Origin of the sequence: Sphingomonas azotifigens NBRC 15497 (assembly GCF_002091475.1) — a bacterium.
GTDB lineage: Bacteria > Pseudomonadota > Alphaproteobacteria > Sphingomonadales > Sphingomonadaceae > Sphingomonas > Sphingomonas azotifigens.
Map to the genome: position 1 here is coordinate 1 of NZ_BCTR01000033.1, position 55288 is coordinate 55288.

56 protein-coding genes and 1 riboswitch (1 of these 57 cut by a window edge) are annotated in these 55288 nt (G+C 67.4%); of the genes, 33 read left to right on the forward strand and 23 right to left on the reverse strand.

What is annotated here, in order from left to right:
• The first annotated feature begins 121 nt into the window (after positions 1-121).
• Complete coding sequence (locus SAZ01S_RS12600) at positions 122-1210, forward strand: M23 family metallopeptidase (protein ID WP_084582625.1); 1089 nt, start codon at positions 122-124, stop codon at positions 1208-1210.
• 212 nt (positions 1211-1422) lie between these two features.
• Here SAZ01S_RS12600 and SAZ01S_RS12605 read toward each other — a convergent pair whose 3' ends face one another.
• The 3 genes from SAZ01S_RS12605 to secG all read right to left on the reverse strand — a co-directional run bounded on the left by SAZ01S_RS12605 (position 1423) and on the right by secG (position 4182).
• A complete protein-coding gene (locus tag SAZ01S_RS12605) occupies positions 1423-2082 on the reverse strand; it encodes a peptidylprolyl isomerase (RefSeq protein WP_084582626.1) in 660 nt (219 codons plus the stop codon).
• Positions 2083-2086: 4 nt separating this feature from the next.
• Complete coding sequence (gene pyrG, locus SAZ01S_RS12610) at positions 2087-3718, reverse strand: CTP synthase (protein ID WP_084582627.1); 1632 nt, start codon at positions 3716-3718, stop codon at positions 2087-2089.
• A gap of 107 nt (positions 3719-3825) precedes the next feature.
• The gene (gene secG, locus SAZ01S_RS12615; RefSeq protein WP_084582628.1) at positions 3826-4182 is read right to left on the reverse strand and encodes a preprotein translocase subunit SecG; all 357 of its coding nucleotides are present in this window, start codon (positions 4180-4182) and stop codon (positions 3826-3828) included.
• 238 nt (positions 4183-4420) lie between these two features.
• Here secG and SAZ01S_RS12620 point away from each other — a divergent pair, with 238 nt between their 5' ends.
• The 10 genes from SAZ01S_RS12620 (at position 4421) to map (ending at position 13386) form a co-directional block, all read left to right on the forward strand.
• Positions 4421-4774 (forward strand): MarR family transcriptional regulator, encoded by a 354-nt coding sequence (locus SAZ01S_RS12620; protein ID WP_084582629.1) that lies wholly within the window; start codon positions 4421-4423, stop codon positions 4772-4774.
• Positions 4704-5084: an SH3 domain-containing protein gene (locus SAZ01S_RS12625; RefSeq protein WP_369688877.1), complete on the forward strand. Its 381-nt coding sequence runs from the start codon at positions 4704-4706 to the stop codon at positions 5082-5084. Before SAZ01S_RS12620 ends, SAZ01S_RS12625 begins: the two co-directional genes overlap by 71 nt.
• Positions 5081-6019: an N-acetyl-gamma-glutamyl-phosphate reductase gene (gene argC / locus SAZ01S_RS12630; RefSeq protein ID WP_084582630.1), complete on the forward strand. Its 939-nt coding sequence runs from the start codon at positions 5081-5083 to the stop codon at positions 6017-6019. The genes SAZ01S_RS12625 and argC overlap by 4 nt, the downstream gene beginning before the upstream one ends.
• A gap of 263 nt (positions 6020-6282) precedes the next feature.
• Positions 6283-7743 (forward strand): glucose-6-phosphate dehydrogenase, encoded by a 1461-nt coding sequence (gene zwf / locus SAZ01S_RS12635; RefSeq protein ID WP_084582631.1) that lies wholly within the window; start codon positions 6283-6285, stop codon positions 7741-7743.
• A gap of 230 nt (positions 7744-7973) precedes the next feature.
• Entirely contained in the window at positions 7974-8681 is a 708-nt protein-coding gene (gene pgl / locus SAZ01S_RS12640; protein WP_084582632.1) for a 6-phosphogluconolactonase, read from the forward strand.
• Complete coding sequence (gene edd, locus SAZ01S_RS12645) at positions 8682-10505, forward strand: phosphogluconate dehydratase (RefSeq protein WP_084582633.1); 1824 nt, start codon at positions 8682-8684, stop codon at positions 10503-10505. It begins immediately after the preceding gene.
• Positions 10506-10629: 124 nt separating this feature from the next.
• A complete protein-coding gene (gene glk, locus SAZ01S_RS12650) occupies positions 10630-11598 on the forward strand; it encodes a glucokinase (RefSeq protein ID WP_084582634.1) in 969 nt (322 codons plus the stop codon).
• A gap of 29 nt (positions 11599-11627) precedes the next feature.
• Positions 11628-12212, forward strand: a complete 585-nt coding sequence (eda, locus tag SAZ01S_RS12655; protein WP_084582702.1) for a bifunctional 4-hydroxy-2-oxoglutarate aldolase/2-dehydro-3-deoxy-phosphogluconate aldolase — start codon at positions 11628-11630, stop codon at positions 12210-12212.
• A 195-nt stretch (positions 12213-12407) separates the two neighbouring features.
• Positions 12408-12611 carry a ParD-like family protein gene (locus SAZ01S_RS12660; RefSeq protein ID WP_084582635.1) on the forward strand — a complete coding sequence of 68 codons (204 nt, stop codon included), beginning with the start codon at positions 12408-12410 and terminating at the stop codon, positions 12609-12611.
• Position 12612: 1 nt separating this feature from the next.
• Positions 12613-13386: a type I methionyl aminopeptidase gene (gene map, locus SAZ01S_RS12665; protein ID WP_084582636.1), complete on the forward strand. Its 774-nt coding sequence runs from the start codon at positions 12613-12615 to the stop codon at positions 13384-13386.
• Here the strand turns inward: map and SAZ01S_RS12670 are convergent.
• Complete coding sequence (locus tag SAZ01S_RS12670; protein ID WP_218018074.1) at positions 13372-14046, reverse strand: hypothetical protein; 675 nt, start codon at positions 14044-14046, stop codon at positions 13372-13374. The genes map and SAZ01S_RS12670 overlap by 15 nt on opposite strands.
• A gap of 231 nt (positions 14047-14277) precedes the next feature.
• Here SAZ01S_RS12670 and SAZ01S_RS12675 point away from each other — a divergent pair, with 231 nt between their 5' ends.
• Positions 14278-14457: a hypothetical protein gene (locus tag SAZ01S_RS12675; RefSeq protein WP_010543827.1), complete on the forward strand. Its 180-nt coding sequence runs from the start codon at positions 14278-14280 to the stop codon at positions 14455-14457.
• Positions 14458-14490: 33 nt separating this feature from the next.
• Here SAZ01S_RS12675 and SAZ01S_RS12680 read toward each other — a convergent pair whose 3' ends face one another.
• Positions 14491-15186 (reverse strand): PEPxxWA-CTERM sorting domain-containing protein, encoded by a 696-nt coding sequence (locus SAZ01S_RS12680; protein WP_084582638.1) that lies wholly within the window; start codon positions 15184-15186, stop codon positions 14491-14493.
• Positions 15187-15433: 247 nt separating this feature from the next.
• Positions 15434-15904 (reverse strand): YaiI/YqxD family protein, encoded by a 471-nt coding sequence (locus tag SAZ01S_RS12685; protein WP_084582639.1) that lies wholly within the window; start codon positions 15902-15904, stop codon positions 15434-15436.
• Between the two features lie 94 nt (positions 15905-15998).
• Here SAZ01S_RS12685 and SAZ01S_RS12690 point away from each other — a divergent pair, with 94 nt between their 5' ends.
• Positions 15999-16460, forward strand: coding sequence for a hypothetical protein (locus SAZ01S_RS12690; RefSeq protein WP_218018075.1), 462 nt, complete (start codon positions 15999-16001; stop codon positions 16458-16460).
• A gap of 38 nt (positions 16461-16498) precedes the next feature.
• Here SAZ01S_RS12690 and SAZ01S_RS12695 read toward each other — a convergent pair whose 3' ends face one another.
• From SAZ01S_RS12695 to fabD, 9 genes are all read right to left on the reverse strand, one after another.
• Positions 16499-18112 (reverse strand): alginate export family protein, encoded by a 1614-nt coding sequence (locus SAZ01S_RS12695; protein ID WP_245824817.1) that lies wholly within the window; start codon positions 18110-18112, stop codon positions 16499-16501.
• A 152-nt stretch (positions 18113-18264) separates the two neighbouring features.
• Positions 18265-20091 (reverse strand): methyl-accepting chemotaxis protein, encoded by a 1827-nt coding sequence (locus SAZ01S_RS12700; RefSeq protein WP_245824818.1) that lies wholly within the window; start codon positions 20089-20091, stop codon positions 18265-18267.
• 249 nt (positions 20092-20340) lie between these two features.
• Positions 20341-21951 (reverse strand): S10 family peptidase, encoded by a 1611-nt coding sequence (locus SAZ01S_RS12705; RefSeq protein WP_084582642.1) that lies wholly within the window; start codon positions 21949-21951, stop codon positions 20341-20343.
• 81 nt (positions 21952-22032) lie between these two features.
• Entirely contained in the window at positions 22033-23049 is a 1017-nt protein-coding gene (gene mltG, locus SAZ01S_RS12710) for an endolytic transglycosylase MltG (protein WP_084582643.1), read from the reverse strand.
• Between the two features lie 3 nt (positions 23050-23052).
• On the reverse strand, positions 23053-24312 hold the full coding sequence (gene fabF / locus SAZ01S_RS12715) for a beta-ketoacyl-ACP synthase II (protein WP_084582644.1): 1260 nt from the start codon (positions 24310-24312) through the stop codon (positions 23053-23055).
• Between the two features lie 138 nt (positions 24313-24450).
• Positions 24451-24699, reverse strand: coding sequence for an acyl carrier protein (locus tag SAZ01S_RS12720; RefSeq protein ID WP_010543822.1), 249 nt, complete (start codon positions 24697-24699; stop codon positions 24451-24453).
• A gap of 101 nt (positions 24700-24800) precedes the next feature.
• Positions 24801-25334 carry a hypothetical protein gene (locus SAZ01S_RS12725; RefSeq protein ID WP_084582645.1) on the reverse strand — a complete coding sequence of 178 codons (534 nt, stop codon included), beginning with the start codon at positions 25332-25334 and terminating at the stop codon, positions 24801-24803.
• A 34-nt stretch (positions 25335-25368) separates the two neighbouring features.
• Positions 25369-26109: a 3-oxoacyl-[acyl-carrier-protein] reductase gene (gene fabG, locus SAZ01S_RS12730; protein ID WP_084582646.1), complete on the reverse strand. Its 741-nt coding sequence runs from the start codon at positions 26107-26109 to the stop codon at positions 25369-25371.
• Positions 26110-26121: 12 nt separating this feature from the next.
• Entirely contained in the window at positions 26122-27057 is a 936-nt protein-coding gene (gene fabD / locus SAZ01S_RS12735; RefSeq protein WP_084582647.1) for an ACP S-malonyltransferase, read from the reverse strand.
• 270 nt (positions 27058-27327) lie between these two features.
• On the opposite strand from fabD, the gene SAZ01S_RS24435 reads away from it, so the two are divergent.
• The 5 genes from SAZ01S_RS24435 (at position 27328) to SAZ01S_RS12760 (ending at position 31386) form a co-directional block, all read left to right on the forward strand.
• Entirely contained in the window at positions 27328-27918 is a 591-nt protein-coding gene (locus tag SAZ01S_RS24435; protein WP_245824820.1) for a PEPxxWA-CTERM sorting domain-containing protein, read from the forward strand.
• Between the two features lie 151 nt (positions 27919-28069).
• Positions 28070-28444 (forward strand): 30S ribosomal protein S6, encoded by a 375-nt coding sequence (rpsF, locus tag SAZ01S_RS12745; RefSeq protein WP_010543817.1) that lies wholly within the window; start codon positions 28070-28072, stop codon positions 28442-28444.
• Between the two features lie 13 nt (positions 28445-28457).
• Entirely contained in the window at positions 28458-28682 is a 225-nt protein-coding gene (rpsR, locus tag SAZ01S_RS12750; RefSeq protein ID WP_010543816.1) for a 30S ribosomal protein S18, read from the forward strand.
• An 11-nt stretch (positions 28683-28693) separates the two neighbouring features.
• Positions 28694-29287 carry a 50S ribosomal protein L9 gene (gene rplI / locus SAZ01S_RS12755; protein ID WP_084582648.1) on the forward strand — a complete coding sequence of 198 codons (594 nt, stop codon included), beginning with the start codon at positions 28694-28696 and terminating at the stop codon, positions 29285-29287.
• A 200-nt stretch (positions 29288-29487) separates the two neighbouring features.
• A complete protein-coding gene (locus SAZ01S_RS12760) occupies positions 29488-31386 on the forward strand; it encodes a potassium transporter Kup (protein ID WP_084582649.1) in 1899 nt (632 codons plus the stop codon).
• Positions 31387-31445: 59 nt separating this feature from the next.
• Here the strand turns inward: SAZ01S_RS12760 and SAZ01S_RS12765 are convergent, their stop codons facing one another.
• From SAZ01S_RS12765 to SAZ01S_RS12780, 4 genes are all read right to left on the reverse strand, one after another.
• Entirely contained in the window at positions 31446-32957 is a 1512-nt protein-coding gene (locus SAZ01S_RS12765; RefSeq protein WP_084582650.1) for a SulP family inorganic anion transporter, read from the reverse strand.
• Positions 32954-33649 (reverse strand): carbonic anhydrase, encoded by a 696-nt coding sequence (locus SAZ01S_RS12770; protein WP_084582651.1) that lies wholly within the window; start codon positions 33647-33649, stop codon positions 32954-32956. Before SAZ01S_RS12770 ends, SAZ01S_RS12765 begins: the two co-directional genes overlap by 4 nt.
• A gap of 101 nt (positions 33650-33750) precedes the next feature.
• Positions 33751-35076, reverse strand: coding sequence for an ATP-binding protein (locus SAZ01S_RS12775; protein WP_084582652.1), 1326 nt, complete (start codon positions 35074-35076; stop codon positions 33751-33753).
• The gene (locus tag SAZ01S_RS12780; protein WP_084582705.1) at positions 35073-35783 is read right to left on the reverse strand and encodes a response regulator transcription factor; all 711 of its coding nucleotides are present in this window, start codon (positions 35781-35783) and stop codon (positions 35073-35075) included. The genes SAZ01S_RS12775 and SAZ01S_RS12780 overlap by 4 nt, the downstream gene beginning before the upstream one ends.
• Before the next feature lie 159 nt (positions 35784-35942).
• Between SAZ01S_RS12780 and SAZ01S_RS12785 the strand changes: the two genes are divergently transcribed.
• From SAZ01S_RS12785 to pncB, 14 genes are all read left to right on the forward strand, one after another.
• The gene (locus SAZ01S_RS12785; RefSeq protein WP_084582653.1) at positions 35943-36401 is read left to right on the forward strand and encodes a hypothetical protein; all 459 of its coding nucleotides are present in this window, start codon (positions 35943-35945) and stop codon (positions 36399-36401) included.
• A 55-nt stretch (positions 36402-36456) separates the two neighbouring features.
• A riboswitch (cobalamin riboswitch) is annotated at positions 36457-36657 on the forward strand.
• 156 nt (positions 36658-36813) lie between these two features.
• On the forward strand, positions 36814-37827 hold the full coding sequence (cobT, locus tag SAZ01S_RS12790) for a nicotinate-nucleotide--dimethylbenzimidazole phosphoribosyltransferase (RefSeq protein ID WP_084582654.1): 1014 nt from the start codon (positions 36814-36816) through the stop codon (positions 37825-37827).
• Entirely contained in the window at positions 37824-38390 is a 567-nt protein-coding gene (locus SAZ01S_RS12795; protein ID WP_084582655.1) for a histidine phosphatase family protein, read from the forward strand. Before cobT ends, SAZ01S_RS12795 begins: the two co-directional genes overlap by 4 nt.
• Positions 38387-39109 (forward strand): adenosylcobinamide-GDP ribazoletransferase, encoded by a 723-nt coding sequence (locus SAZ01S_RS12800; protein WP_084582656.1) that lies wholly within the window; start codon positions 38387-38389, stop codon positions 39107-39109. Before SAZ01S_RS12795 ends, SAZ01S_RS12800 begins: the two co-directional genes overlap by 4 nt.
• Positions 39106-40083: an aminotransferase class I/II-fold pyridoxal phosphate-dependent enzyme gene (locus tag SAZ01S_RS24440; RefSeq protein ID WP_139810064.1), complete on the forward strand. Its 978-nt coding sequence runs from the start codon at positions 39106-39108 to the stop codon at positions 40081-40083. The genes SAZ01S_RS12800 and SAZ01S_RS24440 overlap by 4 nt, the downstream gene beginning before the upstream one ends.
• Positions 40076-41008 (forward strand): adenosylcobinamide-phosphate synthase CbiB, encoded by a 933-nt coding sequence (cbiB, locus tag SAZ01S_RS12805; protein WP_245824822.1) that lies wholly within the window; start codon positions 40076-40078, stop codon positions 41006-41008. The genes SAZ01S_RS24440 and cbiB overlap by 8 nt, the downstream gene beginning before the upstream one ends.
• Entirely contained in the window at positions 40996-42453 is a 1458-nt protein-coding gene (locus SAZ01S_RS12810) for a cobyric acid synthase (RefSeq protein WP_084582658.1), read from the forward strand. The genes cbiB and SAZ01S_RS12810 overlap by 13 nt, the downstream gene beginning before the upstream one ends.
• Positions 42450-42956, forward strand: coding sequence for a bifunctional adenosylcobinamide kinase/adenosylcobinamide-phosphate guanylyltransferase (cobU, locus tag SAZ01S_RS12815; RefSeq protein ID WP_084582659.1), 507 nt, complete (start codon positions 42450-42452; stop codon positions 42954-42956). The genes SAZ01S_RS12810 and cobU overlap by 4 nt, the downstream gene beginning before the upstream one ends.
• A gap of 114 nt (positions 42957-43070) precedes the next feature.
• Positions 43071-43481 (forward strand): MarR family winged helix-turn-helix transcriptional regulator, encoded by a 411-nt coding sequence (locus tag SAZ01S_RS12820; protein ID WP_084582706.1) that lies wholly within the window; start codon positions 43071-43073, stop codon positions 43479-43481.
• Complete coding sequence (locus tag SAZ01S_RS12825) at positions 43478-45523, forward strand: FUSC family protein (RefSeq protein ID WP_084582660.1); 2046 nt, start codon at positions 43478-43480, stop codon at positions 45521-45523. Before SAZ01S_RS12820 ends, SAZ01S_RS12825 begins: the two co-directional genes overlap by 4 nt.
• Positions 45520-45735: a DUF1656 domain-containing protein gene (locus SAZ01S_RS12830; protein WP_084582661.1), complete on the forward strand. Its 216-nt coding sequence runs from the start codon at positions 45520-45522 to the stop codon at positions 45733-45735. The genes SAZ01S_RS12825 and SAZ01S_RS12830 overlap by 4 nt, the downstream gene beginning before the upstream one ends.
• Positions 45732-46664 (forward strand): efflux RND transporter periplasmic adaptor subunit, encoded by a 933-nt coding sequence (locus SAZ01S_RS12835; protein WP_084582662.1) that lies wholly within the window; start codon positions 45732-45734, stop codon positions 46662-46664. Before SAZ01S_RS12830 ends, SAZ01S_RS12835 begins: the two co-directional genes overlap by 4 nt.
• 2 nt (positions 46665-46666) lie before the next feature.
• Positions 46667-48064, forward strand: a complete 1398-nt coding sequence (locus SAZ01S_RS12840; protein ID WP_084582663.1) for an efflux transporter outer membrane subunit — start codon at positions 46667-46669, stop codon at positions 48062-48064.
• Between the two features lie 10 nt (positions 48065-48074).
• A complete protein-coding gene (gene pncB, locus SAZ01S_RS12845) occupies positions 48075-49379 on the forward strand; it encodes a nicotinate phosphoribosyltransferase (protein ID WP_084582664.1) in 1305 nt (434 codons plus the stop codon).
• On the opposite strand, the gene SAZ01S_RS12850 is transcribed toward pncB, so the two are convergent.
• The 3 genes from SAZ01S_RS12850 to SAZ01S_RS12860 all read right to left on the reverse strand — a co-directional run bounded on the left by SAZ01S_RS12850 (position 49376) and on the right by SAZ01S_RS12860 (position 53190).
• Positions 49376-50419 (reverse strand): DUF2332 domain-containing protein, encoded by a 1044-nt coding sequence (locus SAZ01S_RS12850; RefSeq protein ID WP_245824824.1) that lies wholly within the window; start codon positions 50417-50419, stop codon positions 49376-49378. The genes pncB and SAZ01S_RS12850 overlap by 4 nt on opposite strands.
• Positions 50420-50523: 104 nt before the next feature.
• On the reverse strand, positions 50524-52380 hold the full coding sequence (locus SAZ01S_RS12855) for a methyl-accepting chemotaxis protein (RefSeq protein WP_084582666.1): 1857 nt from the start codon (positions 52378-52380) through the stop codon (positions 50524-50526).
• Positions 52381-52914: 534 nt separating this feature from the next.
• Positions 52915-53190 carry a hypothetical protein gene (locus SAZ01S_RS12860; protein WP_245824825.1) on the reverse strand — a complete coding sequence of 92 codons (276 nt, stop codon included), beginning with the start codon at positions 53188-53190 and terminating at the stop codon, positions 52915-52917.
• Positions 53191-53247: 57 nt separating this feature from the next.
• Between SAZ01S_RS12860 and SAZ01S_RS12865 the strand changes: the two genes are divergently transcribed.
• Positions 53248-54402 (forward strand): aminotransferase, encoded by a 1155-nt coding sequence (locus SAZ01S_RS12865; protein WP_084582667.1) that lies wholly within the window; start codon positions 53248-53250, stop codon positions 54400-54402.
• 7 nt (positions 54403-54409) lie between these two features.
• On the opposite strand, the gene mtnA is transcribed toward SAZ01S_RS12865, so the two are convergent.
• A protein-coding gene (gene mtnA / locus SAZ01S_RS12870; RefSeq protein WP_084582668.1) for an S-methyl-5-thioribose-1-phosphate isomerase crosses the window boundary here: on the reverse strand, positions 54410-55288 show its 3' portion. 168 nt of this gene lie beyond the right edge of the window; only the last 879 of its 1047 coding nucleotides appear in the window; its start codon lies off the right edge, out of view; its stop codon occupies positions 54410-54412.

Genomic DNA, 55288 nt, shown 5'->3' on the forward strand with positions numbered 1-55288 from the left:
CCAAACGGGAAAGCCATGTCATACCTGATTGACGTTAGAACTGCACCTGTGTATTATTAATATAGTACACCTATAGGAGGCATGTTTGCGCTCTTCTTGGCTTGTTTGTTTGATCGCGGCTATGGCGATCAATGCTTCATCGGGGAATGCGCAGGCACCAACCCCCGCACGCAGTTCCCCATGGCCGCTCGCGGTCAACGCCCGGGTACTCTACGCGCCAACGCCCTTCCCGTCCGAGGGCAGCCAGCACCTGTTCTATGAGCTGCTGCTGACCAATTTCTCCGACGCGCCGATCCAGTTGCGCCAGATCGACGTGATCGACGGCGACCGGCCCGCGCTGCTGCCGCTCGCCAGTTTCCCTGCCAGTGCGCTGCCGTCGCTGACGAGGACGATCGGCAGCAACGATGCCGCGACGCCGGCACCGATCCCAGCGGGCGGGACGCAGGTGGTGTTCCTGGAAGTCAGGATTCCCATGGGAGCGCCGCTGCCCGGGCACCTTGTTCATCGTCTGGCGATTGGGGACGACATCGTGACGATGGCGGCCATCCCTGTACATCGCGCGCTCAAGGTCCTCGGTCGCCCGGTCACCGGAAGCGACTGGATCGCGGCGGACGCCCCGAGCAATGATCCCGACAATCATCATCGGCGCGGGCTCTGGATCAACAACGGCGCATTGACGGACTCGCGACGCCTCGCGATCGACTGGAAGATCATGAAGGACGGGAAGTCCTATCGCGGCGACACCAAGGCCCCGGCGTCCTATTTCGCTTACGGCCAACCGCTGCTCGCCATCGGGGACGCCAAGGTCGTCCGCGTCGAGGATGGTCATCCCGACAACCCCGCCGGCCATGGCGTCGACTTCCACCCCGCCCAGCCGGTGACGATGGACAATATCGGCGGCAATATGGTCGTGCTCGATCTGGGCGGCGGCCAATATGCCCGTTATTACCACATGAAGCCTGGCAGTCTTCGGGTCCGCGTCGGCGACCATGTGCGCAAGGGGCAGGTGATCGGCGCGATCGGTTCGTCTGGCGACGCGCGCGAACCGCACGTCCATCTGGAGGTCGCCGATACGATCGGGACGATGGAGGGCGAAGGGCTACCTTATGTCATCGATCATTACAGCGTCATCGATCCCAAGACGGGTGTCCGCAGCCCGCGCACGAACCAGATGCCTCTTGATGACATGATGATCGATTTCGGCAAGTGACGGTATGCTAAGCGAAGGGGCGCTTTCCCGTTTCACCATCGTTTGCGGGACACTTTCGAACGGCAGCTTTTGGCTGAGCCTGCCGTTCGGCGGACCCGTTGCGAACGACAGTTAAGTCCCAGTTTTCGACCGTTCTAAGGGAGGGGCAAAGAACTCAACATATCAGTGGCGAGCGACGTCCATGCAGCGCAGGACGCCCCGCCTCGCCGCCCTCACCCCGCCGGCTTCAGCCCCAGCAGCCACGGCTTTACCCGCCCCGTCGGCCTGGCCACCCCGTCCAGCCGCTCGGCGCGGACGATCGTCACCGGCTTGAGGATCATCTGCCCCTTCATCACGTCGCGCCCGCCGCCGCTGGGCAGCGCGAGGATGCGCTGGACCACGTCCATCCCGCCGATCACCTGGCCGAACGCCGCGAAACCGGGATTGGACCCGCGCGCGTCGAGCCCCGGATTGTCGCCGACCATGATCGAGAAATTGCCGTTGGCCGAATTGGGGTTGGGCCCATGCGCCATCGAGATGGTGCCGTTCAGGTGCTTCAAGCCCGTCTTGCTGGTCGGCTCCAGCGGCAGCGGGTCGAGCATCCGGCGCGCATCGGTGCCGACCCCGCCCTGGATGAAGCCCTTGCTCGGCTCGGTCTTGCGCCGCGCGGTGCGGTAGAAGGTCGTGCCCTCCAACCGCCCGTCATCGACATAGGCGAGGAAGTTGGCGACGGTCTTGGGCGCACGCCTCGCATCGAGCGCCAGCGTGATCGCACCCATGCTCGTCACCAGCCGTACCCGGACCTGGCCGGGCACGGGCCGAGCCTGCTGCGGCGCCGGCGCTGCGGACACCGCCAGCAGCGCCAGCCCGGCGACGAAGGCCCGTCGCAGCACGCCCTTAGACGAGCCGCGAGTGCTTGACGGCGGCCTCGATAAAGCCCGCGAACAGCGGGTGCGGATCGAACGGCTTGGACTTGAGCTCGGGGTGGAACTGCACGCCGACGAACCAGGGATGGTCCGGCCGCTCGACGATCTCGGGCAGCGTGCCGTCGGGCGACATGCCCGAGAAGACGAGACCGCCCTGCTCCAGCACCGGCTTGTAGGCGGTGTTCACCTCATAACGGTGGCGATGGCGCTCGCTGATCGAATCGCTGCCGTAGATCGAGGCGACGACGCTGTTGCCACCGAGCTTTGCCGGATAGGCGCCGAGCCGCATCGTCCCGCCCAGATCGCCGCCTTCCTCGCGCTTCTGCAGGCCGTCGGCGGTCATCCATTCGGTGATCATGCCCACCACCGGCTCCTCGGTCGGGCCGAACTCGGTGGTCGAGGCATTGGCGATGCCCTGGGCGCGGACGCCCTCGATGCACGCCATCTGCATGCCGAGGCAGATGCCGAAGAACGGCACGTTGCGCTCGCGGGCGAAACGCACGCCGGCGATCTTGCCCTCGCTGCCGCGCTCGCCGAAACCGCCGGGGACGAGGATGCCGTGCATCGGCTCGAGCATCGCGGCGACTTCGGCCTCTTCCTGCTCGAACAATTCGGCATCGAGCCAGCGGATATTGACCTTCACCTTGTTGGCGATGCCGCCATGGACCAGCGCCTCGGTGAGCGACTTATAGGCGTCCGGCACGCCCATATATTTGCCGACCACGCCGATCGTGACTTCGCCCTCGGGATTGTCGAGCCGCTCGACGATGCCGCTCCAGCGGCTGAGGTCGGGCGACGGGCCCGGCTCGATGCCGAAGGCCTTGAGCACTTCGCCGTCCAGGCCTTCGCCATGATACTGCAGCGGCACCGCGTAGATGCTCTTGGCGTCGAGCGCGGGAATCACCGCCGAGGTCGGCACGTTGCAGAACTGCGCGATCTTGGCCCGCTCGCCGGCCGGCAGCGGACGTTCGGCGCGGCATACCAGCACGTCCGGCTGCACGCCCAATGCCGCCAGCTCGCGCACGCTGTGCTGGGTCGGCTTGGTCTTCAGTTCGCCCGCGGCGGCAATATACGGCACCAGGGTGACGTGGATGCTGACGGTCTGGCCGCGGCCGAGATCGTTGCGGAGTTGGCGAATCGCCTCGATGAACGGCAGCGACTCGATGTCGCCCACCGTGCCGCCGATCTCGCACAGCACGAAGTCGAGGTCTTCGGTTTCCGCCTGGGCGAACGCCTTGATTGCGTCGGTGACGTGCGGGACCACCTGCACGGTGGCGCCCAGATAGTCGCCGCGGCGCTCGCGCTCGATGATCGTCTTGTAGATCCGGCCCGAGGTGACGTTGTCCGCCTGGCGCGCGGTGACGCCGGTGAAGCGCTCGTAATGCCCGAGGTCGAGATCGGTCTCCGCACCATCGTCGGTGACGTACACCTCACCATGCTGGTGCGGCGACATCGTGCCGGGATCGACGTTGAGATAGGGATCGAACTTGCGGATGCGGACTCGATAGCCACGGGCCTGGAGCAGCGCCGCGAGGCTCGCTGCCATGAGACCCTTGCCGAGCGAGGAGACCACGCCGCCGGTGATGAAGATGTACCGCGCCATGGGAGAAAACGCCTAACGTCAAAGGGCGCAGACCGGCAAGCGTAAGAATCCGCCGGTTGCGCAAATTTTACGGTTAATCCGCCGCAAGCGCGGCGAACTACGGAAGCTTACTGGCTGAACGGAACCGCGCTGTTGCCGGTCGGTGCCGTGTCGTTGCCGGTCGGCGCCGGCGCGCTCGGGATCGTCACCGGGGCGACCGCGGCGGGCGCCTTCTGCAGGCCGGCGTCGATCTTGGTCGAGTGCCGGGTGGCCGCCAGGAAGGCGAGCACGATGCTCATCAGGATGAACGCGGTCGCCAGGATCGCGGTCAGGCGCGTCAGGAAATCGGCCGCGCCGCGCGCCGACATGAGACCGGCCGGGCTGCCGCCCGAGGTGAGACCGCCACCCTCCGACTTCTGAACGAGGATCACCCCCACCAGCAGGGCAGCGATGATGAACTGAACGACGAGGAGGAAGGTGAACATGAAATCCGGTGCCCGTTAGCGAAGGGCGCGACATAGGCGAGCAACCCGGCGCAATCAACCGCCTGATCCGCCCCGGATTCCTGCGGTGGGATGCAACCCCATGGCCGCGCAGCATTTTCATCGCACTTTTCGCACAACATTTCGCCCGCGCACTGAAACCTAGTTGCAAAATGCGCGTTTGTTTCAGCGGTTCGATGCCGTGCCGGGCCTGAAACGAACGAGTGATGCCGTGAACGCTATGTCCGAACAGACCCTGTGGGGATGGAAAAATACGCTGATCGATTATGTGCGCTCGGGGGAACCTGACCTCACCAATCGGCAGATGGCGCTGCTGATGCTTGTGTATCTCGACCCCGGGCCCCATACGGTGCGCGGTCTGGCGCGGGCGCTCAACGTCTCGAAGCCGGTGGTCACGCGTGCCTTGAATCGCCTGGGCACGCTCGGCTATCTGCGCCGCCAGCGCGACGACACCGACAAGCGCAACATCTTCGTAGCGCGCACCGCGGAAGGGGCAGAGTTTCTTGCAGAGTTCGGGCATTTCCTCGCTGGCAATCACCTCAGCGAGCCAGTCCCAGAGCGCGCCGACGCGTAAGCGTCTGGCGCTCGACGGCCGTTCGGCCGCCATCGATTCCCGGGTCGACGCGGTCCGCCCAGACCTTGCCGACATCCGCCTCGCCGATCGCGTGTTCGCGCCGCACTATGCCGCGCCGATGCCGCGCGTGATCCATTTCGAGACGGCGCTGCGCATCTCGTCCAAGGGCGCCGAGCCGGCGCTCACCACCCTGCACAAGGGCGACGTCTTCGAAGTTCTCGAAATCGCGGGCACGCACGCCTGGGGTGTCGCGCCGGGCCCGGGTCTGGTAGGCTATGTCGACGCTTCGGCCTTGGGGGAGACCGAATGATCGCACGGGTTTTCATCGACGGTGCCGCGGGCACCACGGGGCTCGAGATTCGCGAGCGCCTCGCCGGTCGCGCCGAGATCGAGGTGATGGTCCTCGACGACCAGGACCGCAAGGATCCGAAGAAGCGCGAGGACGCGCTCAACGCGGCCGATTTCGTCATCCTCTGCCTGCCGGACGACGCTGCACGCGAAGCCGTGGCGATGATCCGCAACGACACGACGCGGGTGATCGACGCGTCGACCGCCTATCGCACCGCGGCCGACTGGACCTATGGATTCGCCGAACTGGAGCCGGGCCAGGCCGCGGCGATCGCCGAGGCGGCGCGGGTCAGCAATCCCGGCTGCTATCCCACCGGCTTCCTCGCGCTGGTGCGTCCGCTGATTCGCGCCGGGCTGATCCCGCATGATTTCCCGCTGAGCGTGAATGCCGTTTCCGGCTATTCGGGCGGCGGCCGTGCGATGATCGCCGAGTTCGAAGGCAGCGGACCGGATCGCACCGAGACCGCCTTCCGCCCCTACGGCCTCTCCCTTGCGCACAAGCATGTGCCGGAGATGCAGAAGCACGCGCGGATCGAGCATCCGCCGATCTTCCTGCCGTCGGTCGCGCGCACCTATCGCGGCATGGTCGTCGAAGTGCCGCTGCCGCTGTTCGCGTTCACCCGCAAGCCCTCGGTCGAGGCGCTGGAGAACGTCCTGCGCGACGCCTATCGCGACTCGCCGGTGGTGCAGGTCCTCCCCGCCGACGTGCCGACGGTGACCATCGAGGAAAATGCCGGCACCGACCGCCTCTCGGTCCGCGTGTTCGGCAATGACGAGACCCGTCAGGCGCGCCTGATCGCGACGCTCGACAATCTCGGCAAGGGCGCCGCGGGTGCCGCGGTGCAGAACCTCAATATCATGGCCGGGCTCGATCCGACCGCGGGGCTGGTGCTTTAATTTTAGTTCCTCCCCTTCTTCTTAGCCCCCCTCCCGCCTGCGGGAGGGGATGGGGGAGGGGGTGACGTGGAGGTTCTTTCTGAAGCGACGTCCCCCGCTCCCCTCTCTCACCCTCCCCTAACCCCTCCCGCAAGCGGGAGGGGGACAAGAAGGCGGAAGGAACAATCCTTCAAAATTCGCCGCCTTCGCAACCCTATTCCTCCCCTCCGGCTTGATCTTTCGGCCGCATTGGTGTCTCGCGGGGCGAACCAGTTACGAGGGAAATGATGCAGCAGCCCGTCGGCAAATTGCTTCTGTTCGGTGCCACCGGCGATCTCGCGCAGCGGATGCTGCTCCCGTCGCTCTACGCGCTCCATGCCGATGGCCTGCTCCCCCAAGGCCTCACCATCACCGGCACCGCACGCTCCGAGCATGACGATGCCGATTACCGCGCCTTCGCCGCCAAGGCGCTGGACCAGTTCCTGCCGGCCGGCCGCAAGGACGACAGCGCTGTCGAAGGCTTCCTCCAGCGCCTCCATTACCAGACGCTCGATGCCTCGCAGATCGAAGGCTATGGCGCGCTGAAGGAAAAGCTCGGCGACATCTCGGGCGGCCTCGCCATCTTCCTGTCGACCGCGCCCTGGCTGTTCGGCCCGACGATCAAGGGCCTCGAATCGGCCGGGCTCGCCGGCGACAATGTCCGCATCAGCCTGGAAAAGCCGCTCGGCCGCGACCTCGCCTCCAGCCGCGAGATCAACGATATCGTCGCCGAGGCCTTCCCCGAGGAGCGCACCTTCCGGATCGACCACTATCTCGGCAAGGAGACGGTGCAGAACATCCTGGCGCTGCGCTTCGGCAACTCGCTGTTCGAGCCGGTGTGGAACGCCCGCGGCATCGACAGCGTGCAGATCACCGTCTCGGAAACGGTCGGCCTCGAAGGCCGCGCCGGCTTCTATGAGGATACCGGCGCGCTGCGCGACATGGTGCAGAACCACATGCTCCAGCTCGTCGCGCTGATCGCGATGGAGCCCCCTGCCCGCTTCGACGGCACCTCGATCCGCGACGAGAAGGTCAAGGTCCTGCGCTCGCTGCGCAAGATCGCGGCGGCGGATGCGCCCAACCTCACCGTGGTCGGCCAATATGGCGGCGGCGCGGTGAAGGGGCAGATCGTGCGCGACTATGCCACCGATCTCGGCAAGGACTCGCGCACCGAGACGTTCGTCGCGATCAAGGCGCATGTCGATAACTGGCGCTGGCAGGGCGTTCCCTTCTATCTCCGCACCGGCAAGCGCCTCGCCGAGCGTCGCTCGGAAATCGTCATCCAGTTCAAGCCGGTGCCGCACTCGATCTTCGCCGAGCGCGGCGGCATGCTCCAGCCCAACGCGCTGGTCATCCGCCTCCAGCCCGAGGAATATGTGCAGCTGCTAGTCATGGCCAAGCAGCCCGGGCTCGACCGCGAGGGCTACCGGCTTCGGGAGGTGCCGCTCAACCTCAGCCTCGACACCGAATTCGCCGGCACCACCCGCCGCATCGCCTATGAGCGCCTGCTGCTCGACCTGATCGAGGGCGACCCCACGCTGTTCGTCCGCCGCGACGAGGTGGAAGCGCAGTGGGAATGGATCGACGCAATCCGCGCCGGCTGGGACGCCAACGACCTCAAGCCCAAGCCCTATGCCTCGGGCAGCTGGGGCCCCTCGCTCTCGATCGCGCTCACCGAGCGCGACGGGGTGCACTGGCACGAATGATCCGGGCGGACGCCTCTCCTTCTTTCGCTCCCCTCCCGTTTACGGGAGGGGTCGGGGGAGGGACTGAAGTGGCGGCTCCCTCTTCGACGGTTCGGCAAGCGGACCGGCCATCCCCTCCCCCAACCCCTCCCGCAAGCGGGAGGGGAGCATTAGCAGGACATCCACCCTATATCGGACCCGCGCGGCCGCCTGGCCGCTGACCTGGTCCCACCGAAACCCAAGGAGCTGACATGACGACCGAAATCGAATGGTGGGACTATGATGACGCCGCCGAGATGGGCGAAGCGCTCGCCGGCGACGTGCAGTTCATCATCGAAAGCGCGATCGACGCGCGCGGCGCGGCGGTCATCGCGCTCGCCGGCGGCCGCACCCCCGGCCCGATCTACGCCAAGCTGAGCAAGGCCAAGCTCGACTGGAAGCGCGTGACGATCATCCCCACCGACGATCGCATCGTGCCGATGGGCGACGCCCTGTCGAACGTCACCGGCCTCGCCAAGGTGTTCCTTCCGCTCGGCGCCCGCGTGATCCCCGTCGTCAGCGAGAAGGCCGACGACTACAAGGCCGCGGGCCGCGCCGCCGATGCGCGCCTGCAGGACTTCCACTGGCCGCTCGACCTCTGCCTGCTCGGCATGGGCGCCGACGGCCACACCGCCTCGATCTTCCCCGGCCCCGACCTCGCCGAGGCGCTGACCGGCCCCAAGGAGCGCCGCGCACTGGGGGTGATGCCCGATCCGCTGCCGCCCGAGGCGCCGGTCCCCCGCGTCTCGCTGTCGCTTGCCGCGATCGTCTCTGCGCGCGCGCTGATGATCGCGATCACCGGCCAGGAAAAGAAGGACGTGCTGGAGCGCGCCATTGCCGAAGGCGCCGGCTCGACCCTGCCGATCGGCCGCGTGCTCGCCGAAACCGAACTGCCCGTCGACATCCACTGGAGCCTGTAAATGGCCAATCTGCACGCCGAAATCGCCGCCGTCACCGACCGGGTGATCGAGCGGTCCAAGGCGGGCCGCACCGCCTATCTCGACCTGATCCGCCGCGAGCGCGAATCGGGCAATGACCGGCCCAAGCTCGGCTGCGCCAACCTCGCCCATGCCTATGCCGGCACCGAGGAACAGCGCGAGGAACTGAAGACCGGCGCGCGGATGAACATCGGCATCGTCACCGCGTACAACGACATGCTCTCGGCCCACGCGCCCTATTATCGCTACCCCGAGCAGATGAAGGTCTGGGCGCTGGAGGCAGGTGCCACGGCGCAGGTCGCCGGCGGCGTGCCGGCGATGTGCGACGGCGTGACCCAGGGCTATCAGGGCATGGAGCTCTCGCTGTTCAGCCGCGATACCATCGCGATGGCCACGGCGGTATCGCTCAGCCACCGCGTGTTCGAAGGCGCCGCGCTGCTCGGTATCTGCGACAAGATCGTGCCGGGCCTGCTGATGGGCGCACTCCGCTTCGGCCATCTACCGATGGTGCTGATCCCCGGCGGCCCGATGCGCTCGGGTTTGCCGAACAAGGAGAAGGCCGCGGTCCGCGAGCGCTATGCCGAGGGCAAGGCGACCCGCGAGGAACTGCTCGAGTCCGAGATCGCCGCCTATCACGGCAAGGGTACCTGCACCTTCTACGGCACGGCGAACTCGAACCAGATGATGATGGAGGCGATGGGCCTCCACATCCCCGGCGCGGCCTTTGCCAACCCGCAGACCAAGCTGCGCCAGGAACTGACTCGCGCCGCCGTCCACCGCCTTGCCGAGATCGGCTGGAACGGCGACGATTATCGCCCGATCGGCCATGTCGTCGACGAGCGCGCGATCGTGAACGCTGCGATCGTGCTGCTGGCGACCGGCGGCTCGACCAACCACCTGATCCACGTCCCCGCCTTCGCGCGCGCCGCCGGCATCACCATCGACTGGGACGACTTCGATCGCCTGTCGCGCGTGGTGCCGTTGCTCACTCGCGTCTACCCCAACGGCTCGGCCGATGTGAACCAGTTCGAGGATGCCGGCGGCCCGACCTTCGTGATCAAGGAACTGCTGAACGCCGGGCTGATGCACGGCGACGCGCTGACCATCGCCAAGGACGGCATGGCCGCCTATGGCCGCAAGCCCGATATCGAGGGCGACGCGCTGGTCTGGACCGAGCATGGCGCGACCAGCAATGACGAAAATATCGTCCGCACCGTTGAGACGGCCTTCTCCCCCGAGGGCGGCTTCCGCATCCTCAAGGGCAATATCGGCCGCGCCTGCATCAAGGTCTCGGCGGTCGAGCGCGAGCGCTGGATCATCGAGGCCCCTGCCCGCGTCTTCTCGGACCAGCTCGAAGTGCTCGAGGCATTCAAGGCCGGCGAGCTGGAGCGCGACGTGATCGTCGTGGTCCGCTTCCAGGGCCCGCGCGCCAACGGCATGCCCGAGCTGCACAAGCTTACCCCGCAGCTCGGCGTGCTGCAGAACCGCGGCTTCAAGGTGGCGCTGGTCACCGATGGCCGCATGTCGGGCGCCAGCGGCAAGGTGCCGGCGGCAATCCACCTTTCGCCGGAAGCCCTGGGCGGCGGCCCGATCGGCAAGGTCCGCGACGGCGACATGCTGCGGCTCGACGCCGAGGCGGGGACGCTCGAAGCACTGGTACCGGCCGACGAGTGGGACGCGCGCGAACATGCCGTCGCCCCGCCACCCGCGATCGGCACCGGCCGCGAATTGTTCGCCATGATGCGGCATCATTGCGACGAGGCCGAAAAGGGCGCGTCGGCGATGCTGCACGAAGCCGGCCTGTAAGGTTGTAACGCATGTAAATCGCACCCTACGACGCCCGTGGCCTTTACATCCGCGCGGCGTCCGGGAAGAAGGGCGGGCGCTCACTGGCAACGTTGACAGGGGCAAGAGAGAGGATCTGAATCGGATGGAAGTCGTCGCCGTCGACATTGGGGGCACCCACGCGCGCTTTGCAGTGGCAGAGGTCGCGGAAGGCCGCGTCGTCTCGCTCAGCGAGCCGATCACCCAGAAGGTGGCCGAACATCCCAGCCTCCAGCTCGCCTGGCGCGCCTTTGGCGAGCAGCTCGGCCGGCCGGTGCCCAAGGCCGCGGCGATCGCCGTCGCCTCGCCGATCAACGGCGATCTGATCAAGCTGACCAACAACCCCTGGATCATCCGCCCGCCGCTGATCCCCGAGCGGCTCGGCGCCGATACCTGGACGATCGTCAACGATTTCGAGGCGATCGGCCATGCCGTCGCCCAGCTCGAGGAAGAATCGTTCCTGCATCTGTGCGGGCCCGAGGCGCCGCTGCCAGAAAAGGGTGCAATCACCGTCTGCGGGCCGGGCACCGGGCTCGGCGTCGCGCAGGTGTTCCGCCATCGCGGCGGCTATGACATCATCGCCACCGAAGGCGGCCATAGCGATTTCGCCCCGCTCGACGCGATCGAGGACGCGCTGGTCAAGCGCCTGCGCCGCACCTACCAGCGCGTCTCGAAGGAGCGCATCGTCGCCGGTCCGGCGATCGTCTCGATCTACGAGACGCTCGCCGATCTGGAAGGCGTGCCGGTCGCCCGGCTCGACGACAAGGCGATCTGGACACTGGCACTGGAGGGCAAGGACAGCCTGGCGGTGGCCGCGCTCGACCGCTTCTGCCTCAGCCTCGGCGCAGTGGCGGGCGACCTCGCGCTCGCCCATGGCCCGACCGCGGTGGTGATCGCGGGCGGTCTGGGCTTGCGCCTGAAGGACCATCTGCTGCAATCGGGCTTCGGCGAGCGATTCGTCGCCAAGGGGCGCTTCCGCTCCCTGATGGCGACGATCCCCGTCAAACTGATCACCCATCCCCAGCCGGGCCTGTACGGCGCAGCCGCCGCCTTCGCCCAGGAGCATGCACAGTGAGCGACACCCGCCCTTCGATCGAAGCCATCATGCGCACCGCGCCGGTCATCCCGGTGCTGGTGATCGACGACGCCGCCAAGGCGCGTCCGCTTGCCGAGGCGCTGGTGAAGGGCGGCCTGCGCGTGCTCGAAGTGACGATGCGCACCCCGGCGGCGCTCGATGCGATCCGCGAGATGAAGCAGGTCCCCGGCGCGATCGTCGGCGCGGGCACCGTGGTCAACACCGCCCAGTTCGAGCAGGTGATGAAGGCCGATGCCGAGTTCATCGTCTCGCCCGGCCTTACCGATCGCCTCGGCGACGCGATCGTCCGCAGCGGCGTGCCGTATCTGCCCGGCATCGCCAATGCCGGCGACCTGATGCGCGGCATGGATCTCGGCCTGTCGCACTTCAAGTTCTTCCCGGCCGAGACCTCGGGCGGCCTCAAGGCGCTCAAGGCCCTCGCCGCGCCCTTCTACGAAGCGAAGTTCTGCCCCACCGGCGGCATCAGCCTGGCGAGCGCGCCGGAATGGCTGGCGTTCGATCCGGTGCTCTGCGTCGGCGGCAGCTGGATCGCCAGCGGGTCGCTGGAAGAGGTCGAAGCCAAGGCGCGGGAGGCGGCGGCGCTGCCGCGGTGATGCACACTTCCTAGCCCCTCCCCTTCAGGGGAGGGGTTGGGGTGGGGCAGTGTCTCACCGAGACCAACGTTCGTTCTGGAATCCCTCCACCCCCAACCCCTCCTCCAAGGAGGAGGGGCTAGAGTTTCCACGCCCTTGCCCAACCCGAACATACGAACCATATACGCTCCGTAGTCCACCCCATCCGGAGCACCCATGGGCATCGTGAAAATCGCCGACGACCTCCACGAAGAGGCCCGTCGCGCCAGCGCCGTGATGTGCCGCTCGATCAACGCCCAGGCTGAGTACTGGATGAAGATCGGGATGCTTGCCGAGGCCAACCCCACCCTCCCCTTCACCGAGATCGTCCGCCGCCAGCTTGCCGAGGCGCAGGTCGGCCCCGCGCGCGAAGCCGCCTGACATGATCAAGACTCCGCAGGAGCTGGCACTGATGCGCGAGGCCGGACGCCTGCTCGCGCAGGTGTTCGAGATGCTCGACCGCACGCCGCTCGCCGGCATGTCGACGCTGGAGATCGACACGCTGGTCGATCGCTACATCACCGACGATCTCGGCGCCCGCCCTGCCAGCAAGGGGCAATATGGCTATGGCTTCGTGCTCAACTGCTCGCCCAACGAAGTGGTCTGCCACGGCGTCCCCGATGCCGGGACGATCGTCCGCGACGGCGACATCCTCAACCTCGACATCACGCTGGAGAAGAACGGCTTCATCGCCGATTCGAGCAAGACCTACATGGTCGGCACCGTCTCCCCCCAGGCGCGGCGGCTGGTGAAGGTGACGCAGGAGGCGCTGTGGAAGGGCATCGCCCAGGTCCGCCCCGGCGCGACGCTCGGCGACATCGGCGCCGCGATCGAGCGCCACGCCAAGCAGCACGGCTATGCGGTGGTGCGCGACTATTGCGGCCACGGCATCGGCCGCGAGATGCACGAGGAGCCCTCGGTCCTCCATTTCGGCCGTCCCGGCACCGGCATGCGGCTGCAGGAGGGCATGACCTTCACGATCGAGCCGATGCTCAACCAGGGCACCCGCAAGGTCACCACGCTCGACGATGGCTGGACCGTCGTGACCAACGACCGCAAGCTCTCCGCACAGTTCGAGCACACTGTGGCGGTGACGGCGACCGGCGTCGAGGTGCTGACGCTGCGCGAAGGCGAGCGGGTGTCAGCGGGCCGCTAGACAGCGCCTGGCGAACGCGGCGCCGAATGCCGCCACCCCGCGCCGGTCCAACTCGGCATGTCCTGTCGCGACGGTTTGCCGATACAGTTGGTTGAAGCAGGCCTGGTACCGATAGTTGTCGGTCCAGCCCTTCTGATCGGACCAGTCCTTTTCGGTCAACGTCACGCCCGTCCAATGGGCAGTGTCACCGTTCAGGTGGACGACACCGATGCAGCTTGCCGCCGACGCTTCCAGATCCTTGTAGGCCGCGAGCTTGGTCTTCAACTGCGCCAGATCGACGAGATCATAGGGCGTGATCGCCTGATCGAAGGTCAGCTTCCCGTTCGACACGCTTTCGTTGGAGATACCGCCATTGCAGCGATCGCCGCCGGCATAGTCTCGTACCCACCGGAGCAGACGCCCGTCTTGCCGGACCCCGACCAGTGCCGTGAAGTGCCCCGACCCGCCGCCCGAACTCCGCAGCGACAGAATGTCCGTGCCCCCGACCTTGCCGACATAGGCATAATAGAAATACCCGCCTTCGGGGATTTCATAGCCGATCGAGCCATCGGCCTGCGCCTTTGGCTTGCGCTTCGGATCGCCACATGTCCGAAGATCGATCGGGGTCTTCCGGCTATCGCCGTCCATCCCGGACAGAATTTCGAGGCAGGAAACAGGCACGGGCCGTCCCGCCACGCGCAACAATTTGGGGGGCGTGGTCGGTGACGCCGCCTCGGCAACGGCGACCAACATCGTCGAAACGAACACTATCTTCGCTGCAAGCTTCACGGCGCGGCCCTCAGGACAGATCAAATCCCACGCCCATCCATGCGCCCATCGCCTGCGGGAAGAAAGCCCCTCGCGCCGATAGGCCTGGATATACGGCCGCCGAAAACCCGGCTACACCGCGCCATGGCCGAACGCTTCGAACGACACCGCCAGCCCTGGCGCCCCGACGAGCTGCAAAAGCTCCACACCCTCGCCAAGAAGGGCATGCCGCTGCGCGCCATCGCCAAGGCGCTCACCCGCAGCGAGGAATCGGTGAAGGAGCGCGCCAAACTCGACGGTCTGTCGATCGCCAAGCTGCACTGAGGGCCCGCGCCAGACGGCGCGGGGCTCCCCGTCTCAGACGTAGGTAACAGCCGTCCGGCGCCGAGCACGCAACGCGCCGCCGAGCAGGCCGAAGCCACCGAGCATCATCGCCCAGGACGCCGGCTCCGGCACCCCGCTCGGCGGGATCGGCGCGGTCGTCAGCCGCGCGCCGACGGTGAATTCGATCCGCTGGGCATAGGCGGCATTGAACGCGCGCACGCCGTCCTCGTTGAGGCCGATCGTGTAGCTGCTCGCCGCGCCGTCGATCAGAATCTTGCCGAGCACCGTGCCCGAGCCGAGATCCTCGAAATAGTCTTTCTTCCCGTTATACTGCTGCAACCAGACAATCGACCGCGACACGTCGTACAGCGTCAGTTCGAGCGGTCCGCCGGTGGCGTTGTAATAGCCGCCGCTCAAGGCATTGCCGATCGTCAGCGCGCCGCTCGCGATCGTTCCGGTCGGCTGAAAGCTGAAGAAGGAGCGATATTCGGTCGTCGCGCCGAAATAGGTGTTGAAACCGGTCCAGTAATTGCTGACAGCGTTGAAGTGGCTGCCATTGCTGTCGAACCAGCCCGTCTGGAACGCGTTGATCGTCGTGCTGCCATTCACCTTCAGGCTGGGCGTGCCGGTTGGCGAGTTGAAGAAGAGGTAATAGTCCGCGGCAGCTGCCGGGCTAGCACTCACAATCGCGAACAGAATCGCCGCGCTCGCTATTTTTCCAAGTTTCATGCCACCGCCCCTCCTCAAGCATGCACCCCAACATGCGGATAGTTAACGTAAAACTATCCCACAACCCGCCGGAGTCAAGGCAAATGCGCGCGCGACTGTACCAATATAGTGCAGGTCCAGCAGACGGCACAGCGGCGCACCTTTTGCATGAATGCTTGCAGCAACTCCGGTGCGCGTGCGTCTGACACTATTTTTATTACGATCTCGCAACGATGTTCTGACTCACTTTCCTTCGCCGGCGGGTGGGTCAGCTGGCCAGCACCCGCTTCACCTGGACGAGCGCGGCATCCAGCGCGGAGAGGAAGCGCGAGCGATCCTGCTTGCCGAAGGGCGGCGGGCCACCGATGCGGTCGCCGCCCGCGCGCAAGTCGGCCATGATCGCGCGCACCGCCACGGCGCTGCCGATCGAACTGGTGGTGAACGGCTTGCCATTCGGCGCAAGCACCGCCGCCGCGCCCGCCTTCAGGCAGCGATCGGCAAGCAGGATATCCGCGGTCACCACGACGCTGCCCGCATCGGCATGCTCGGCAATCCAGTCATCGGCGGCATCAAAGCCATCGCTCACCACCACGCGGCTGATCAGCGGGTGTTGCGGCACGCGCAGATGGGCGTTGCTCACCAGCGTCACCGGCACCTCCAGCCGCCAGGCGACCTTGTAGATCTCCTCCTTGACCGGGCAGGCATCGGCGTCGACGAGAATATGCGGGCGGATTGTCATGCCCTGCCCTGCCACACTCCGCTGCGAAGGCGAAGTCCCCGTCGAACACGCTAGAACAAATAGGAAACAAAACGCTTTCCTACACAAGCGATCCGTGCCTATTCTCGATCGCATGGAGCAGGAACCCGACGACCCGTTCGCCTTTACGCCCGTCGCGACCGCCCCGCGCGCGGATGGCTGGAGCGCGGCGCGACAGCGCGACTTCATCGCCGAACTCGCCACGCATGGCAGTGTCGCCGCGGCGGCACGGGCGGTGGGGATGACGCCGCAGAGCGCGCGGCGGCTGCGCGACCGCCCCGATGCCGCCGGCTTCGTCCGCGCCTGGGAGGCCGCGGTCGAGCAAGGTCGCTGCGTCGCGCTCGACGAAGCCATGCGGATCGCCCGCGAAGGCCGGCTGGTGCCGGTGATCCGGCGTGGCAAGCTGGTCGGCCATCGCCGCTGCTTCGACAGCCGGCTGCTGTTCGCCGCCTGCTATGGCGCGCCGATGCAGCGCTTCGACCATGCCGCCGCCGTCGCGCGGCTCGATCCGGCAGCAAAGGATCCGGGAACGCGCTGATGTCGCGTTCCCGGAACTTTCGGAACTTTCGCCGCGGATCAGAAGCGGAGGCTGATCCACCCGGCCAGGAAATGCGACCCCTTGAGGCCGGTCGCCTTGAGCACCGCGCCCGGCGCGAAATATTCGTAGCGCCCGATCACCGAGACGCGCGGACTGACCTTCCAGGTCGCCTGCAGCCGTGCCGCGTCGCCGACCTGCGCGCCCTTGACCAGTTGGGTGCCCGCATAGGCGGTGCCTGCACCGCGATAGACGGCGTCGTTCCCGTTGACGCGCCAGCTGTGCTGCAGTTCGACGGTGAGGTCGATCGCCTTGGTCGGCGAGACAGTCAGGTTCGGCGAGACCTGGAACAGGTTGGTCAGGTTGAGCAGATACTGGTAGCTATAGGCGATCGAGCCGGCGGTGATCGTCCGCGTGTTGTGGATCGTGCCGGTGCCGAAGGCGCCGCCCCCGCTGCCATAATCGAAATGGATGCCGGGCTTGGGCTTCAGCCCCTTGTTGCTCAGGCCATAGGTCTGCGCCGCCTGGAGAAACCAGGCATCGATCGGCCGGCCGCGATAGTCGCCGCTCTGGTGGTTCACCAGCCAGTCGAAGGTCAGCCGGTCGATGCTGCCCCACAACCGGGCGCCGTAATAATGGCGTACCTCGAGGCCGGTGGCCTTGCCCCATTTGAGCGTGTCGTTGCGCTCGCGCCAGAAGAAGGGATCGAAGAAGACCTTGCGCTTCGCCGCGTTGGCCAGCACCACGCCGAAGGTGACGCCGGAGAAGCGGGTGCCGTTGTCGATCCGATCGTCGCCGCTGCCGCCAAGGCCCAGCACGGTCTGCTTGAAATCGAACAGGTCCGCGCGGAACTGCGCGAAGGACAGCCACGCGCGGCCGCCGTTGAGCTCGGTGTGGATCGAATTATCATCCTTCACCGACACCAGGCCGGGAGCGCCATCGGAAAACTCCTGCCGGCCATAGCGGATGCCGGCAAGCATGCCGGGCTGGATCGTGCCGCTCAGCTCGACGAAATATTGCTGGGCGAACAGGTCGTTGCGCGACTTGGCGGCCGGTGTGCCGAGATTGTGGCCGGCAAGCCCGCCATGCGCCAGCTCGCCATAGGCGCGCAGCGGCCCGACATGCACGTCCGCACCGCCGACGATCCGCAGCAGTTGTTCCTGGCGATGGTCCCCTGCGGCGAGGCCGGGCTGCGAAAAGTAATTCTCGCGCAGGCGAAGCTCGCCCGAGAGCGTGACATAGGCGCCCCCGTCACCATCGATCGGCAGATATTTCAGCCGGTCGAGCGGATCGTCGCGCTTCTTGGGATTGCGCATCGCGCGCCAGTCTTCGGCCCAGCGCGACGCGTTGTAGCCGCCAAGCTTGATGCCGAAACCGTCCGCGTGCGCCGGATAGTTGAACGTGGCCGGGGAGGACGGCGCGCGCGGCGTCACCGCTTCGGCCGGGGGCGTGGATTTCTGCGGGGGCACGCTCTGCTGCGCAGGCACGCTCTCCTGCGGGAACACGCTCTCCTCCGGGGGATCCTGGAGGCTGCCGGTCACGATCAGCAGCGCGGTCGGTTCGAGCGGCTGCTCGACCTGCGCCGCAGCGGTTTGCGGACAGAGGCTGAGCCCTACGGTGGCGAACAGGGGCAGGAACAAGTGGGTACGCGACATGACCTTCATCCAGGCTGGGCAGGACGCCGCGCTGCGCCGCCCCTGTCCCTGTGAACGGAGCATCGCGATCGTCCTGGGAGGGCGCCGTGCCCCCCGTGATTCCGACAGTCGAAAAGAGGCGGGCGGCGCCTAGCGGGGCCGCCCGCGGGCAATCAGAAGCTGGCCCATCCGTCCGAGCCGCCCGCCATGGCGGGGGCGGGAGCGGGGCGTGCGGGCGCTGCCGCACGGGGTGCGGAGCGGGCTGCACGCGCAGCCGGCGCGGTACGCGTGGGCGCTCCGTTGTCGATCTTGAAACGGGCAGCCTGGCGGGTAAGCCCGCTGACTTCGCCGGCGAGGTTCCGCGCAGCGGCCGAGGTCTGCTCGACCATTGCCGCGTTCTGCTGGGTGGAATGATCCATCACGCCAACGGCAGCGGCGATCTCGCTGATCGCCGAGGACTGGGCGCGGTTGTCCACTGCCACCACTTCGATGAACTCGTGCACCTGGCTGACGCTGGTGGTGATGTTGGCGAGCGCCGCATCCACCTTCTTCACCGAGTCCACCGCGACGACGATGTCGGCCTGGGTGGCGGTGAGTTGCTCGCGGGCGCGGCGGGCCTCCTCCTCGGCGCGCATCGCCAGCGCGGAGACGAGATCGGCGACGACGGCGAAGCCGCGACCCGCCTCCCCTGCCCGGCCCGCTTCGACCGCGGCGTTCATCGCGAGCACCCGCGTCTGGAAGGCGATCTTGTCGAGGCCCTCGATGACGTTGTCGATGCCCTGCGCGCTTTCGGACACGCGGTCCATCGCGGCGGTCGCCTCGGTGGCGGTGGTGCGACCGGAGTCGACGATGCCGATCGCTTCCTGGGTGAAGCCGACGGTCCGGTCGGCAGCGTCGGCGCTCGACTTGAGGCGGTCGTTCATCTGCTGGAGCGCGGCCGAGGTCTGCTCCAGGCTGGCAGCGTTCGATTCGGTGCGACGGGCGAGATCGTCCGAGGCCGCCGAAATCTCGGTGGAGCCGGTCTCGATGCTGCGCGATGCTTCGGAGAGCACCGAAATCAGTTCGCGCAGATTGTCGAGCGCCGTGTTGAAGTTGTCGCGCAGCGCGCCATAGGACGGCGGCACCGGCGTGGTGATCGCGCTGGTCAGGTCGCCGTCGGACATCGCCTGCAGCTTCTCGGAGAGCAGTTCGACGATCGCCTGCTGGTCGGCATCGGCGGCGGCCTTCGCCGCCTCGGCCTGGACCTTGGCTTCGGCATTCTGGCGGAAGATTTCGAGCGCGCCGGCCATCGCACCGATCTCGTCCTTGCGGTTCGCACCCGGGATGATGGCGGCGGTGTCGCCACCCGCAAGGCTGCGCATCCGGCCGGTGATCGCGGAGAGCGGCAGGGTGATCGAACGGGTGACGACCAGGATCGCCCCGGCGATCACCAGCACGATCGCCAGCACCGCCATGCCGAGCTTGATCTCCGCCTCATGGACTGCGGCCTGGATCTCCTCGTTGTACACGCCGGTGGCGACGATCCATCCCCAGGGCTTGAACAGACGGACATAGGAGATCTTCGGCTTCACTGCCTTGGTGTCCGGGACCTCATAGTCATAGGCCACGAATCCGGCGCCGTCGTCGACGGCTGTCTTCACCATCTCGCGATAATGGAACTTGCCCGAGGCATCCTTCATGTCGTGGGTCGACTTGCCGTCCCTGTCCGGCTTCACTGGATGCATCAGCATCATCTCGTTGGTGTCGACGATGAAGAAATAGTCGTGCTCACCGAAGCGCATCGAGGCGATCACCTTCTTGGCGCCCGCCTGTGCTTCTGCCTGGCTCATGCGGCCGGCGCGTTGCTCGCCTTCGAAAAAGTCGAGCTGGCTGTAGGCGATGTCGACGGCCTGCTTGGTACGCGCCCTAAAGCTCTTGTCGAGCGAGTCATTCAGCTGGCTAATCGACAGAAGAATGACCAGCAGCAGGCCGATCAGAGACCCCGCACCAATGATAAACAATCGTTTACCAATACTGATATCGTTCAACAAACGCACAACCGCCTCCGGGTAAGTCCATCCCGGATGGTTATAGGAGCAAACGATATCGAAAATTCGATTTCATGTATGATAATTTGAATATTTGCAGACCGAATCGAATTCTTGCGTGAACTTCAAAAAAGTCCAAATCGAATGCTAGGTAATTGTCCTGAACGGGTTCGTCCGGAGCCTTGGCCGGGAGGCAACTGCCTCCCGCGCCTCGGTCCCCGTTCAGTCCTTGGCTGCCCTGGCCTCGGGCCGCGCCGGCGGGGTGGATGCAGCAGCACTGCGCAGCGCCTCGTCATACCAGGCGGACAGGTCGCGGTGCATCTGCGGCAGCGCCGCAGGGTTGAGGTACACCATGTGTCCCGCGTCATAATAGGTGAAGCGGATGTTCTTCTGGAGCTGCGGGTCGAGCAGCATGTGGCTGACGTCGAACTCGGCGCCGTAGAAGGGCGTGGCAAAGTCGTAATAGCCGTTGATGAACAGCACCTTCAGATACGGGTTGGTGCGCATCGTATAGGCAAGGTCGACCGCGCTGTCGGGCGCCAGATGGGTGCCGCTGCCGTCGGGCGTACGGTGCTTCCAGTCCCAGTCGAAGCCGGGTCCGCGCGCGCTCATGCGGTACGGCATGTCGGTCTTGTAGCCGAGCACCCGCGTCGCATAGTCCTGGAACGTCGCGACAAAGGCGCCGGTGACCGCGGTCGAGGCCGGATCGTCGCTCGGGCTGTCGGCGTTGGCGTCGGTCATGGCGAGCAGGTAGCGCGAATCGAGCCGCCCCACCGCCACGCGACGGTCGCGCAGCAGTTCGGTCTGGAAGCGCGGCAGCGTCAGCCGCAGGTCGGCGCGCAGGATATAGGCCTCGCCGATGCCGGTATATTCCGACATCTTCTTCGCGATCGCCGTCTTCTCCTCGGCCGAGATGGTCGAGCCCTTGGCCAGCGCCGCCGCATAGGGGCCGCTGGTGAAGGCGCGGACCTCGGCGAGGAAGGCGGGCAGATCCGCGGGACGGTTCTGCAGCCGGTTATGATACCAGGCGGTCGCCGTCATGGTCGGGAACAGCGTCAGGAAATTCTGGTCGTAGCCGGGCTGGCGCACGCCATAGTTCATGATCGTCGAGAACTGGACGATGCCGTTCAGGCTGAGGCCGGCCTCTTCCAGCTTGGCCGCCACCACCGGGTTGCGCAGCGTGCCATAGCTCTCACCGAACAGGAACTTCGGCGAAGGCCAGCGATCGAACTTGCTGGTGTAGCGACGGATGGCGCGGGCAAAGCCGTCGGCATCCTGGTCGACGCCCCAGAAGTCCTTCCCGGTCTTGTCGCCCAGCGGCCGCGACCAGCCCGCACCGAGCGCGTCGATGAAGACGAGATCGCTCTTGTCGATCAGCGAATCCGGGTTGGGGCCGAAGCCATAGGGTGCCGGGCGGATATATTCGGGATTGGCGGTGGTGACCCGCACCGGCGCGAAGCTGCCCATATGCAACCAGATCGTCGGCGAGCCCGGGCCGCCATTGTAGAAGAAGGTCACCGGCCGCGCCTCGCGCGACAATCCGTCGCGGGTATAGGCGGTGTAGAAATACGACGCGGTCGGCTTGCCGTCGTCGTCGCGGATGGTGAGCGTTCCGGCGGTGGCGGTATAGGCGATGCGCTGGCCGCCGACGGTGACCGCACCATGGCTGACCGCGCTGGCCTCGTCGACGGAGGGCTTGGCCCAGCCGGCCTCCGCCTCCGCCTTCATCTGCTCGCGATGATCGCCCTTGGCAGGGGCCTCTTTCGGCTTTTCCTGCGCCCAAATCGGGCTGGCGGTGGCGAGCAACAGGCAGCAAAGAGCGGCGCGGCGCATTCGGTAAATCCCCCTGGCATTTTGATCAGGGAGACATTGGTACAGCAGCCTGCACCCGAAACAAGCTGCCCGGACAGCCGCTTACATCTCGCCGCGGGCGCGGCGGATGGCGTACCACTTGGCCACATTGGCCTGATGCTGCGCATAGGTTTCGGCGAATACATGCCCGCCGCTGCCGTCTGCCACGAAATAGAGCGCCTTGGACTGGGCTGGATGCAGCACCGCGTCGATCGCGGCGCGGCCCGGATTGGCGATCGGCCCCTCCGGCAGCCCACGCATCGCATAGGTGTTATAGCCATTCTTCGCGCGCAGTTCCGATTGCAGGATCCGGCGGCCGAGCGGCTTGCCCTTGGTGACGGGGTAGATGATCGTCGGATCGGCCTGGAGCGGCATGCCCGCCTTCAGCCTATTGGCGTAGACGGCAGCGACCATGGTCCGTTCGGCCGGCTTGCCGGTTTCCTTCTCGACGATGGACGCAAGGATGATCGCCTCGCGGGGGGTGGTCACCACCAGCCCCTTGTCCCGCCCCGCCCAGGCCTTGGCGAGATAGGCGGTCATCGCCTTCTGCATCCGCGCCAGCACCGCCGCACGCGGTTCATCGCGCACATAGGCATAGCTGTCGGGCAGTACGGAGCCCTCTTCCGGCGTCTTGGCGGTGCCGGTCAGCGCCGGCGCCTTCGCCAGCGCCTCGGCGACCAGTATCGACGGCATGCCCTCGGGCACGGTCACCAGCCGCTGCAGCGTCTTGCCTTCCTGGAGCATCGCCAGGATCTGTCGCGCGCTGGTGCGCGGCTCGATGCGATATTCGCCTGCGCGGATCGTGCCGTCACCGCCCAGAACCTTGGCAAAGGACAGGAAGATCGGGCGCGAAGCGATCGCCCCCGCCTTTTCCAGCTCGCGCGCCGCTCTGGAAAGCGTCGCGCCTTCCGGCACGACGACGCTCAGTTCCTGCGTCGCCGGACCAGGCCCCGCCCACAGGTACCAGCCGCCGACAAAGGCGGCGACCAGCAGCAGGGCCGCCACCAGCAGAACGCGCGGGCCCCGGCGTCGGCGCGCAGGCGCACGCTTGACGGAACGAGGTCGCGCGTCCTGCGGCATGGCTTACAGCGCCTTCATCACCAGGCTGGCATTGGTGCCGCCGAAGCCGAACGAGTTGTTCAGCACCGCTTTCACCTTCCGCTCCTTGGCGACGTGCGGCACCAGGTCGACACCCGCGCAATTCTCGCTCGGATTGTCGAGGTTGAGGGTCGGCGGCACGATCTGGTCGCGCAGCGCCAGGATGCAGAAGATGCTCTCCACCGCGCCGGCACCGCCGAGCAGGTGACCGATCGCCGACTTGGTCGAGCTCATCGACAGGCTGCCGAGCGCATCGCCGAACAGGCGACGCACCGCGCCGAGCTCCAACTCGTCGCCCATCGGGGTCGAGGTGCCGTGCGCGTTGATATAGTCGATGTCCTCGAGCGTCAGACCCGACTTGCGAACGGCCATCTGCATCGAACGGAACGCGCCCGAGCCTTCGGGATGCGGCGCGGTCACGTGATAGGCGTCGCCCGACAGGCCATAGCCGACCACTTCGGCATAGATCTTGGCACCGCGGCGCTTGGCATGCTCATATTCCTCGAGCACGACGACACCCGCGCCCTCGCCCATCACGAAGCCGTCGCGGCCCTGATCCCAGGGGCGGCTGGCCTTGGTGGGATCGTCGCGGAAGCCGGTGGAGAGCGCACGCGCCTGGCCGAAGCCGGCGATGCCGATCGGGCAGACGGTGCTTTCCGCGCCGCCGGCAAGCATGATGTCGGCATCGTCCATCGCGATCATCCGCGCGGCGTCGCCGATCGAGTGCGCGCCGGTCGAGCAGGCGGTGACCACCGCATGGTTCGGACCCATCAAGCCGTACTTGATCGAGACCTGGCCCGAGATGAGGTTGATCAGGCGGCCATGAACGAAGTGCGGCGAGACGCGCTTCGGCCCCTTTTCGTGGAGGACGAGCGATTCGCTCTCGATGCCCGGCAGGCCGCCGATCCCCGAGCCGATCGAACAGCCAGCGCGGAAGCGCATCTCTTCGGGCATGTCGAGCAGGCCGGCGTCCTCGATCGCCTGGCCGGCGGCATCGATGCCGAACACGATGAACGGATCGACCTGGCGCTGGATCTTGTGGTCGACGCGCTTGCCGGCATCGAAGCCATATTCATGGTCGGCGGGCTTCACTTCGCAGGCATAGTTGCTCTGGAAATCCGTCGCATCGAACTTGGTGATCGTGCCCGCGCCGGACTTGCTGGCGAGGATGTTCTTCCAGGCGGTTTCGACATCGGCCCCCAAGGGGGTGACGAGGCCCAGGCCGGTCACGACTACGCGGCGCATGGCAGTTCTCCAGTCAATCTACGTTCGGTTGTAGTGTTAATACAAAACGGCTCCCCGTCCGCATCGCCCAAGAGGCACGGGACGGGAAGCCGCCTAGTCGCAATTCCTGCCCATCGGGCCGGGAGCGCGTTTCGAGCGTCAGCCCTGCTGATGCTCGGAGATGTAGGCAACGGCGTCGCCGACGGTGCTGATCTTCTCCGCGGCGTCGTCCGGGATCTCGACCCCGAATTCCTCCTCGAAGGCCATCACCAGTTCGACGATGTCGAGGCTGTCCGCGCCGAGGTCATCGGTGAAGCTCGCGGTCGGCACCACGTCCTTGGCGTCGACGCCCAGATGGTCGACAACGAGCGCCTGCACGCGGGTGGTGATCTCTTCCTGGTTGGCCATGGTCCCTGTTTTCCTTTGTGATGGGGCTCTGAATCCGTTTTCCCGCACCTAGAATGCCGCCGGGGCGGTTGCAAGAGGGTGCCGTGCGGCGCCCGCCCTCGCTATCGGGAAAAGTCCGCTGAAGCATATTCCAGCGTATTGAGAAACGCAAAATATTGCGCGAGCAATTGTGCGTTAGCGCGGGTTTGCTGCGCTTCGTCGGTAACCGAGGCGCGGATCAGGTCCTGTGTCGCCTTTGCGGTGAGCGGCGCGCGGCGCACCGTTTCGGGAAGCGCGGCATATTGCTGGTCGAGCGCTGCCGGATCGAAGCCCCTGCCCTGCACCACCCGCTTGGCGACCGGCAGGCCGATCTCGGCGAGGGCATAGACGCCCGACGCCGTCGCCGCAGCCCCGCTCCAGCCGCGCTCGTTGGCGCAGGCGGTGGTGGCGTCATTAAGCCCGCGCGTGACGGCCGGGTCATAGCTTGGCCGCTGGGCGGGGTTGGCGAGGTTACGCTCGACATTCGCGGCGAGTTGCGCCTTCACGGCTGCATCGAGCTTCTGCCCGACACAGACGATCGAAGCGGGATCCGCCGGCGCCGCGACGGCCGGGGTGGCGAATGCAAGTACGAATGCAGTGGCGATTCCCAGACGCATATTCTTCCTACTCCACGCCCCCCGGCCTGTCGGATCAGAGCATCGCCATCCCGCCGTTCACGTGCAAGGTCTGGCCCGTCACATAGGAGGCCTCCTTGCTGGCGAGATAGACGACCGCTGCGCCGATATCCTCGCCCTCGCCCAGCTTTCCGGCAGGAATGCGGCCGAGGAGCGCCTCCTTCTGCGCATCCGGCAGAACGTCCGTCATCGCCGACCGGATGAAGCCCGGGGCGACGCAGTTGACCGTGATGTTGCGGCTGGCGAGTTCCTGCGCCAGCGCCTTCGACATGCCGACCAGCCCAGCCTTGGAGGCGGCATAGTTGGCCTGGCCCGGGTTACCGGTGGCGCCGACGACGGAGGTAATCGAGATCATGCGGCCGAACCGCGCCTTCATCATCGGCTTGGCCGCGGCGCGCATCAGGCGGAACGCGGCTTCCAGATTGACCTGGATGACCTGCTCCCACTCCTCGTCCTTCATCCGCATCGCGAGATTGTCGCGGGTGACACCGGCATTGTTGACGAGGATATCGAGCTTGCCACCCAGCGCCTCCACCGCCTGCGGCACCAGTGCATCCACGGCAGCACGGTCCGACAGGTTGCAGGCAAGCGCTACATGCTCCCCGCCCAGGCCGGCGCGGAATGCTTCCAGCTTCTCCGCATTGGAACCGGACACCGCCAGCTTGGCGCCCTGCGCCGCCAGCGCCTTTGCGATCGCCGAACCGATGCCGCCCGAAGCGCCAGTGACGAGCGCTGTCATTCCCGTAAGATCAAACATGTCGGTATCTCCTCAGAGCGCCTTCACGAGCGCTTCAATGTCATCCATCGTCACCACGCTGGTCACGCCAGCGTCGGGGCTGATCCGCTTGACCATGCCGCCGAGCACCTTGCCGCCCAGCTCGACAAAGTCGTGCACGCCCGCATCGAACATCGCCGACACCGATTCGCGCCAGCGGACCATGCCGGTCACCTGCTCGACGAGCAGCGTGCGGATCGTTGCCGGATCGGCCACCGGCGCCGCCGTGACGTTGGCATAGACGGGCACCAGCGGCGCCTGGATCGCCACCTCGGCCAGTGCCGCCTCCATCGCGTCCGCGGCAGGCTGCATCAGCGGGCAGTGGAACGGCGCCGAGACCGGCAGCAGCAGCGCGCGCTTGGCACCGTGGTCCTTGGCGATCGCCACCGCTCGCTCGATCGCGGCACGCGCGCCCGAGATCACCACCTGGGTCGGATCATTGTCGTTGGCGACCGTGCAGACTTCGCCCTCGGCGGCGGCATCGGCAATCGCCTGCGCCTTGACGAGATCGGCGCCGAGCAGCGCTGCCATTGCCCCCTCGCCCACGGGCACCGCTGACTGCATCGCATCACCGCGCTTGCGCAGCAGCTTGGCCGTGGTGGCGAGATCGAGCGCACCAGCGGCACACAGTGCGGTATATTCGCCGAGCGAATGGCCCGCGACAAAGTCGGCCTTGTCGGCAAGACGGATGCCGCCTTCCTTCTCCAGCACGCGCAGCACCGCGATGGCGTTTGCCATGATCGCCGGCTGGGCGTTGGCGGTGAGCGTCAGGTCGCTCTCGGGCCCCTCGCTCATCAGCTTAAACAGGTGCTGTCCCAGTGCCTCGTCGACTTCCTGGAACACCTCGCGCGCGGCGGGGCTCGCCTCGGCAAGCGCCTTGCCCATGCCGACCGCTTGGCTGCCCTGACCGGGAAAAAGGAACGCGCGCATACATGTCTCTCCTGCGGAAGCGCTGTGAATGGCCGAGCGCGTTACGGCGAGACATGGGCAGGACGCAAGTCTGCCGCCAGCAGCGCGCGGGCCGGAGGTTCCGACAAGGCGGCAAACCATATCTTCCGCGACGGCTAGCCTTGAACCGTACCAGACTGAAGCGATTGCCCGCTTTTGACACAGTTAACCGAACTTGTTGCCGTTGCTGGAAAAACAAGCACGCCCTACGCTCCTTGCAGATTTAGCGAACTGATCAAGGGAGGAATCGTGATGAAGTTGAAGGCTATTCTGTCCGCAGGCACACTATTGATGGCAACGGCGCCCTGCGTAGCCAACGCCTCCGCCATCGTTCTTGGAAAGTGCACCTCGGTCACTTCATCCAGCGGCTGCCTGTTCCTCGGCAATATCACAGGCAACGCCAATCCTCTGAACATCAACGGCTACAAGTTCGCTCAGAACTACTATAACGTCTACAACAATGTCGTGCCGAGCGCGCGCCCGAACATCACGCTCAACTATCTGTTCGACACGGACACCACCTCGGGCCTCATCACCGGTGGCAAGGGATCGTCGGGCACCTGGTCGACGCCGGGCTATGTGATCGACTATATGGCGGTGAAGGCGGGTAACTATTTCTCGCTCTACAAGATCGCCGATCTGAGCAGCGGCACCTGGAGCAGCGCGGACATCCCGCACGGCAAGAACGCCAAGGACCTGTCGCACATCGTCTTCTTCGGCTCGGCGGCGGTGGCCGGCGTACCCGAGCCGGCGACCTGGGGCATGATGATCGCCGGCGTCGGCATGGCCGGCGGTGCGCTGCGCCGTCGTCGCAACCGCCAGGTCACGTTCGCCGCGGCCTGATTGCACTTGCATTCCGCCCCCGCTTTGGCGTAAGGGCACCCGATCGGAGCGGAGCAGCAATGCGTCCGCTCCGTTTGCTTTATCGAGACGACAGCCGGAGGGGCGACCGCATGGGGCGGCGTCAGCGATCGGCCAACATGGAAGAGAACGAATGGCTCTGTACGAGCATGTGTTCCTTGCGCGCCAGGATCTGGCACAGGCGCAAGTGGACGCGCTGGCGGAAACCGCCACCAAGATCGTCGAAGACAACAACGGCAAGGTCGTCAAGACCGAGACCTGGGGTCTTCGCAGCCTGGCCTATCGCATCGCGAAGAACCGCAAGGCGCACTATGTGATGCTCGAGATCGACGCGCCGGCCGGCGTGGTCGCCGAGCTGGAGCGCCAGACGCAGATCAACGAAGACGTGATCCGCTACATGACCGTCAAGGTGGACGGCCACGAGCAGGGCCCGTCGGTGATGATGCGCAAGGGTGACCGCGAGCGTCGTGGTCGTCGCGAGCGCGACGGCGGTTTCGACGGCGAATAAGGAGCGATAGACCATGGCACGACCGTTTTTCCGCCGCCGCAAGAGCTGCCCCTTCTCCGCGAAGGATGCGCCCCGGATCGATTACAAGGACGTCCGCCTGCTGCAGGGCTTCGTCTCCGAGCGCGGCAAGATCGTCCCCTCGCGCATCACTTCGGTGAGCGCGAAGAAGCAGCGCGAACTGGCCCAGGCCATCAAGCGCGCCCGTCACCTGGGCCTGCTGCCCTACATCGTTAAGTAAGGAGCGGATCCATGGAAGTCATTCTGCTGGAGCGCGTTGAGAAGCTCGGCCACATCGGCGACGTGGTGAAGGTGAAGGACGGCTTTGCCCGTAACTTCCTCCTGCCGCGCAAGAAGGCGCTCCGCGCCAACGAAGCCAACCGCAAGGTCTTCGAAGCCAATCGTGAGCGCATCGAAGCCGAGAACGCGACCCGTCGCGTCGAGGCCGAGAAGGAATCGAAGACGCTCGAGGGCGTTTCGGTGACCCTGATCCGCCAGGCGTCGAACACCGGCCAGCTGTACGGCTCGGTCGCGGTGCGCGACCTGGTCGAGGTGCTGACCGCCGACGGCCACAAGGTCAACAAGGCGCAGATCGTGCTCGACCGTCCGATCAAGGCGATCGGCCTGTACGAAGTGCGCGTCGCGCTGCACCCGGAAGTTGCGGTGACCGTCAAGGTCAACGTTGCACGTTCGCCGGAAGAAGCCGAGATGCAGGCGCAGGGCGTCGACGTCACGGCGGCGATGTTCGAGCGCGAAGAGACCGGCTTCACCGAGGACTATGATCCCAACGCCGAGCCGGGCGAGATCGCGACCGAAGCCCCCGCCGCGGAAGACGCGCAGGGCTGAGTCGAGCGACTCTACCAACAAGGCAGGGGCCGTACCGAGCGATCGGTGCGGCCCTTTCCTTTTGCGGCTAGGGGAAACACGCAACACCTGTCCTGAAATGCGTGCGACATGCGGCGGGAATGCTTCGTTACCCACTGGCATGCGAAAATCGGCAGGCGTACCGCGTGGCACCCCGAATCGGTCGGGCACGGAGATCTGCAGTGGAGCAGTCAGCGAGCGACGGGGACGCCCCCGCGCATGCGCATCAGGAGCGGTTTGCCGCTCTGACCATCGGCGCCATCGGCGTCGTGTTCGGCGACATCGGAACGTCGCCGCTCTATTCGCTCAAAGAGAGTTTCATCGGCCATCACAAGCTGGCCCTGGACCCGGCGCACATCTTCGGGGTGCTGTCGCTGATCTTCTGGACGATGACGTCGATCGTCACGATCAAATATGTCGTGCTCATCCTGCGCGCCGACAACAAGGGCGAAGGCGGCAGCCTGGCGCTGCTCGCGCTGATCACGCGGATGATGGGCGACACGCGCTGGCGCGTCGCGATCACCATGACCGGCGTGATCGCCACCGCGCTCTTCTATGGCGACGCGATCATCACCCCCGCGGTTTCGGTGCTCTCCGCGGTGGAAGGCCTCACCACCGTCGAAGCCGGCTTCGCGCCGTTGGTATTGCCGGTCACCGTCGCGATCCTCGTCGCGCTGTTCGCGATCCAGGCGCGCGGCACCGCCGCCGTCGGCAAGCTGTTCGGTCCGGTGATGCTGTTCTATTTCGCGGTGATCGCGGTGCTCGGAATCCGCGGTATCGTCGCTGCGCCGGAAATCCTGTGGGCGCTCAACCCCTGGTATGCGGTGAAGTTCTTCCTGCTAGATCCCACCCTCGCCTTCCTCGCGCTGGGCTCGGTGGTGCTGGCGGTAACCGGCGCCGAGGCGCTCTATGCGGACATGGGCCATTTCGGCCGCCGCGCGATCATGGTGTCGTGGCTCTACATCGCCTTCCCGTGCCTGATGCTCAACTATCTGGGGCAGTCGGCGGCGATCCTGCGCAACCCGGCGATGATCGAGAACCCCTTCTTCCTGATGGCACCGGACTGGGCGCGCCTGCCGCTGGTCATCCTCGCGACGATGGCGACAGTGATCGCCAGCCAGGCGGTGATCTCGGGCGCCTTCTCGGTGTCGCAACAGGCGGTGCAGCTCGGCTTCCTGCCGCGGCTGCGCATCCTCCACACCAGCGCCAAGGCAGCGGGGCAGATCTATGTCCCGCTGGTCAACTGGGGCCTGCTGGTGATGGTGGTGCTGCTGGCGCTGGGCTTCCGCAGCTCGAGCAACCTCGCCTCGGCCTACGGCATCGCGGTGACCGGCACGATGTTCATCACCGCTTGCATGCTGGGGGTGCTAACCTTCGCCGTTTGGAAGTGGAACAAGCTGCTCGCGGGTCTCGTCACCGGCCTGTTCCTGCTGATCGACGGCGCCTATTTCGCCTCGAACATCACCAAGATCCCCGATGGCGGCTGGTTTCCGCTGCTCGTCGCCGCGGTGGCGTTCGTGCTGCTGACCACCTGGTCGCGCGGGCGCCGGCTGGTACTCGCCCGGCTGCAGGAAGGTGCGATTCCGATCGCGCTGTTCATTCGCTCGGCAGCCCAGACCGCGACGCGGGTGAAGGGCACCGCGGTGTTTCTCACCTCGACGCCGGACAGCATCCCCCCCGCGCTGCTCCACAACCTCAAGCACAACAAGGTGCTGCACGAACGGATCGTGCTGCTCACCGTCGCGATCGAGCAGGTCCCGCATGTCCGCGGCGCCGAATGCACGACGATGGAGCCGCTGGGCGACGGCTTCTTCCGCGTGGTGCTGCATTATGGCTTCATGGATGAGATCGACGTGCCGGCGGCACTGGCGGCAATCCAGGATTGCGGTGCGCCGTTCCGGCCGATGGAGACGAGCTACTTCCTCGCCCGCCAGACGCTGTTGCCCTCGTCGCGCCCCGGCATGGCGATCTGGCGCGAGAAGCTGTTTGCCTGGATGGTGCGCAATGCCGAAAGCGCGATGGAGTTCTTCAAGCTTCCCACCAACCGCGTGGTCGAATTGGGCAGCCAGCTGGAAATCTGACAAAAAAATGGGGCGGCTTCCGCGAGGGAAGCCGCCCCAGGTCTTCGGGGTGTGTCTCTTTAGCCGGCGAGCACCGCGGTCTTGCCGCCGGCGCCCTGCACATCGACCGGCGATCCGCCCGCGCGGCGGCGCTGCAGCCAGTCCTTGAGCAGTTCGGCGCAGCTGTGATCGACCGCGTCGAGTCGCGACACGTCGAGCAGCACCGACGTGCCGCCCGGCACCGACTCGAGCCGGTCCGAAAGCTTGGGCAGCGTGATGAACGTCGCCGAGCCCGCCAGTGCGATGCGGTGTTCGCCGGCCGCCTCCTGATGGTCGACCTTGAGGCCGAGGCGACGGAGGTTCGGCACCAATTCGAGCAGCGACAGCGCGATACCGACCAGCACGCCGGTCAGCAGGTCCTCGGTCACGACCAGCAGGCACGTGATCGCCCAGATCGCCGCCGGCAGCACGCCGTACGTGCCGAACAGGTGGCGGACATGCTTGAGGTTGACCAGCTTGGCGCCGGTCACCACCAGCACCGCGCCGAGCGCCGCCATCGGGATCTCGCGCAGCAGCCAGGGCAGCAGCGCCACGAAGCCGAGGATCCACGCGCCGTGCAGGATCGCCGAGAGCCGCGTCTGCGCACCGGCCTGGACGTTGGCCGAGCTGCGAACGATCACGCCCGTCATCGGCAGCGCGCCGGCGACGCCGCACAGCAGGTTGCCGATGCCCTGCGCGCGCAGTTCCTTGTTGTAGTTGGTCCGCACGCCGTCATGCATGCGATCGACCGCGGCGGCCGACAGCAGGGTCTCGGCGCTGGCGATGAAGGCGAGCGCGATCGCGGCGGTGATCACGCCTGGATCCATCCACTTGGCGAGGAAGCCGCTTTCCGGCAGCGCGATCGCCGAGACGATGTTCGAGGGCACCGTCACCCGCGTCACGTCGAAGCCGAAGCTGAACGCGACCAAGGTTGCCGCAACCACGCCGACCAGCGCGCCGGGAACGAGCTTGACGGCGGCTGGCTTGAACTTGTCCCACCCCAGCATCGTCACGATGGTCAGCAGGCCGAGGCCCAACGCCATTTCGGCAGCGGCCAGATCGGTCGACAGGCCCAGCACCCGGCCCGGCATTGCCGCCAGGTTGGCAAGCCCGCTCGACAGCGGCTTGGCGTCGAACAGCACGTGGTACTGGCCGACGACGATCAGGATGCCGATGCCGGCGAGCATGCCGTGCACCACCGCCGGCGAGATTGCGCGGAACCAGCCGCCGACGCGCAGCACGCCTGCCACGACCTGGATGGCGCCGGCGAGGATCAGGATCGGCCCGAGCGCGGACAGGCCCTGCTCGCGCACCAGCTCGAAAACGATGACGGCGAGGCCCGCCGCCGGGCCGCTCACCTGGAGCGGCGAACCGGCGAGCAGGCCGACGACCAGGCCACCGATGATGCCGGTGACCAGGCCTTTCTCGGGCGGTACGCCCGAGGCGATGGCGATACCCATGCAGAGCGGCATCGCCACGAGGAACACGACGATCGACGCCGTGAAGTCGCGCACGAAGCTCTTCGGCTTCGGTGCTTCAGCGACCGTGCTCATTCAGCGGCCTCCGCATAGGCGATGTCGCGCGCCAGCCGCTGGCCAGCGGGCAGCGCCACCGGCATCGGGCGATCTTCGCGGATCGGCATGAAGCGGCCGGACTCGCCATCGAGGCCGAGCACCATGCCCGCGCCGATATCGACGAACCAGCCGTGCAGCGCGATCTCGCCGCGGGCGATGCCCGCCGCGACCGACGGGTGGGTGCGCAGATGGGCGAGCTGGACGACGACATTCTCGAGCGCGGCGGTGCGAACGGCGTCCGGGCCTTCGAGATTGTCATAGCCGCCGTCGACGACGCACTTGGCGGCGTGGCTGTGGCGCAGCCAGGCGGTGACGTTCGGCATGCCTTCCAGCATTTCGGGGTTCATCAGCGCCTTCATCGCGCCGCAGTCCGAATGGCCGCAAACGATGATGTCGCGCACGCCGAGTGCCGCCACGGCATATTCGACGGTCGACGAAACGCCGCCATTCTGGGTGGCGAAAGGCGGCACGATGTTGCCGGCGTTGCGGCAGACGAACAGATCGCCCGGGTTAGCCTGGATGATCTGCTCGGGCACCACGCGCGAGTCGGCGCAGGAGATCATCAGCGCCTTCGGGCTCTGCCCGTGGGTGGCGAGCTTGGAATAGAGGGCGTGCTGGTTCGGGAAGACCTGCTTCTCGAAATCGACGACGCGTCCGATCACTTCGTTCACGGCTTGCTCCTGTAACAGACCCGCGGTGCGGGCATTTCTTCAGGAGACGGAGATACGGATGCGGATTTGCTGCATCGCGGCGCTTTCGTAAAAAAACGTTGCTAAGCCGTTGGCGCGACGCGCGGCAGGAGAATCTCGGCGCAAAGCCCGCCGCCTGCGCGGTTGGCAAGGCGGAAGCTGCCGCCCTCCGCCTCCGCCGCGCGCGCGACGATCGAGAGGCCGAGCCCGAACCCGACGGTATCTCGCGAGCGCGCGGCGTCGAGGCGGACGAACGGCTGCATTACCCGCTGGAGATCCTCCTCGGGAATGCCGGGTCCCTTGTCCTCGACCCGGATCGCCACCGCGCCGTCGACCGGCACCAGGCGGATGCAGCACTGGCCGGCATAATGAACCGCGTTGTCGACGAGATTGTTGAGCGCGCGCTTGAGCATCAGCGGGCGCAGGACATGCTCGAAATGGTCCGGCCCATCATATTCCACGTCGCGGCCGTGATCGGCATTGTCGTCGGCAATCGTCGCGCACAGCACCGCGAGGTCGACGCGCGCGGGGACTTCATTGTCGCCTTCGCCACCCAGGAATGCGAGCAGCGAGGCAATCATCGCTTCCATCTCGGTGATGTCGGTCTCGACCGCGGCGTGCACGTCCGGGTCGGCGATCGCATCGGCGCGGAGCCGCAGCCGGGCGAGCGGCGTGCGCATGTCATGGCCGACTGCGGCGAGCGCCTGGGTGCGATCGGCGATCAGGCGCTGGATGCGTTCCTGCATGCGGTTGAATGCGCTGATCACCCGGCGGAGTTCCTTGGGGCCGGCTTCCTCGACTTCGAGGATGGTGCCGGTGCCGAAGCGGTCCGCCGCCACCGCCAGCCGTCGCATCGGCAACAACATGCGCCGGAGCAGAATGCCGCTGATCAGGATCAGCGCCAGCGCCGGCGCCAGCGCCAGCAGGATGCGCGAGAGGCCCAGATCGGCGGCATGGACATGCTCGCGCGTCCGGAAATACATCCAGCTGCCATCGGGCATCGGCACGGCGCCGACGATCAATGCCTTGCTGCCTTGCGAGGTCAGCCGCAGGCGCAGGCCGTCCATCGCGAGCGTCGGCTCCCACAGCACCACCTGCTCGTAGAGGCGGTCGAGATCGGGCTGTTCGCGCAGGCCGCTCGGCAGTTGCGGCATCCAGCGCACCTCGTAGCGCGAGGTGGTGAAGTCGACTGCCAGCCGCTCGCGCCGCGCCGGCGGCTGCTCGGCGAGAAGCTTGCGGGCAATCACCAGATGCTCGGCCAGGCGCCGCGCCTCGTCGTCGCGCACCGCAAACTGGCTGGCGCGCTCGTAGAGCATGGTCGATACGGCGAATTCGATCAGGATGGTCAGCAGCAGGATCGCGAAGACCTGCCCGATCAGCCCGGAGGGGCGCTTGAGAAACGCCCTCAACTGCGCGTCACGGGCACGTTGAGCGTGTAGCCGATGCCGCGCACCGTCACGATCGGCGCCTGATGCCCCGCATCGGAGAGCTTGCGCCGCAGCCGGCTGACCAGCACGTCGATGCTTCGATCGGAGCTGTCGCCCAGCCGGGTGCGCGACAGCTCGATCAGCCGCTCGCGCGAGATCACCCGACCGGCATGGTCGCACAGCGTCACCAGCAGGTCGAACTCGGCGCCGGTTAAGTCGACCACCGCACCGGTGGGGGACAGCAGTTCGCGGCGCGGCAGGTTGACGGTCCAGCCGTCGAACTGGATCTCGCCCTTGGGGCGCTCGGCCACGTCGCGCTCGCCGGCACCGCGGCGCAGCACCGCACGCACCCGCGCGACCAGCTCGCGCGTGCCGAACGGCTTGGGGAGATAGTCATCGGCACCGAGCTCGAGGCCGACGACCCGATCGGTCTCGCTGCCCTTGGCCGAGATGAAGATGATCGGCACCGAGCTCTTCTGGCGGATGGCACGGCACAGGTCGATGCCGCTGGTGCCCGGCAGCATCACGTCGAGCAGCACAAGATCGACCGGGCCCTGATCGAGCGCCAGCCACATCTCCGGCGCAGACGATGCGGGGCGGACGGTATAGCCGTTTTCCTGGAGCGCGCGCGCCGTGAGCGTGCGCAGCTGGGGATCATCCTCGACCAGAACGATCGTGGGCAGCGTCAGCGGAGGTTCACCTGCAAACATCGCGACGAAACCTAGGGATGCGGGTCCGGAGGGTCAACGCCGCCGCGGCGAGTTGCGGCGCAACGCCGGTGTGATCCGCATCACACACAACGCAAAGGAGGGCGGATAGGTAGAGGTCGCAACGTGGGGGGAATCACTATGCAGATGCCGCGCCTCAACCGTTCCGTCCTCTCCGTCCGCATGCGCGCGCATGTCGGGGCGCTGGCGCGTAACCCGCTCGAAGCCATCGCCCAGGATCTCGCGCCGGCGCCGGACGACTCCGCCTTCGGTCCGCGTCACCTGCTCGCGGCGCTAGACGGGCTGTCCTCCGCGGTGATCGAGGCCACCGGCAGCTGGGCGTTCCTCGCCGCCGAGCGGATCCAGCTGATCGACGCGGCGCACAAGCTGGCCTGGCTGCTCGTGCGGGTGAACCGCAACGAGCCGATGATCGCGCACGCGCCGGACGTCGCGGGCACCACCCGCGCCACGGTTGCCGCCACCCACCAGCTGCGCGCCGTGCAGCAGCTTGGCGACGGCGCCGAGGCGATTCCGTCGCTGTTCAACCTGATCGTGCGAATCGACCAGCTGCTGCCGCGCACCGCCCAGCTCTACCAATAAGCCGCGGCCACTGGCGCATCGCGATCGCCGACGCTAGGAGCGACGCCGAAGGTTGTACCTTCGAACCCATGCCGGTGCCCGTTCGCGGGCGATCATAGGGAATGCGGTGCGGACGCCTGCGCGTCCAATGCCGCAGCTGCCCCTGCAACTGTAGGCGGTGAGCGGCCGGGCACAGGCCATTGGGAGCGATCCCGAGAAGGCGCCCGGTCTGCAGCGACCCGCAAGCCAGGAGACCTGCCGGTACGGGGTCGCTCACGCTCGGTCCAGGGTGCGGCCGTGGCGCGGTTTTCCGTTCGAGCGACAAGTGACGGACCGGAGGCGCGATGGCGCGTCCGAGCCGAACGGCATGCCAGCAACGGGGGCGCGTACGTGTGAGACAGTGTCATTCCACCAGCCGCACGAGACCTGCGGCATGATCCGGTTCGTAAGCATCGCGGCATTCGAGCAGGCGCTAGCGTCGCTTCCGTCCATGGATGCGGCGGCGGCGGACGCTGCATGGCGGCGCCAGCAGCAGCTGACCAAGCCTCCCGGCTCGCTCGGGCGCCTGGAGGATCTCGCCATCTTCCTCGCCGGCTGGCAGGGCCGGCCCGCGCCGTCGCTGGACCGCGCGCGCGCCGTGATCTTCGCGGGCAACCACGGTGTTGCCGCCCAAGGGGTGAGCGCCTTCCCATCGGAAGTCACCGCGCAGATGGTCGCCAACTTCGCGGCCGGCGGCGCCGCGATCAATGCGCTGACCGGCGCGATCGGCATGGCGCTTGAGGTCGTCGCGCTCGATCTCGATCGCCCCACCCGCGATTTTACCACGGCACCGGCGATGGACGCGGACGAATGCCTGGCCGCGCTCGATCGCGGCGCCGCCGTCGTCACGCCGGGGACCGATCTGCTGCTGCTCGGTGAAATGGGCATTGCCAACTCGACCGCGGCGGCAGCGTTATGCCTGCGCAGCTTCGGCGGCAGCGCCACCGACTGGGCAGGCCCCGGCACCGGCCTTGACCCGCACGGCGTGAGCCGCAAGGCGGCGGTGATCGCCGAAGCCATGGATCGGCACGCCGACGCCCCCACCACGCCGTTCGAGACGTTGCGCCGCGTCGGCGGGCGCGAGCTTGCGGCGATCGCCGGCGCGGTCCTCGCCGCGCGCCATGCCGGCGTACCGGTGCTGCTCGATGGCTTCATCTGCTGTTCGGCCATCGCCCCGCTCGCAGCCGCAGCTCCCGCAATCGTCGACCATTGCATCGCCGGCCATTGCTCGGCCGAGCCCGGCCATGCTCGCCTGCTCGACCGACTGGGGCTCAATCCGCTGCTGCAGCTGAACATGCGGCTGGGCGAAGGCAGCGGCGCGGCGGTCGCGGCCGCGGTGTTGCGCTCGGCGCTGGCGGCGCACAACGGCATGGCCACCTTTGCCCAGGCGGGTGTCACCGGCGCGTGACCGACATCGTCGTCCACCTGTTGCGCCACGGCAGTACCGATGCCGAAGGCAAGCTGATCGGCCACCATGACGCGCAGCCGCTCGCCGAGGGCGTGGCGGCGTGCGTGGCGCGTGCGGCCGGGCTGGCGGTGGACGCGGTTCAAAGCTCCGATCTGGCCCGCACCCAGGTGCCGGCCCAGCAGATCGCGGCGCTGCTCGGCGTCCCGGCGCACGTGGATGCGCGGTGGCGCGAACTCGATTTCGGTGCTTGGGACGGCGTCGCGCTAGCGGATATCGACGCCGCGGCGCTGGGCGCGTTCCAGGAGGATCCCTCCGGCCACGGCCCGCCCGGCGGCGAGACCTGGCCGGCGCTGGTAACCCGTGTCGGCACGGCGCTGGCAGCCATCGAGCGGCCGACGCTCGTCGTCACCCATGGCGGGGCGATCCGCGCCGCGCTGGCGACACTGTGCGGCATCGACTTCCCCCAGCTTTGGAACATCGCCCTGCCCCATGCCGCGCTGCTCAGCTTGCGCGTGTGGCCGGGCACGCCGCGCGTCGGCCAGATCATCGGACTTGTGACATGAAAGACTGCGTTCTCGCGCTCCAATTCCTTACCCGCCTGCCGCTGCCGGCCGTCGCGGCGGACGACGCCGCCTTCGCGCGATCGATCCGCTGGTTCCCGGCAGCGGGGCTCGTCGTCGGGCTGGGCGTGCTGCTCGCGCTCTGGCTGGGGCAGCTGATCGATCCCTGGACCGGTGCGCTCGCCGGGCTGGTCGCCTGGGTAGCGATCACCGGGGCACTCCATCTCGATGGCATCGCGGACCTCGCCGATGCCAGCGGCGCGGTCCACAAAAGCCCGGAACGGCTGCGCGCGGTGCTCGCCGATCCGCATGTCGGCAGCTTCGGCGTGGTCGCGATCGGCCTGCAGCTGCTCGCCAAGCTGGTGCTGCTGCATGCGGTGCTGGCGTCGCCCGGCTGGTGGTCCGTCGCCTTCATTCCCGCCGCTGCCCGCTTCGGCCCGCTGGTGTGGAGCTGGTGGCTCAAGCCGCTGCATGAGGGGCTCGCGAGCCGCTTCCGCAACGTCATCCGTCCGGCCGACCTGATCGTATGGCTGGTGCTGCTAGGCTTCGCGGCGGCGCTGACGACGCCGGCGCTGGTGGCGGCGCCGGTGCTGATCGCCGCCTGGGGCTGGCGCGTCAGGCGGATGCTCGGCGGGATCTCGGGCGACGGGCATGGCGCGGGGATCGAGCTGGTGGAGACCGGACTGCTCCTCGCCTTCGCGATCACGCCGCTGCTGCGATGACCGATCCGTTCCGCCACCATGGCGGCAACCTCGCCGCCGCAAGGGCGCACTATGGTGATGGTGTGTGGCTCGATCTCTCGACCGGGATCAACCCCGATGCCTGGCCTGTCCCCCAGGATCTGGCGATCGATCCACGCCCGCTGCCCGATCCGGCTGCGCTTCACGCGTTGGAAGCGGCCGCTGCCGCCCATTTCGGGGTGTCCCCCGAGCATGTCTGCGCGGTACCGGGGAGCGAAATGGGGCTGCGGCTGCTCCGGCCATTGCTCGGTGCCCGGGGACGCCACCATGTTCCGGGCTACCGCACCCACGCCGCTGTGTTCGCGGACAGCACTCCATGGGCGACGGGTGGGGCGATGGCGCATGGGGATTCGCTTGTTCTCGCCAATCCCAACAACCCCCGCGGGACGCTGCACGCGCCCGAGGCACTCATCGCGCTGCTGAACAAACGCGAAGCGGAGGGCGGCTGGCTCGTCGTCGACGAGGCCTTTGTCGATCCGCACCCGGACGCGAGCATCGCCGCGCGCGTCGCGGACCAGCGCCGCCTGATCGTGTTTCGCTCGTTCGGCAAATTCTTCGGGCTGGCGGGGCTGCGACTCGGCTTCGTGGTGGCGCCTCGCGCGGTGATCGCCGGCTATCGGGCGCTGCTGGGCGACTGGCCGATCGACGCGACCGCGCTCGCGATCGGCACCGCCGCCTATCGCGACGCCCGCTGGATCGCTGCGACGTGCGCCGCCCTTCCTGCACGCGCGGCGGCGCTCGACACCGTCCTGCAGGCGCATGGCCTGGCGCCGATCGGCCAATCGCCATTGTTTCGCCTGGTCGAGAGTGCCGACGCCCCGGCGCTGTTCGAACGGCTGGCAACCGCGCATATCCTTGTCCGCCCCTTCGACGCGGCACCGCACCAACTGCGGTTCGGCGTGCCGCACCAACCAGCCGCGCTCGAACGGCTGGACCAGGCCCTGCGCCTTGGCTGAACCGGTTGCGCTCGCTGCACTGGCGCTCGACGCCGGCCTGGGCTGGCCCGGCTGGCTCTATGCGCGGATCGGCCATCCGGTTGGCGGCTTCGCACGGCTGATCGCGGCGTGTGAGCGGCACTGGAACCGCCCGGAGGTGCCGGAGGCACGCCGCCGTGTGCTCGGCGTGGTGACCGTCCTGCTCCTGCTGCTCGTCGCGGTTGGTGCCGGCTGGGCGATCGAGCACCTCGCGGCGGGGCTGCCGGGCGGATGGCTGATCGTGGCACTGGCAGCCTTTCCCGGGATCGCGCAGCGCAGCCTCTACGAGCATGTCGTGCCCGTCGCCTCGGCGCTTGCCCGTGGCGATGTGGCAACGGCGCGGACCCGCGTCGGCTATATCGTCGGGCGCGACACCGCGCAGCTCGATCCATCCGCCATCGCGCGCGCCGCGCTCGAAAGCCTCGCAGAAAGCTTTTGCGACGGTATCGTCGCCCCGCTGTTCTGGCTGCTCGTCGCCGGACTGCCCGGCCTCTGGGCCTATAAGGCGATCAACACCGCCGACAGCCTGATCGGCCACCGCGAGCCACGTTGGCGCGCCTTTGGCTGGGCAGCGGCGCGCACCGACGACCTGATGAACCTGCTGCCCTCCCGGCTTTCCGGCCTCGCCCTGTGCCTCGTCGCCGGACGCGGCTGGCGGGTGCTGCACCGCGACGCGCACAAGCACGCATCCCCCAATGCCGGCTGGCCAGAAGCCGCGATGTCGGGCGCGCTCGACGTCCGACTCGCGGGCCCCGTCGCCTATGACGGCGTGCTGCATGCCAAGCCCTGGATCGGCGAGGGCCGCGCCGAGGCCACGCCGCAAGACGTGCGGCGGGGCCTGACGCTCTACGTCCGCGCCTGCGCGCTGCTATGGCTGGTCGCGGGAGGAATCGCATGGCTGCGGTGATGCTACAGGGGACCGGGTCGGACGTGGGCAAATCGGTGCTGGTCGCCGGGCTCTGTCGCGCCCTCGCCAATCGCGGGCTCCGCGTACGCCCGTTCAAGCCGCAGAACATGTCGAACAACGCCGCGGTAACCGAGGATGGCGGCGAGATCGGCCGGGCCCAGGCGCTCCAGGCACTCGCCTGCCGGGTGGCGCCGCATACCGACATGAACCCGGTGCTGCTCAAGCCCCAGGGCGACCGCACCTCGCAGTTGGTCGTGCAGGGCAAGGTGCGCGGCACGCTGGACGCGGGCAATTTCCGCGCAGCCCGCAAGCCGCTGCTCGGCGAGGTGCTCGCCAGCTTTCGCCGGCTTGCCGCATCGTGCGACATCGTTCTGGTCGAAGGCGCAGGCTCGCCGGCCGAGATCAACCTGCGCGCGGGCGATATTGCCAATATGGGCTTTGCCCGTGCGGCGAACGTGCCTGTGTTGCTGGTCGGTGACATCGACCGCGGCGGCGTGATTGCAGCGGTGGTCGGCACCCGCGCGGTGCTCGATCCGGACGACGCCGCGATGATCCGCGGCTTCCTGATCAACAAGTTCCGCGGCGATCCCGCGCTGTTCGCCGACGGCTATGCGCAGATCGAGGAACGATCGGGCTGGCGCGGCTATGGCCTGGTCCCATGGCTCCGCGACGCAGCGCGCCTGCCCAGCGAGGACGCGGTGGTGCTGGAGCGCACGTCGCGGGCGGAAGGCGGGCATGTGCTGATCGCCTGCCCGATGCTGCCGCGCATCGCCAATTTCGACGATCTGGATCCGCTGAAGCTCGAGCCTGGCGTGCGGCTGGCGATGATCCCGCCGGGCCAGCCGCTACCCGCCGATGCCGCGCTGGTGATCCTGCCCGGCTCCAAGGCGACGATCGCCGATCTCGCCGCGCTGCGCGAACAGGGTTGGGACATCGATCTGCTCGCCCATCATCGCCGCGGCGGCGCGGTGCTCGGCATTTGTGGCGGCTACCAGATGCTCGGCCGGACGATCGCCGATCCGCATGGTATCGAAGGTCCCGCCGGCAGCGCGACCGGCCTCGGCCTGCTCGCCGTCGACACCGAACTCACGCGGGAGAAAGCACTGCGCCCGGCGCGCGGCACCGCGCTGGGCGTCCCGATCGAAGGCTATGAGATGCACATGGGCGTGACCAAGGGGCCGGATACCGTCCGCCCCTTTGCCAAGCTCGACCACGGACCGGACGGCGCCGTCGCGCCAGACGGCCGTGTGATCGGCAGCTATCTCCACGGCATGTTCGCCAGCACTGCGTTACGTCGGGCGGTGCTCGCGCGGATCGGTGTTGAGTCTAGCGGCACGGACTATGCCGCCGCGGTCGACGCTGCGCTCGACGCCATCGCGAACGATCTCGAAATGCATGTCGACATCGACGCGCTGATCCAGCTTGCCAGGGAAGCCCAGCCATGACCCGTCTGCTCGTTCTTGGCGGCGCCCGGTCGGGCAAGAGCCGCTATGCCCAGGCACGGGCAGAGTCCATGCCCGGTGACCTGATCTTTGTCGCGACCGCGCAGGCACTGGACGACGAAATGGAAGACCGGATCGCCCGCCACCGCGCCGATCGCGGCCCGCGCTGGTCCACACTGGACGTGCCGCTCGATCTTCCCGCCGCGATCGATGCCGAGGCGGCGCCGGACCGCGTGCTGCTGATCGACTGCCTGACGCTCTGGACGTCGAACCTGCTGTTCGCCGATCGCGACCTCGATACGGAAACGGCTGCCCTCGCCGACGCGGTCGCAGCCGCGAAGGGCCCGGTGATCCTCGTCGCCAACGAGGTCGGCCTCGGCATCGTGCCGGACAATGCCCTGGCGCGCCGCTTCCGCGACGCCGCCGGCCGGCTCAACCAGGCGATCGCCGCGGTGGCGGACGAGGTGCAGTTCGTCGCCGCCGGCCTGCCGCTGCGGCTGAAATAGGCAAAAATAATCGATGCCCCATACCAACGCGGGGCTTGATCGAATTAGTTAGCGTTCTAACTACCGGCACCTATGCCCGACCGCCCAGCCCTCGAGCGCGCGCTTGCGACGCGCATGAGCCCAACGTCGCGCGCGTGGCAACGGCTCGCCGATGCGACGCTCGCCTCGCTCGACATCTCCGGGTCCACCGGCTGGGCGCTCGTCTATCTCCAGCGGCTCGGCGAGGATGTGCGCCAGGCGGAGCTGGCCCGCGCCATCGGCGTGACCGAAGCGTCGCTGGTCCGCACCCTGCATGCCCTGGAAGAATCCGGCATGGTGGTCCGCGTGGCAGACGCGCAGGATCGCCGCGCGAACCGGCTGCGGCTCACCGAACGCGGTGTTTCGCATGCGTCACGGATCGACCAGCGGCTTGCCGCGTTGCGGAGCGCGTTGCTCGATGGGGTGAGCGACGCCGATCTGGAGGCCACCTTGCGCCTGCTCGACCAACTCGCGACCAAGCTCGCCGAGCATCGGCTCCAGGCATGACCGATCGCTGGGGCATCGACGCGGCAGTCTTTTCGCTCAAATCCTACGCGGCAGGGATGCTGGCCGTGTATCTTGCGCTCTCGATCGGGCTCGACCGGCCCTATTGGTCGTTCCTCACCGCCTATATCGTCGCGCAGCCGCTGGCCGGCGCGGTGTTCTCCAAGGCGCTGTTTCGCGTGATCGGCACGGTGGTTGGTGCCGCCGCAGCGGTGGCAATGGTGCCGCCGCTGGTCAACACGCCGGAACTGCTGGTGCTCGCCATTTCGGGCTGGCTGGCGCTATGCGTGTTCGTCTCGTTGCTCGATCGCACGCCGCGCTCGTACATGTTCGTGCTGGCGGGCTACAGTGCGGTGCTGATCGTGCTGCCGAGCGTCGACACGCCCGCACAGATCTTCACCGTCGCCAGCCTGCGCGTGCAGGAGATCACCCTCGGCATCCTCTGCGGCAGCTTGGTCCATGGCGTGATCTTCCCCCGCTCGGTCGCCGCCTTCCTGCTGACCCGCGTTTCCGCGATCCTCAAGGATGCCGAACGTTGGTCGCGGGATTCGCTGGCGCTAGAGCCGGTGCCGGGCGTCGATACCGAGCGGCGGCGGCTCGCGGCCGACATCACCGAGCTCCACCAGCTCTCGATCCATCTGCCCTATGAGACCGCGCGCACCACCCCGCGCGTGCGCACCGTTCGCGCATTGCAGGACCAATTGTCGCTGCTGATGCCGCTGGGTGCGGCGGTCGACGATCGCACCGTGCGCCTTCAGGCGCATGGCGGCCTGCCGCCCGAGGCCGCCGCCCTGCTCACCGATACCCGGGCATGGCTGGAAACGCTCGACCGCGACCGGGAGGCGCGCGCCGCCGACGCCGCCGCGTTGGAGGCGCGGTGCGCCGCACTCGAACCGGCGGTGCACGAAGGCAGTTCCTGGCACGACCTGCTGCTGCTCAGCCTGCTTTCGCGCCTTGCCGCGTTGATCGCAGCCCACCGCGATTGCCGCGACCTCGCCGAACAGCTCGCCACGCTCGATCGCCGCCCCGTCTCGCCTCGCGTCGCCGAGCTACTCGAAGGGCGCCGCGGGCGCGAACTGCACATCGATTGGGTCGGTGCGCTGCGCGGCGCGATCGGCGCGTTCCTCACCCTGTCGGTAGGATCGGCGATCTGGATTGCCAGCGGCTGGGCAGACGGTTCCACCGCGGTGATGCTCGCCGGCGTTTTCCTCTCGCTGTTCGCCGCAGCGCCCGATCCGCTGCTGCCGCTGCGCTCCTTCTTCTGGGGCACGCTGGCCGCGACGATCCTGGGCGCGATCTATGGCTATGCGATCATGCCGCAGCTCGACGGGTTCGGCCAACTCGCCGCCGCGATGGCGCCGCCGCTGCTGATCCTCGGCGCGATGATGCACTCGCCGAAATGGATGGGCCTGGCGCTGCCGACGCTGCTGGGCCTTGGCAGCCCGCTGCTGATCTCGGCGCGCTACACCAGCGCCTTTGCCAGCTTCGTCAATGGCGGCATCGCGCAGCTGATGGGCGTGGCCTTTGCGATCCTGATGGCGCGGCTGCTGCAATCCGCCGGGATCGAGCAGGCGATCCGCCGGACGTTGCGCGCCGGCTGGGCCGATATTGCCGAAAGGAGCAACCTGATGACCCCGCCCGACGTGCGCGGCTGGATCAACCGCATGCTGGACCGGATCGCACTCCTGGCACCGCGCCTGGCGCTTGCCGGCCGTTCCCCGGGCGCACCGCTCTACGACGCGCTGCGCGACCTGCGCACCGGCGTCGCGATCGGCGAACTGCGCGCGCTGCGCCTCGAGCTTCCGCCCGAACGCGCTGCCCCGCTGACCGCGGTACTGCGCGACGTGGGCGACTATTACCGCCGGCTCGAACCCTATGCCGAGAAGCCGGACGATCCCGCCCTGCTTGCCCATATCGATGTGGCGCTGCATGCTATCGCCCGCGACGACGACCGCGCGGTTCGCCGCGCCGGCGCACTCGGCCTGCTGAGCCTGCGCCGCAATCTCTTCCCCGGCGCGGACCCGGCGCCGGAGGCCGCGCTGTGATCGGCGAGATCGCGATCGACGGCGTCTATGTGCCGACGATGCTGCTGCTCGGCGTGATCGCCATGCTGCTGACCATCGCGCTCGCCCGCCTGTTCAATGCCTTCGGCCTGTATCGCTTTGTCGCCTATCGCGCGCTTGTCGATCTCTGCCTGTTCGTTCTTCTGCTCGGCCTGCTCGCCTGGGCCTCGCCCCTGATTGGATTCCGACCATGAAACGCTACCTCCCCATCCTTGGCCGCAGCGCCGCGACGATCGTGATCGTGATCGCGGCCACCGTCGTCGCCTGGTGGCTGTGGCAGCATTATGCGCGCAGCCCCTGGACGCGCGACGGCCGGGTCCGCGCGGACGTGGTGCGGGTGACCCCCGATATCGGCGGGCTGGTGACCGCGGTGATGGTCCGCGACAACCAGCAGGTAAAGGCGGGCGACCTGCTCTTCGTGATCGATCAGCCGCGCTATTCGCTGGCGCTGGCCCAGGCGCGGGCGAGCGTCGAGAGCGCCCGCGCGACGCTCAACCAGGCGCAGCGCGAAGCCCGACGCGACCTCGCGCTCGGCAACCTCGTCGCCGCCGAAACGCACGAGCAGAATGTCGCGCGGGCCGCCACCGCCCAGGCTGCCCTGGTCCAGGCGCTCACCTCGGTGCAGAGCGCCGAACTGAACGTATCGCGCACCCAGGTAAAGGCGTCGGTAAACGGCACCGTCACGAATCTCGATCTCCACCCCGGCGACTATGTCGCGGCCGGCCAGCAGGCGATGGCGCTGGTCGATGCCGACAGCCTGCGCGTCGAAGGCTATTTCGAGGAAACCAAGCTGCCCAGCATCCGCATCGGCGCGCCGGTGACCGTCGAACTGATGGGCGAGCCCCGCGTGCTGCACGGCGTCGTCGAAAGCATCTCGGCAGGCATCAACGACACCACGCGAAGCAATGCCGGCAACCTGTTGCCCAATGTCGACCCGACCTACAGCTGGGTCCGGCTCGCCCAGCGCATCCCGGTACGGGTGAAGCTGACCCAGGTGCCCGCCGACATCCGCCTGATCTCGGGCCGCACCGCGACGGTGACGATCCAGCCGAGCGCCGTCGCCCAGCCTGCGCCTGCCCGGCCAAGCCCGACCCCCACACCGACCCCGACCAAGGCGCATTGAAGATGCGCGCACTCCCCCTCGTCGCCGCGCTCGCACTGGTCGCCGGCTGCACCCGCGCCGGGCCGGACTATCATCCCCCCGTCACCGGTCCGGCGAACAGCCCGGCCGCGACCGGCAACTTCCTCTCGGCGCAGGACAAGGCGTTCAGCGACGAGCCCCTGCCCGATCACTGGTGGCGCCTCTACGCCGATCCGCGACTAGACGCGCTGGTCGAGGAGGCGCTCGCCGCCAATGCCGATCTGCGCGTCGCCGACGCCAATCTCCGTCGCGCCGAAGCCGTGGTCCGCCAGACCGAAGCCTCGCGGATGCTGACCACCGACCTGTCGGGCGGCGGCACCCTCGCCCGCGCCTCGAATACCGGCGCCACGCTGCCCGGCAAGCTCGGCTACAACCTCGGCATCTCGGTCGGCTATCCGCTCGATGTGCGCGGCAAGATCGCCCGCGCGATCGAGGCCAGCCTCGCCGATCGCGATACCATCGCCGCCGCGCGCGATGCGGTGCGGGTGAGCGTCGCCGCCGCCACCGCACGCGCCTATGCCGATGTCTGCGCTGCCAATTTCCGGCTGGCAGCGACCCAGCGGATCGTAACCCTGCAGCGCCAGACCTTCTCCGCCACCCAGCGCCTCCAGCGCGCGGGCCGCGGCACCGCCTTCGACGTCAGCCGCGCCCAGGCTGCGGTGCAGGCCAGCGAGGCCAATCTGCCGGTCTTCGCCGCACAGCGTCGCGGCGGGCTCTACACGCTCGCCGCGCTGCTCGGCCGCCCAGCCGCCGACTATCCGCGCGACATCGAAAGCTGCGCCGCGCTTCCCGCCCTCCCCCGCCCGATGCCGGTAGGCGACGGCGCCGCCATGATCCGCCGCCGCCCGGATATCCGCCAAGCCGAACGCGTGATCGCCGGCGACACCGCGCGGATCGGTGTCGCCACCGCCGATCTCTATCCGCAGATCAGCCTTGGCGGCTCGGCAGGGCTCAGCGGTCCGCTCGACGATCTCGGCAGTCCGAGTTCGTTCGGCTTCAGCCTCGGCCCGCTGATCAGTTGGAGCTTCCCCAACCGGCCCGCCGTCCGTGCGCGCATCGAGGCGGCGGGTGCGCAGGTCGATGCCGATATCGCCCGCTTCGATTCCACTGTGCTCGGCGCGCTGCGCGATACCGAAACGGCGCTGGAAACCTATGCGCGCGATCGCGATCAGGCTGAAGCGCTGCGCCGTGCCCGCGACAGCGCCGCGACGGCGGCCGATCAGGCGGGTCGGCTGTTCCGCTTCGGCCGCAGCGATTTCCTCGCGCTGCTTCAGGCGCAGAGCAGCCTCGCCCAGGCAGAGGCGAGCTACGCCACCGCCCAGGCCCGCCTGCCCGATGACCAGATCGCGATCTTTCTCGCACTTGGCGGCGGCTGGGAATAAGAGCGGCCCCATGACCTTCACCGATATCGCGAGCCGGACCTACAACCATAATTTCCGGCTAGATCCGATCGTCCGCAGCCTGCTCGATACGGATTTCTACAAGCTGCTGATGCTGCAGATGATCCGGCGGCTGCATCCCGAGACGCAGGTCACCTTCTCGCTGATCAACCGCAGCAAGTCGGTGCGATTGGCCGAAGTGATCGACGAGGCCGAACTGCGCGCGCAGCTCGATCATGCGCGGACGCTGCGCTTCGCCAAGAAGGAGCTGATCTGGCTTGCCGGCAACAGCTTCTACGGCAAGACCCAGATGTTCGCGCCGGACTTCATCGCCTGGCTCGCCGACTTCCAGCTGCCGGCCTATGAGCTGGAGCGGCACGATGGCCAGTTCGTGCTCCATTTCCACGGCCCCTGGACCCACACGACCATGTGGGAGATCCCGGCACTGACCATCGTCAACGAACTCCGCTCGCGCGCGGCGATGCGCGGGCGCGACCGGTTCGCGCTCGACGTGCTCTATGCCCGCGCCAAAGCGAAGCTGTGGGACAAGGTGGAGCGGCTGCGCACCCTACCCGATCTGGTGCTGTCGGATTTCGGTACCCGCCGGCGCCATGGCTTTCTGTGGCAGCGCTGGTGCGTCGAAGCGCTGAAGGAAGGGCTCGGCCACCGCTTCATCGGCACCTCCAACGTGCTGCTGGCGATGGACGCGGACCTGGAAGCGATCGGCACCAACGCGCACGAGCTGCCGATGGTGGAAGCGGCTCTGTCGTCCGACGACGCGGCACTTGCCGACGCGCCCTATCGCGTGCTCGAGCAATGGCGCGCGCATTATGGCGGCAATCTGCTGATCGCGCTGCCCGATGCGTTCGGCACCACCTCGTTCCTCGCCCGCGCGCCCGATTGGGTGGCCGACTGGACCGGCTTCCGCCCGGACAGCGCCCCGCCCATCCCGGGCGGCGAGCAGATCCTGCGCTGGTGGCAGGACCATGGCCGCGATCCGCGCGACAAGCTGCTGATCTTCTCCGACGGCATGGACGTCGATTCGATCGAGGCAACGTATCGCCACTTCAACGGGCGGGTGCGGATGAGCTTCGGCTGGGGGACCAACCTCACCAACGACTTCCGCGGCTGCGACCCCGACGGCGAGGCGGGACTGGAGCCGATCTCGCTCGTCTGCAAGGTCGTGGCGGCAAACGGCCGCCCGGCCGTCAAGCTCTCGGACAATCCGGCCAAGGCGACCGGCGAGCCGGCGGAGATCGAACGCTATCTGCGCGTGTTCGGTAGCGCCGGTCGCACCGAACACGCGGTGCAGGTCTAGCCGCGCCAGTCGACCGAATTGCCGTACGGGTGACACACCGCCAACACACGGCGCTCCTCCCCGCCCGGAAACCAGCTGAGCGACAGGCGAACTTCGCTGCGCGTCTCCGTCCATTCGAAGCCGACCCAGGCGAGCGGGCGCTCGGGCGTCGCATATTGGCCGGCATCGCGGATCATCGCTACCACCGCGGCGCGATCGCGGGGCGGAAGATATTGCAGCACCATCGAGTGCATCACCACGCGGCAGACGCCTTCGGCCTGCGGTTCGGCCAGCTCGCGCGCCAGCCATTCGGACGCATCGCCTCGCGCGATTTCGGGCGGATGACGCCGCGCCATGCCGAGCGCCTCTTCGAGCCGGTGCAGCCGCGACGGCTGATCGGCGAAGATATAGGCCATCAACCGCTCGCAGGTAGCAGGATCGGCAGCGTTCAACGGATTGAGATCGACACCGCGGGCCGCGACGACTTCGAGCGGCGCCGGCAGCGGCGCGGACCCGTTCCACTCGGGCGCGACCTGTACCGGCGAATGGCGGTCGCCCGCCAGCACCCCGCCCAGATCGAAGCCGTAACGACCGAGATTGAGGTTGAGGCCGCAGCTCGACCCGATCTCGAGCAACTCGAACGGCAACCCGAAGCGGCGGCGGACCTGCATCAGCGCGGCGACGATCGCACCCGACCGGCCGACCTCGTTGGTCTGCGGCGTGCGGCGCAGGAACCCAGCGATCAGGTCGTCCTCGGCAGCAAGTGCCTCGCCGATCGCGCCGTCGAAATCGTCATGTTCGTAGCGATAGAGCGCAGCAAGGGCGGGCGGATTGCCGCGCCGCGCCAGAAAGTGCAGCGCGGCGTTGAACCGCATCGCCAGCGCGGCCGAGGCGGCGTCGCCCTCCCAATGGGTGATCACCGCTTCGCTATGCGGTGCGCGGCCCAGCTGGCGTAGCCCGGCGGCAAGCACCGCGCCGACAAAGGGCGATCCCAGATCGGTGGCGACCCGCGCCATGCGCGCGATTTCCGCCGGACCCGTCCGGGGCGCAATCCTGTCCATTCCAATAATCCCTGGCGGGAGCACCTGCTCCGGAATCTTCTCGCGGGGCATCGCTCGATTCGCAACCGGACCGAACGATGCCCCGCGGGATTGCATATCGTCGATCAGAACGACTGCCAGTCGTCGTCCGCAGAACCGCTGTTGCGCACCAGCGCCGAGACGGCGGCCTTGGGCAGCGGCTTGACATGCCCGCCGCTGAACCGCGCCGGCGATACCCGAGCGCTGCTCACCGGCGCGCCGCTGCCCACGTTGAACCGGCTGGCCTGTTCGGAGAGGACGCTGACCTCGCTCGCCAGGTTACGCGCGGCAGCCGAAGTTTCCTCGACCATCGCGGCATTCTGCTGCGTCGATTGATCCATCTCGCCAAGAGCGGCGCTGATCTCGGTGACCGCGCTCGACTGGGCATGGTTGTCCGACGCCATGTTGCCAAGCAGCTGGTGCACCTCGCCGACACCGCTTGAGATGTCGGCCAGCGCCCCGTCGACCCGCTGCACGGCCTGCACCGCGGTGACGATGTCGCTCTGTGTCGCGGTCAGCTGGTCGCGCGCGCGGCCAGCCTCCTCTTCCGCCCGCATCGCCAGGGCGGAGACGAGATCGGCGACGACCGCGAACCCGCGACCCGCCTCGCCCGCGCGACCGGCTTCGACCGCGGCGTTCATCGCCAGAACGCGCGTCTGGAACGCAATCTTGTCGAGACCCTCGATGACGCTGTCGATGCCCTTGGCGCTGTCGGACACGCGGGTCATCGCCTGCACCGCCTCGTCGGCCGTCGCGCGACCATTGTCCACCGTCGCCATCGTGCCGTCGGCGCGCTCCACGGTCTGGCCGGCAGCGGTAGCGGTCGCCTTGAGGCGCTGGTCCATCTGGGTGACGGCAGCAGCCGTTTCCTCGAGGCTGGCGGCATTGGCTTCGGTGCGGCGCGCGAGATCCTCGCTGGCCTGGGCAATCTCGTTCGAGCCGGTGCGGATCGACGCGGTTGCCTCGATCACCGACGAGATCAGCTCGCGCAGGCTCGACAGGGCGTTGTTGAAGTTGGTCTTGACGGCACCGTATTCGCCCGGGAACTCGGCGTTGATCTGCGCGGTCAGATTGCCCTGGGCCAGCTCGGCGAGATGCGAGGAGACCGTCTCGACGACCATTTTCTGCACCGCCTCGGCCTTGGCGCTGGCGGCGTCGGACGCTTCCTTGGCGAGGGCGGCGTCGCGGAAGACCAGCACCGCGCGCGCCATGTCGCCCAGTTCGTCGCCGCGCGTCGTGGCAGGGACGTCGACATGGTTCCGGCCCGCAGCAAGATCGGCCATGGTGCGGGTCAGCTGGCTGATCGGGCGCGCGATGATGCTGCTCAGCGTGACGGCGAGCGCGATGGCGATGCCGATCAGCGCGACGGCGCCGATGATCAGCACGGTGGTCGCGGTGCTGATCGCACCTTCCTGGCGGGCGCCGTTCTTTTCGATTGCTTCGGCCTGCGCGTCCTTGATCGCGCGCAGCGGCAACACCGCCGCCGAAACCAGCACCGCCTTGCCGGCGCTACGCACCTGGGCTTCCGCTTCCTCGCGCTTGCCGGCCTTGACTTCGGCGATCAGGCGATCGCCCCACTTTTCGCGCCACGACAGCGTTTCGGCGCGCGACTTGCGCAGTCCGTCGAGCAGCGCCGGATCGGTCAGCAGCTTCTCCAGCTCGGCCGAGGTCTCGTCATATTCGGTCCGGCCTTCGTCATAGGACTTGAGATAGGTCGGGTCGGCGGTGACGAGGAAACCGCGCAACTGGCTGTTCTGGCGCAGCAGTGCGGTTTCGAGGGTCAGCGTCTTCGAGTGGATCTGCTGGCTGAGATTGTTCTGGTCGGTCACCGAACGGATCATCGAGATGTTCATGAAGAACACGATCATCACCGTCGCCGCCGATGCACAGATCAGCAGGAACGACAGTGCGAGCTTCCTCGGAATTTTCATCGATGCAATCATTGCTGGTCTTTCCGATACGTTCTGGGGCGCCCGATGGTGCTGGTCTCGATCCCGGCGTGCGCTGGTGCCGAACCGAGGGAGGGGAAAGGAGAGTTGGAGATCACCGCATCATGATCGGTGCCGACCTCCGGTCGCGGTGCACCCCGGCAGGATGTGCCACCACATCGTCCGCCGTGGCAGGAAACCGTGTATGACCGTACATTCCCCGATAGCTCCTGTTCGCAGTTCACCGCATTATAGGAAGAATCCGTTACCGATCGGTTCACCGCGCCCGGAAACCGTCGCAGTAGAAACACTTAATTGTCTGGCAGCGGCAGGAAACGTTGGAGCATGTACTTGGGATAGCGCTATCCGGCGCACATCCGAATACCGCGCAAACACGCTTATTTGACCATGACGATGGAGCTATAGCAGCAAGTGAAACCACCTTCCCGCGAAGGCCGTTTCTACGTAAGCGCAAGCCACCGCCGCCGAATTAGCAAAGGAATCGACGGCGGCAGAATAATTAGCCTAACATTGTAACACTTTACTGCGTCATTTGCGCTCCTTGCGGCCGCCCTTCCAGTAGAGCAGGCCCGCGACGATCGCGGCGGATCCGATGCCGATGGCGGCCCCCATGCCGATCTGCCGCGTGCTCGGCGTCCGGCGCTTGGCGGCGGCGGCCTGCTCCTTCGCAACGGCGATCGCCTCCCCGCCCTCGCCGTGCGGCGTTTCCGTCGTCGGGTAGGGGGACTGCGATTCGGCGGGCACGGGCGGTTTCTTGCTCATCATCTTCCTTCGACACACGCGGTCAGCAACCGCTTTCTTCATGCGGCGATTGCCCCCCGGCTTGCAAGGCGCAACCGCACCCCGCAATAGCGGTCTGCGATGAACCCGATCTATTCTTCGATGGGCACCACCATCTTCGAAGCCATGTCCGCCCGCGCCCGGGCCAACGACGCGATCAACCTGGGCCAGGGGTTCGCCGATGGGCGCGGGCCCGAGGCGGTGCTGGCCGCGGCGGCGCGGGCCGTCCTGGAAAAGTCCAACCAGTATCCGCCGATGGCGGGGCTGCTCGAATTGCGCCAGGCGATCGCAGACCATTATGCCCGGCACCAGGCGCTGAACCTCGCGACCGAGGAAGTCCTCGTCACCTCCGGCGCCACCGAGGCGCTGGCGGCGGCGCTGCTCGCGCTGATCGAGCCCGGCGACGAAGTGCTGTGCTTCCAGCCGCTCTACGACGCCTATGTGCCGTTGATCCGGCGCGCGGGCGGCGTTCCCCGCTTCGTCCGCCTGCACCCGCCCGAATGGCGGATTGATCGCGCGGCGCTCGAAGCGGCGGTGACTGCAAAGACGCGGCTGATCCTGCTCAACAACCCCCTCAACCCAGCGGCGACGATGACCAGCGCGGAGGATCTGGCGATGCTCGCCGATTTCTGCGTCGCCCATGATCTGATCACGATCTGCGACGAGGTGTGGGAGCATGTCACCTTCGACGGCGCGCGCCACCTGCCGCTGATCGGCTTTCCCGGCATGCGCGAGCGGACGGTGAAGATCGGCAGCGCCGGCAAGATCTTCGCGCTGACCGGCTTCAAGGTCGGCTGGATGTGCGCCGCGCCGCCGATCGCCAGGGTGCTGGCAAAGGCGCACCAGTTCCTCACCTTCACCACCCCGCCCAATCTGCAATGGGCCGTGGCCGAGGGGCTCGCGACGCAGGACGACTGGGTGCAGGAGGCGCGCCACCGCTTCCAGGCCGGGCGCGACCGCCTCGCTTCCGGCCTGCAAAAGGCAGGCTTTGCGGTCCTGCCGAGCGCCGCGACCTATTTCCTGTCGGTCGACCTCGCCGCCTCCAGCCTCGCGATGGACGACACCACCTTCAGCGAGCGACTGGTCGAGGAGGCCAAGGTGGCGACCATCCCTGTCTCCGCATTCTATGCCGAAGATCCGGTGACCAGCGTCGTCCGCTTCTGCTTCGTCAAGGAAGACGCGGTGCTCGACGAAGCGATCGCCCGGGTCCAGCGCTGGCGCGCGGACCTCGGCTGAGCCCGGCTCAGATCGTCGCCAGCACGCCGCGTTCGGTGATGTAGCCGGTCACAAGCCGTGCCGGGGTCACGTCGAACGCGGGATTGAGCGCCGGGGAGTCCGTCACCCGGATCGTCGCGATGCGACCGGTTTCGTCGGGACCGGTGAGCCGCATCACTTCCTCGGCCGAGCGCGCTTCGATCGGAATGTCCGCGCCGCTCGCGGTAGCGGGATCGAAGGTCGTATAGGGCAGCGCGACGTAGAAGGGCACGCCATTGTCGTGCGCTGCCAGCGCTTTCAAATAGGTACCGATCTTGTTGCAGACGTCGCCATTGGCGGTCACGCGGTCCGTGCCGACGATCACCGCGTCGACCTGCCCCTGCATCATCAGCAGACCCCCGGCATTGTCGGCGATCACGGTGTGCGGCACGCCGTGGTTGCGCAACTCGAACGCGGTCAGCAACGCCCCCTGGTTGCGCGGCCGGGTCTCGTCCACCCAGACATGCACGGGGATGCCGGCGTCGTGCGCGAGGTAGATCGGCGCGGTGGCGGTGCCGTAGTCCACCGTCGCCAGCCAGCCGGCGTTGCAATGGGTCAGGATGTTGAGCGGCCGATCCGGGTTCTTCGCGTGGAGGTCGCGCAGCAGCGCCAGGCCGTGTTCGCCGATCGCACGGCAAAGCTCGGCATCCTCGTCGCAGATCGCATCGGCGCGGGCAAAGGCGGCGGCGGCGCGCTCGCCCTCGGGCAGTGGCTGCACCGCCGCCCGCACCTGATCGAGTGCCCAGCGCAGGTTGATCGCGGTGGGCCGCGTTTCGACCAGTGTGCCATAGGCAGCATCGAGCCCGGCATCGCTGGCATCCACCGCCAGCGCCATCGCCAGACCATAGGCGGCAGTGGCGCCGATCAT

What these genes read in the sequence shown, in the direction of transcription:
- SAZ01S_RS12600 (WP_084582625.1), top strand. Translation starts at nt 122, where the DNA reads ATGGCGATCAATGCTTCATCGGGGAATGCGCAGGCACCAACCCCCGCA.
- pyrG (WP_084582627.1), bottom strand. Translation starts at nt 3,718, where the DNA reads ATGGCGCGGTACATCTTCATCACCGGCGGCGTGGTCTCCTCGCTCGGC.
- secG (WP_084582628.1), bottom strand. Translation starts at nt 4,182, where the DNA reads ATGTTCACCTTCCTCCTCGTCGTTCAGTTCATCATCGCTGCCCTGCTG.
- SAZ01S_RS12620 (WP_084582629.1), top strand. Translation starts at nt 4,421, where the DNA reads ATGTCCGAACAGACCCTGTGGGGATGGAAAAATACGCTGATCGATTAT.
- argC (WP_084582630.1), top strand. Translation starts at nt 5,081, where the DNA reads ATGATCGCACGGGTTTTCATCGACGGTGCCGCGGGCACCACGGGGCTC.
- zwf (WP_084582631.1), top strand. Translation starts at nt 6,283, where the DNA reads ATGATGCAGCAGCCCGTCGGCAAATTGCTTCTGTTCGGTGCCACCGGC.
- pgl (WP_084582632.1), top strand. Translation starts at nt 7,974, where the DNA reads ATGACGACCGAAATCGAATGGTGGGACTATGATGACGCCGCCGAGATG.
- edd (WP_084582633.1), top strand. Translation starts at nt 8,682, where the DNA reads ATGGCCAATCTGCACGCCGAAATCGCCGCCGTCACCGACCGGGTGATC.
- glk (WP_084582634.1), top strand. Translation starts at nt 10,630, where the DNA reads ATGGAAGTCGTCGCCGTCGACATTGGGGGCACCCACGCGCGCTTTGCA.
- eda (WP_084582702.1), top strand. Translation starts at nt 11,628, where the DNA reads ATGCGCACCGCGCCGGTCATCCCGGTGCTGGTGATCGACGACGCCGCC.
- SAZ01S_RS12660 (WP_084582635.1), top strand. Translation starts at nt 12,408, where the DNA reads ATGGGCATCGTGAAAATCGCCGACGACCTCCACGAAGAGGCCCGTCGC.
- map (WP_084582636.1), top strand. Translation starts at nt 12,613, where the DNA reads ATGATCAAGACTCCGCAGGAGCTGGCACTGATGCGCGAGGCCGGACGC.
- SAZ01S_RS12675 (WP_010543827.1), top strand. Translation starts at nt 14,278, where the DNA reads ATGGCCGAACGCTTCGAACGACACCGCCAGCCCTGGCGCCCCGACGAG.
- SAZ01S_RS12680 (WP_084582638.1), bottom strand. Translation starts at nt 15,186, where the DNA reads ATGAAACTTGGAAAAATAGCGAGCGCGGCGATTCTGTTCGCGATTGTG.
- SAZ01S_RS12685 (WP_084582639.1), bottom strand. Translation starts at nt 15,904, where the DNA reads ATGACAATCCGCCCGCATATTCTCGTCGACGCCGATGCCTGCCCGGTC.
- SAZ01S_RS12695 (WP_245824817.1), bottom strand. Translation starts at nt 18,112, where the DNA reads ATGTCGCGTACCCACTTGTTCCTGCCCCTGTTCGCCACCGTAGGGCTC.
- SAZ01S_RS12705 (WP_084582642.1), bottom strand. Translation starts at nt 21,951, where the DNA reads ATGCGCCGCGCCGCTCTTTGCTGCCTGTTGCTCGCCACCGCCAGCCCG.
- mltG (WP_084582643.1), bottom strand. Translation starts at nt 23,049, where the DNA reads ATGCCGCAGGACGCGCGACCTCGTTCCGTCAAGCGTGCGCCTGCGCGC.
- fabF (WP_084582644.1), bottom strand. Translation starts at nt 24,312, where the DNA reads ATGCGCCGCGTAGTCGTGACCGGCCTGGGCCTCGTCACCCCCTTGGGG.
- SAZ01S_RS12720 (WP_010543822.1), bottom strand. Translation starts at nt 24,699, where the DNA reads ATGGCCAACCAGGAAGAGATCACCACCCGCGTGCAGGCGCTCGTTGTC.
- SAZ01S_RS12725 (WP_084582645.1), bottom strand. Translation starts at nt 25,334, where the DNA reads ATGCGTCTGGGAATCGCCACTGCATTCGTACTTGCATTCGCCACCCCG.
- fabG (WP_084582646.1), bottom strand. Translation starts at nt 26,109, where the DNA reads ATGTTTGATCTTACGGGAATGACAGCGCTCGTCACTGGCGCTTCGGGC.
- fabD (WP_084582647.1), bottom strand. Translation starts at nt 27,057, where the DNA reads ATGCGCGCGTTCCTTTTTCCCGGTCAGGGCAGCCAAGCGGTCGGCATG.
- SAZ01S_RS24435 (WP_245824820.1), top strand. Translation starts at nt 27,328, where the DNA reads ATGAAGTTGAAGGCTATTCTGTCCGCAGGCACACTATTGATGGCAACG.
- rpsF (WP_010543817.1), top strand. Translation starts at nt 28,070, where the DNA reads ATGGCTCTGTACGAGCATGTGTTCCTTGCGCGCCAGGATCTGGCACAG.
- rpsR (WP_010543816.1), top strand. Translation starts at nt 28,458, where the DNA reads ATGGCACGACCGTTTTTCCGCCGCCGCAAGAGCTGCCCCTTCTCCGCG.
- rplI (WP_084582648.1), top strand. Translation starts at nt 28,694, where the DNA reads ATGGAAGTCATTCTGCTGGAGCGCGTTGAGAAGCTCGGCCACATCGGC.
- SAZ01S_RS12765 (WP_084582650.1), bottom strand. Translation starts at nt 32,957, where the DNA reads ATGAGCACGGTCGCTGAAGCACCGAAGCCGAAGAGCTTCGTGCGCGAC.
- SAZ01S_RS12785 (WP_084582653.1), top strand. Translation starts at nt 35,943, where the DNA reads ATGCAGATGCCGCGCCTCAACCGTTCCGTCCTCTCCGTCCGCATGCGC.
- cobT (WP_084582654.1), top strand. Translation starts at nt 36,814, where the DNA reads ATGATCCGGTTCGTAAGCATCGCGGCATTCGAGCAGGCGCTAGCGTCG.
- SAZ01S_RS12800 (WP_084582656.1), top strand. Translation starts at nt 38,387, where the DNA reads ATGAAAGACTGCGTTCTCGCGCTCCAATTCCTTACCCGCCTGCCGCTG.
- SAZ01S_RS24440 (WP_139810064.1), top strand. Translation starts at nt 39,106, where the DNA reads ATGACCGATCCGTTCCGCCACCATGGCGGCAACCTCGCCGCCGCAAGG.
- SAZ01S_RS12810 (WP_084582658.1), top strand. Translation starts at nt 40,996, where the DNA reads ATGGCTGCGGTGATGCTACAGGGGACCGGGTCGGACGTGGGCAAATCG.
- cobU (WP_084582659.1), top strand. Translation starts at nt 42,450, where the DNA reads ATGACCCGTCTGCTCGTTCTTGGCGGCGCCCGGTCGGGCAAGAGCCGC.
- SAZ01S_RS12820 (WP_084582706.1), top strand. Translation starts at nt 43,071, where the DNA reads ATGAGCCCAACGTCGCGCGCGTGGCAACGGCTCGCCGATGCGACGCTC.
- SAZ01S_RS12825 (WP_084582660.1), top strand. Translation starts at nt 43,478, where the DNA reads ATGACCGATCGCTGGGGCATCGACGCGGCAGTCTTTTCGCTCAAATCC.
- SAZ01S_RS12835 (WP_084582662.1), top strand. Translation starts at nt 45,732, where the DNA reads ATGAAACGCTACCTCCCCATCCTTGGCCGCAGCGCCGCGACGATCGTG.
- SAZ01S_RS12840 (WP_084582663.1), top strand. Translation starts at nt 46,667, where the DNA reads ATGCGCGCACTCCCCCTCGTCGCCGCGCTCGCACTGGTCGCCGGCTGC.
- pncB (WP_084582664.1), top strand. Translation starts at nt 48,075, where the DNA reads ATGACCTTCACCGATATCGCGAGCCGGACCTACAACCATAATTTCCGG.
- SAZ01S_RS12850 (WP_245824824.1), bottom strand. Translation starts at nt 50,419, where the DNA reads ATGGACAGGATTGCGCCCCGGACGGGTCCGGCGGAAATCGCGCGCATG.
- SAZ01S_RS12855 (WP_084582666.1), bottom strand. Translation starts at nt 52,380, where the DNA reads ATGATTGCATCGATGAAAATTCCGAGGAAGCTCGCACTGTCGTTCCTG.
- SAZ01S_RS12860 (WP_245824825.1), bottom strand. Translation starts at nt 53,190, where the DNA reads ATGAAGAAAGCGGTTGCTGACCGCGTGTGTCGAAGGAAGATGATGAGC.
- SAZ01S_RS12865 (WP_084582667.1), top strand. Translation starts at nt 53,248, where the DNA reads ATGAACCCGATCTATTCTTCGATGGGCACCACCATCTTCGAAGCCATG.